Genomic DNA, 57,671 nt, shown 5'->3' with positions numbered 1-57,671 from the left:
GTACATAGCAGAACTATCGTTGGATGCGATTGCTATTACAAACCACAATACCTTTGATAAAGAGCAGTACGATAAAATTTGCGAAGCAGTAAATATTCCTGTTTTCCCGGGTATCGAAATCGATATTGAAAAGGGACATTTACTGGTAATTACTACCAAGCTTGACCTAATAGATTTTAGCGCTCGTTGCAAAAGTGTTCAACAAAAAATACAATCAGAAACAGATTACTTATCAGAGACACAGTTTTTAGAACTATTCCCAAATATAGATAAGTATTTAATTATTCCACACATGGGAAAAGCTCCCGCTTTGTCGATGGAAAAGGTTCCTAAATTGATTCCTTATATCACCTGCGGAGAAGTTAATAGTATCAAAAAATTTGAAAGTCTAAAAAAAGCCGAGGGTAGCATTACTCCCGTTTATTTTAGTGATATTAGAATAAGAAAAGATATCAATACTTTCCCATCACGGTATACCTTTGTTGATGTTGACACATTGTCGCTTGCAAACATAAAAATGGCATTAAGCGATAAAGGCAAAGTATCTCTGTCGCAGGAAAATGGTAATTCTATTATTCAAATTTTGAGTAATGGATTAAAGATATCAACTGGTTTGAATGTTCTTTTAGGTGAGCGTTCCTCTGGAAAAACACATACCCTTAATGCTATTTTCGAAAGTTTAGAAAATGTAAAGTACATTAAACAGTTTACTTTGGTTACAAAAGATAATGAACTTGACCAAAGGCGATTTGAGGAATTATTACAGACTCGTTGTTCGTCGGTATCGGAAGAATACTTCTCAGAGTTCAAGGGGGTGGTTGATAACGTAAAAAACATACATTTAGACATGGATGAAAAACAAATTGAAGAATATCTTAGACTATTGCTCAAATCAGCTGAAGACGCTGATAAAGAAGATGTTTTCGCAAAAACTGCTCTTTTTAGTGAGTCTTTATTTGGCCAAAATGACTTAGATATGTTAATAAGACTGATCGATTCCACAACTATGTTAATCGAAAATGAAGAGTATCGATCAATCATTGATACATATGTAGATAAACAAAGTTTAATTCGGCTGTCGATAGCCCTCATGGAAAAATATATAATAGAAAAAGAACAGTCGCTTAAAAAAACATTCTTAAATGATATTATCGAAACAATAAAAGCAGAATTGAGAGTCCGCACAGCCTCAACCCCTGTTCCAGAGATTGACTTCTATAATATTCTTATGAACAAAAAGAAAATCAAGAAATTTATTGAGATCGCACAATCAATAAAGGCCCAACATATTATATACTCAAAAGATTTGCATTCGTTCAAGGTCGTTGCTACCGTTTGTCCCTTTACCGGCGCACAACAATTAAAAAATCTTAGCGGAAGGGTTCTGGCTTTTTCAGACGCATTTGAAAAGTATCAGGATCCTTATGAATATCTTTGTGAGTTGCGCAAAAAAGCCGAATTGCCAGGTTCGGATTATTTTAAATATTTTGCTGCAATTAAATATGAAGTATTAAATAAACATGGCTTTAAGGCATCAGGTGGAGAACGCGCTGAATACAACTTATTAGATCAGTTATCAAATGCTACCCAGTATGACATGCTACTTATTGACGAGCCTGAATCATCATTTGATAATCTTTTTCTTAAAAAGGATGTTAATTCTCTCTTAAAAGATATTTCAAAGATTATTCCTGTAATCGTTGCAACCCATAATAACACCATCGGTGCTTCCGTCAAACCCGATTACATTATATACACAAAAAAGGAAGTGGACCAAAACGGAAAAGTAAATTATAAAATCTATTCAGGCCTTCCCACAAGCGATATGTTAGTAGAATTAAAAGGTGAGACATTGCGAAAACATGATATTCTTCTTGATTGCCTAGAGGCTGGTGAATCTGCTTATGTTGAACGGAGGATAACATATGAAATGTTTGATAATTGAAAATGGAAAAGGATACTTTTCCATTGATGGCGATACAAAAACACCATTGGACAAGATAACCAAAGACGATTTATTGACAATTCTTAATATTATCATTGAATCAGACGTGGAAATGGATTCATACGACGAAGCAGCATTATCACATGCAGCTCACAAAATAATTTATCGGAACTTATTCGAAAAGTTTAAGGAACTGGAAAAAAACAGGGCCCGATTCAAAGATGAAAGTACATCGTTATATAGAGCTGCAATCGAAAAATACAACGCAGAATTATTAGATGAAAATGCCCCATTTAAGATTTAAATAACCCCTCACTATAATGCACCCTAAAGAAGTTTATGAATAGCCGCTTATCTTCCTAAATATTCTTACGGTTTACAATAACCGCGGCGCTACTCCCAGTTGCACTTGAAGCCCGGAAGTCTTGTCCCACAAGGCTTTCCGGGCTTCGTTTACATTAGCGGCGGCGGGATACATAGGACCGGCTGATGCCGCAGCGGGAGGCGATCTCCCGCTGTGTTCTGGGAGGGCGGTCATCCAGGCCGTAGCGCAGGGTGATGATGGACCGCTCCCGATCGGTCAGGCAGGTGGCCACGCAGTGCCGTACCTTGCGGCAGGCGTCCCGGGTGTCCAGTTCCTCCAGCATGTTGTCGTCCACAGCGATCACATCCATCAGCGACAGGGAGCTGCCGTCGTCATCGCCATCCAGGCTGTCCGCCAGTGACACCTCCCCTGCCAGCTTTTTCTGCGCCCGGAAGTGCATCAGGATCTCGTTTTCGATGCAGCGGCTGGCGTAGGTAGCCAGACGGACGTTTTTATCACTTTTGAAGGTAGAAATCCCCTTGATCAGCCCGATAGTCCCGATGGAGATCAGATCGTCCTGGTCTCCAGTCTGGGCATAGTACTTTTTCACGATATGGGCCACCAGCCGCAGGTTATGCTCCACCAGCAGGTTGCGGGCCTCCAGGTCCCCCTGGGCGGCCCGCTCCAGGTATTCCCGCTCCTCCGCGGCCTTCAGCGGCCGTGGGAAGGACCCGCTCCCACCCGAGAGCCGCAGAGTAAAAAACAGACCGTTCATCATTAGATAGATCCATGGCGACAACATATGCCAACACCTCCGCCCTACTCTATTCCCCCCACGCAAGTCCCTATTCTCCCGGTCCTTCCCCTCTGTCGAAAGTTCCGGCCCACCTGCCCGTGCAAAGAGCTCCCCCGGACACGCCCTAAGGCGCGTCCGGGGGAGCTCTCTTTCCGTTCCCGGTGTTACTGCTTCTCCTGGAGGGACAGGCTGGCGATGAACTGCTGGGCGGTGCGCGGGGTGCGCCCCGCGTGGCGGATCTCCCAGGTCATGGCCTGGGCGTGGAGCAGCTCAGCGGACATGGCCACCCCGGCCCGGGCAGCCAGATGGTCCACTAGGGCCAGATAATCCGCCTTGCTCATGGTGAGGTAGGGGATACGCAGTCCAAACCGCTCCGCCAGGGCAGTCTTCTCCGAGATCGTCTCAAAGGCGTCCACCTCGTCCCCTGCCCGGTCGCTGAAAGACTGACGGACCAGGTGGCGGCGGTTAGAGGTGGCGTAGATGGCCACATTGGCCGGGCGGCGCTCCAGCCCGCCCTCCAGGATAGTCTTCATGATGGAATAGGTATTGTCGTCCTGGTCGAAAGCCAGGTCGTCGATGAAGAGGATGAACTTCTGCCGCCGTCCCGCCAGGGAGCGGATCAGCCGGGGCATCTGGGCCAGCCCCTCCTTCTGCACCTCGATCAGCCGCAGATCCCCGAAGCCGGGGCGGAACAGCATAGACTTTACAGTGGCTGACTTGCCAGTACCGCCGTCGCCAAAGAGGAGCACGTTGTTCACCAGGTGCCCCTCCAGCATGGCCTGGGTGTTGGCCACCACCTGTCCCCGCTGCAGCTCGTAGCCCATCAGCTCCTCCGGCCGGGGGCAGTCCGGGTCGGCCACCGGGATCAGCTCCCCGCTGTCCCAGACAAAGGCCCGGTAGCGGGCGAACAGGCCGCAGCCATTCTCCTGGTAAAACGCCGTAAGGCCGTCAAAGTCAAAAGGGGCAGACGCCCGCCACCGGGGCAGCCCAGCCAGCACCGGAGCGTACACCGGGGGCAGCAGATTGGACAGCTCCCCAACATACCGGTCGCAGTCCATCCGGGCCAGAAGGAGGAAGGTCTCCACCTCCCGCCGGGCTGCGTTCTCCAGGGCGGGGTCGCTGTCCCCTCGCTCCGCCAGCGTTCCATAGGGGCTCTCCACATAGCGCAGGCCGTCCCAGAGCCAGTCACCCAGTCCCTGGTATCCCTCCCGCCGCAGCAGGTGGAAGAGCTGCGTATAGGCCTCCAGGGCCTCCGTTCCACGCCCCTGGGCCAGACTGCCCACCAGGGCCCGGCTCTGCTCCATCACCGGCGTCTTCAGCAGCTCCGCATAGGCAGATACGCCATGGAGGGCCGCCCAAAGTACATCAAATTCCATCTTATTTCTCCCAGTTCCCCCTGCTTCCGCAGGTGATCTCTTTTCATTGTAAAGCGGACAGGGCGGCCTTGTCAACCGGGTGGGGGTATGATACAATAAATAAATCTGACTCAGGAAAGGAAGACAGAGGACGCGGCGCGTGAAACGGCGGCCTGCTCGGGCCCCGCCCCGCTGTCCTTGCCCATATGCTGTCCATTGGAGGCATCCCCATCGAAGCGCCTCTGGCCCTGGGCCCTATGGCCGGGGTCACTGATATGGCCTTCCGCACCATCTGCCGGGAGCAGGGCGCCGCCCTGACCTGCACAGAGATGGTCAGCGCCAAGGCCTTGTGTTATCAGGATAAGAAGTCCATCCCCCTGCTCCAGCTGGGGGATGGCGAGCATCCCGCCGCCGCCCAGATCTTCGGCAGCGACCCGGTCTGCATGGAGGAGGCGGCCGCCATCGCCCGCCAGGTCTCCGGCGCCGACTTCATCGACATCAACATGGGCTGCCCGGTGCCCAAGGTGGCCAACAGCGGGGACGGCTCCGGCCTGATGCGTACCCCGGACAAGGCGGTTCGGGTGGCTGAGGCGGTCATCCGGGGGGCCGGCTGTCCGGTGACGGTGAAGTTCCGGCTGGGTTGGGACAAGGGCTCCATCAACTGCGTGGAGTTTGCCCGGGCCATGGAGGAGGCCGGCGTGGCCGCCGTGGCCGTCCACGGGCGGACCCGGGCCCAGATGTACGCCGGCCGGGCGGACTGGGACCACATCCGCGCCGTGAAGGAGGCGGTGAAGATCCCTGTGATCGCCAACGGCGACGTGTTCAAGCCGGAGGACGCCCCCCGTATCCTGGCCTACACTGGGGCGGACATGGCCATGATCGGCCGGGGGGTATTCGGCAACCCCTGGCTGTTCGCCCAGTGCCGGGCAGCTCTGGAGGGCCGCGAGATCCCTCCCATGCCGCCGCTGGCGGAGCGTTGCGACACGGCGGTGCGCCAGTTCCAGCTCTCCGCCGCCAACAAGGGGGAGAAGATCGCCTGTCTGGAGGCCCGGCGCCACTACGCATGGTATCTGAAGGGGGTCCCCCACGCAGGATATTATAAGGAGCAGATCGTGAAGATCACTACCCTGGAGGACGTGTACCGGGTGACAAAGGGGATCAAGCGGGACCTGTGCTGACCCCGGCCGCGGGGCCGGAGGGTTTGGATTTGGAAGGGGTGAAGGTATGACTGACCAGGAGCTGGCGGCCCGCGCCCGGGACGGGGACCAGGACGCCTTCGAACAGCTGGTCCGGGACAACGAAAAACGGATCTATACCCTTGCGCTGCGGATGACGGGCAGCCGTGAGGATGCTCTGGATCTGGCCCAGGATGCCTTTTTCCAGGCGTGGAAAGCCCTCCCCACCTTTCAGGGGGAGAGCAGCTTTGCCACCTGGCTCTACCGCCTGGCCACCAACCTGTGCCTGGACCATCTGCGGACTCAGAAGAGGCGGACCCAGTCCATGGGGCCCGCCCTCTCCCTGGACGACGAGGAAAACGGTCCCGTCCAGGTGGCGGACCAGCAGCTCCAGCCCCAGGAGGCGGTGGAGCGCTCAGAGCGCCGCCGGGCCCTGGAGCGGGGGCTGGCCTCCCTCCCGGATCACCACCGCCAGGTGCTGATCATGCGGGAGTTGTCCGGACTCTCCTACCAGGAGATCGCCCAGGTCCTGGACCTGGATCTGGGAACTGTGAAATCCCGTATCGCCCGGGCTCGTCTCTCCCTGCGAAAAATTTTGCTGGAGGATGGGAACTTTTTTGACTCTCCGGCGTCTATGGAGATAGAACGACACAGAAAGGAGTGACCCGGCATGTCAGGCTGTGAACGTGCGCTGGACCTGATCGGCCTGCGTCTTGACGGCCCCCTGTCCCCGGAAGAGCAGCGGGAGCTGGACGCCCACCTGGAACAATGCCCTGCCTGCCGGGCCGCCGCCCGGGAGCTGGAGGAGCTGGAGGGGGCCCTCGTCCAGCTGGGTGAGTGCGATCCCCCGCCCCAGCTCGTCTCCGGCGTGATGGAGCGGGTACGCGCCGACAGCGCCCCCGCCAAGGTCGTCCCGCTCTGGAAACGCCCTGCCTTCCGGGGAGCACTGGGCATGGCGGCCTGCGCCGCCCTGTGCATCGGCCTGCTTCCCCAAATGGCGGGTCTCTCCTCCGGCGGCGGGAACAGCACCGGCGCCGCCCCTGCCAGCGCCTCGGAGTCCCAGGCCGTTTCCTCCACCCCCGCCGCCGGTGCCTATGCTGCCGGCGGGGAGACCTCCCCCTCTGCCGAGGTCCGCTCCAGCAATGCGGGCCGTCCGGAAGCCGAGGACACCGCCCCTAAGGAGGCGGAGTCCCCCGCCTCCATCGCTCCCTTCTCCCTGCAGGAACAGGGAGCGGGCGCACCGGAGGACTTCTCCGCCCTTGCCCCCGCCCTGTCCGAAGACCTGGCCGGACAGCTGGGCCAGAGTCCCGGCCGGCTGCTCCTGTTCTCCACCATTCCAGAGGAACTGGAGGACCGGGACTGGCAGGAGACGGACGGCTTTCGCTGGACCGCCCTGGAAGCGGAGGGGGACCACTCCCTGCTGGACGCCCTGACCGCCCAGGCCGCCGCCCTGTGGGAGAGCGGGGCGGAGGGCCCCGCAGTGGCTCTGGTGTATCCCTGAATCTTACTTCAGCCCTGGACCGGGCGCGATTTGCGCCCGGTCCAGGGCTCTTTTCTGCTTTTTTTCGTGGGAGAGCCGCTTTTTCTTCATTTTTGTTTCATTTTACGTCTGCGACAAAAAAGAGGTTGTCAGATGTGCATTTTTACGATATAATAGCCAATAGCAGATCACCTCGCCACGGCGGCTTCCGCCTGGGGAGTCTGTATGAGTCAGTCCAAACATAAGGAGTGGTAACAATGAGCTATTCTGTACAAAACATCCGCAATGTCTGTCTGCTGGGACACGGTGGGAGCGGAAAGACCTCCCTGGCGGAGAGCCTGCTTTACATGACCGGCGCTATCGACCGCATGGGCAAGCCCGCCGACGGCAACACCGTCTGCGACTATGATGCGGAGGAGACCCGCCGCCAGATCTCCATCTCCACTTCCGTGGCTCCCCTGGAATATAAGGGCTGCAAGATCAACATTCTGGACACCCCGGGCAGCTTCGACTTCTCAGGTGAGGTGCTGGAGGCCCTCCAGGTCTCTGACGCCGCCATCATCGTCTGCTCCGCCAAAGACGGCATCTCTGTGGGGCTGGAAAAAGCCTGGCGCTACTGCGAGGAGCGCGACATGCCCCGCTTTATCTATATTTCCAAGACAGATGAGGAAAACTCCGACTATAACGCCACCTTCGACGCCCTGCGTGAGCGCTTCGGCAACAAGATCGCCCCCATCGTGGTCCCCATCTGGGACGACAACAAGAAGGTCACCGGCATCATCGACGTGCTCAACAAGCGCGCCTACGAGATGCAGAACGGCAAACGGGTGGAGATCGAGCTGCCCGAGGGCAAAGAGGACGTGGTCACCCAGTTCAACGACGCTCTGAAGGAATCCGTGGCCGAGACCAGCGAGGAGTTTATGGACAAATTCTTCTCCGGCGAGGACTTCACCTATGTGGAGATGATCCAGGGCCTGCGCCAGGGCGTGCGGGAGCTGTCCCTCTTCCCCGTGCTGTGCGGCTCCGCCGTGTCCACCATGGGCTCCCTGATGCTGATGGACAATATCGTGGAGCTTCTGCCCAACCCGGTGGAGGGCAACATGCGCAAGGGCATGCTCCCCAGCGGCGACAAGGAGGAATACGCCGTCTCCCCCGGCGGCGTACCCAGCGCCTTCGTGTTCAAGACGGTCTCCGACCAGTACGGCAAGTACTCCTTCATCAAGGTCATCTCCGGCACCATCACCTCCGACCTGGCCCTGGTCAACGCCCGCACCGGCTCCCCCGAGAAGCTGGGCCGGCTGTACACCATGCGGGGCAAGAAGGCCGTGGAGGTCAAGGAGCTCTCCTGCGGCGATATCGGCGCCATCGGCAAGCTGGAGAAGGTCAAGACCGGCGATACCCTGTGTGACGCCCGCAAGGTCTTCTTCATGCCCCCCATCCCCTTCCCTGAGCCCTGCTACTCCGTGGCCATCGTGCCCAAGACCCGGGGGCAGGAGGACAAGATCGCCCAGGGCTTGACCCGCCTGAACGAGGAGGACCCGACCTTCACCTTGGTGAACAACGGCGAGACCCACCAGATGGTCCTCAGCGGCACCGGCGACATGCAGATGGATGTGCTGGTGTCCAAGCTGAAAAGCCGCTTCAATGTGGAGGCGGAGCTGAAGGCCCCCCGGGTGGCCTATCGTGAGAAGATCCGCAAGACAGTCTCCAAACAGGGCCGCCACAAAAAGCAGACCGGCGGTGCCGGCCAGTTCGGCGATGTCTGGGTCCGCTTTGAGCCCAATCCGGAGAGCGACCAGATGGTCTTTGCCGAGGAGGTTTTCGGCGGCTCCGTGCCCAAGAACTATTTCCCCGCTGTGGAGAAGGGCCTGCGTGAAGCCTGCGTTCACGGACCTCTGGCGGGCTACCCCGTGGTCAACCTGAAGGCTGTCCTCTATGATGGAAGCTACCACCCCGTGGACTCCTCCGAGATCGCTTTCAAGACCGCGGCCCAGCTGGCCTACAAGGCCGCCATGCCTGAGGCCAACCCCGTGCTCATGGAGCCCATCGGCGAGCTGAAGGTCACCATTCCAGACAGCTACATGGGCGACGTCATCGGTGACCTGAACAAGCGCCGCGGCCGCATCATGGGCATGAATCCCACTAAGGACGGCGAGCAGGTGGTGGAGGCCGAGGTCCCCATGGCCGAGATGTCTACCTACGCCATCGACCTGCGGGCCATGACCCAGTCCCGCGGCTCCTTCACCTTCCACTTTGTCCGCTATGAGGACTGCCCTCCCGCGGCCCAGCAGAAGGCCATTGAGGAAGCCAAGGCCCTGGCGGAAGAATAAATCATCCCGGGCACCCGTTTCCCCACAGGGAGCGGGTGCCTTTTGCGGGCAGTTCCCCGGTCCGGCCCCATACAGCGCGCCAGCCCGGTGGTCCAGGGACCACCGGGCTGGCTCTGTGCTCTGTTCTGTCGCAGACGGACACGGCTCCACCACGCTTCGGCCGCCCCGGGGGAAGCAGGGGGGAGGTATCCCTGTCCCGCCCGGCGCGCTGCCGTGAACCTGTCTCATCTTGTCCCCATCATACTCCTCCCCAATCCATTTTTCAAATCGATCTTTCTTATAAAATAATTGATTTTATCTATATTTCTGCCCGGTGGACCCGCTCCAGCATCTCCTGGTATCCGGGGGTCTCCCGGAGGAAAGCGGATTCCGGGTCCCGCTCCAGTTCCTCCAGCAGATATTGGAGCATAATCTGCTGGACTTCCCTCGCAGCCTCCTTTGTGGGCAAGTGGCGGTAGAGAGGGGACGCACTCAGGTCCCAGGGCTCCTCCAGGCTGCGCAGGAGCCGTTCCAGCACCGCCAGCGCCTCGGGGCCGTCCTGCTCCGCCAGCGCCAGCTGGAGCGGGGCAGACGCCACTGCGTAGGCGGTGAGCTGGAACACCCGTCCCGCCTGCTCCGCCGTCTCACTGTATTGCCGCGCGCACGTCTTGTCCCCCGCCTCCAGCGCCAGGTCCATCAAAGCCATGAGGGTAGACTGGAGATCTGATGCCTGCCGGAACAGCTCCCGCTCCAGAATGGGCCACGCCTCTTCCGACCGCTTCTGTTTCCTGCGGAGCATGGCCTCCAGCATGGGCCGTTCCCGGTCCTCCTGGGGCAGGCGGGCCAGCTGTTCCTCTGCCTGCTCCAGCTCTCCCTGGGCCATGTACTGGGAGATGAGCATCCGCTCCGCCCGCTCCCGCACCCGCCTGTCTCCACTGTCCGCGCACCGGCGGTAGAGGGCCAGGATCTCCCCCTTCCACGCCTGCTCCCGTTCCGGGTCGTTCTCCCCCCTCTTCCAGAGCACCAGTGCCCCATCCAGTATCTGGGCCGCCGTATAGGCCAGCAGGTCGCTGTTTGGGTACTCCCGCAGCTTGTCCCGGGCCAGACGGAAGGCGGCCTCACAGCCCTCCTGCTGGGCTCTCTCCCCCAGCACATTGGCAAATGCTCCGATCTCCTCCTCTGTCAGTTCCTCCTGAAAGGAGAGCAGGGTGTTCAGGTCCACCTCAAGCAGACGGGCCAGCGGGGGCAGCAGGGTGATATCCGGATAGGAGTTGTTCCGCTCCCACTTGTTGACAGCTGGCGCTGACACCCCCAGCCGCTGGGCCAGCTGTTCCTGGGTCAGCCTCAGTGCCAGGCGCCGCTGCCGCAGGATCTCGTGAAATTTCATGTTCCGTCCCCCTTTTCCTTGGTGTGCCCATTGTATCAGAGGAGACCTTTTCTCCGCAACCGAAGGGTATTCACCTTTCCTTCAAAAAAATTAACCGCTGTTCATATTTTTTCTGTTTTCAGAAAAATTGTCCTCTGACTGTGGTCAGAGGACAAAATTGTGCTGAAATATGCACAATTTTCCGCTTTCCATTCCCTTGACAGGGCCCTTGCTTCCGCTATAATGAAACCAACCTCCATATCAGAAAGGAAGATCCTATGACACACCTTCGCAGCAGATGGACCGCCCTGTTCCTGGCGCTGGTCCTTTCCCTCTCTCTGGCCCTGCCCGCCTCCGCCGCACAGGAGGACCGGGCCCAGGCCGCCCATGAGGCCGCCCAGTACGCCATGCAGTATGGCGGCGCCGTCAGTGTCCAGTACGCCCTTTGGGAGAACGGAGAGGTCACCCTCCAGGGGCACGACGGCGTCTACTCCAAGACGGAGAACCGCGCGCTCACCGATGATGACCTGTACGGCATCGGCTCCATCAGCAAGACCTATACCGCCGCCGCCATGATGAAGCTGGTGGAGCAGGGGAAAGTAGACCTGGATGAGCCGGTCACCGCCTATCTCCCTGATTTCACCATGGCAGACCCCCGCTACACCCAGATCACGGTGCGCATGCTCCTCAACCACTCCTCCGGCCTGATGGGCGGCACCACCAATGACGCCTTCCTGTTCGGGGACCAGGGGAACGATGACGCTCCCTCCCGCCTGCTGGAGCGGCTGGCCGGGCAGACCCTTCAGGCCGAGCCCGGCGCTTACAGCGTCTACTCCAACGACAGCTTCACCTTGGCCCAGCTGGTCATCGAGCGGGTCAGCGGCATGGAGTACACCGCCTTTCTAAACCAGTACCTGCTGGAGCCTCTGGGACTGGAGAACACCCTGACCCCTATGGAGGAGTTCGATACCAGCCGGCTGGTCAAGACCTATCTGGGGACTGACACCCGGGCCCTGCCCGCCGAGAACCTGACCATCGTGGGCACGGGAGGCATCTACTCCACCGCCAGCGATCTGGCCGCCTTCGGCGGCGCCCTGTGCGGGGAAGGTCTGCTGAGCCAGGCGTCTTTGGATGAGATGGCCAGCGACCAGTATCTGCTGGGCATGTGGCCCGAGGACAGTGACGGCGACGCCGTCGCCTATGGCCTGGGCTGGGACAGCGTCCATATGTTCCCCTTCAGTCAGAACGGCATCCAGGCCCTGGTCAAGGGGGGCGACACCATCGTCTATCATGCCGGACTGGTCATCCTGCCCGAGTATGACATGGCCGCCGCGGTGCTCACTTCCGGCGGGATCAGCACCTACAATCAGCTAGCCGCCGCCCGTATCCTTCTGGATGCCCTGGCTGAGCAGGGCGTCGAGGTGGAGGAGGAGGCCGCCCTCACCCCCGCCCAGCCCGCCCAGATGCCCGCCGAGCTGACCCAGCTCAGCGGCTGGTACGGCACCTCCACCGCCGCCGCCCAGCTCCAGATCACCGACGAGGGCGTGCTCACCCTTACCGGGATGGAGGGGACCTTCACCTACCGGGAGGACGGCAGTTTCCGGGACGAGAGCGATTCCGTCCTGCTCAAGCTGGTCCAGGAGGACAACGGGGAGACCTACCTCTATCAGAAGAGCTACGCCTCCATTCCCGGCCTGACCACCCTCTGTGTGGCCTCCTACGCCATGGAGCGCCTGCCCAGCTCCCAGCCGGACGAGGCCACTCAGGCCGCCTGGGAGGCTAGAGAGGGCAAGATGTACGTTCAAACCAACGAGCGCTGGTCCTCCGCCTACTACGCCTTAAGCGGCGTCTTTGCCGCCGTCACCCTTCAGGGCAGCCCGGAGGGCTATCTGCTCACCAATCAGCTCACCGCCCCTGACACCGCTGCCCCAGTCCTTCAGATCCCCGGCACCGGAAGCCGGGACAGTGCCGTGATCCGTGTGCTGGATGTAGACGGCTGCGAGACCCTGGAGCTCAACGGCTCCCTCTATCAGGACGCAAGCTCCGTCTCCCCCATCTTCTCCGGGCCGGAGTCCTGGTGCATCATCCGCCCGGGGCAGACAGCCCGCTGGTACCGGACAGGCGAGGCCGCCGGCAGTCAGATGACGGTGGAGGTCCCGGAAAACGGCGGTTTCTATGTGTATGACGCCGCTCTGGGCCTCCAGGCCAGCTCCTGGCTCTATGGAGACACCACCGTTGTTCTTCCGGAAAACGGCTGGATCGTCTTCTCCGGCGAGGAGGGGGCCCAGTTCCACATCTATCTCTCACAACCCTGAGCAAACGCTCCGGCCGCCCTTCCGGCGTCCGGAGCGTTCCTTTTTTCTGTCAGCCGGACCGCACCGCCGGCCATAAAAACAGGCGCCGCCCCATGGGGCGGCGCCTGGATCGTGTCTGTGTCTTACTGCTTGGGCAGGGTGGTCTTGGGGGCGGCCGGCTTAGGGTCCTCGGTGTCGAACACCGTTTTCGCCGCGGCGGCCAGGCCCGCCAGGCCCTGGATCTCGCTGGGTACGATGATCTTGGTGGCCTTGCCGTTGGCGGCGGCGGTGAACGCCTCCAGGGCCTTGATCTTCAGCACGCCGTCGCCGGGGTTGGCCTCGTTGATGAGCTTAATGGCGTCAGCGGTGGCCTGCTGCACCTTCATGATGGCCTGGGCCTGGGCCTCGGCTTCCAGGATCTTAGCCTGCTTGGCGCCCTCAGCCTGAAGGATGGCGGCCTGCTTGGCCGCGTCAGCCCGCAGGATGGCGGACTGCTTCTCGCCCTCAGCCACCAGGATCTGGGACTGCTTCTGTCCCTCGGCCTGGAGGATGGACTCACGGCGCTCGCGCTCGGCCCGCATCTGCTTCTCCATGGACTCCTGAATGTCTCTGGGCGGCATGATGTTCTTCAGCTCCACCCGGTTGACCTTGATGCCCCAGTTGTCGGTGGCCTCGTCCAGAATGGCCCGCATCTGACCGTTGATGTGGTCTCGGCTGGTGAGGGACTGGTCCAGCTCCAAGTCACCGATGATGTTGCGCAGGGTGGTGGCAGTGAGGTTCTCAATGGCGGACATGGGATTCTCCACCCCATAGGTGTACAGCTTAGGGTCGGTGATCTGGAAATAGATCACCGTATCGATCTGCATGGTAACATTGTCCTTGGTGATGACGGGCTGGGGGGGAAAATCCACCACCTGCTCCTTCAGGGAAACATTCTTTGCAACCCGCTCAATGAACGGGATCTTGAAGTGCAGGCCCACGCCCCACACGCCCTGAAAGGCGCCCAGGCGTTCAATGACAAATGCGCGGGACTGCGGGACCACCCGGACGTTGGCGGCCAGCACCAGCAGCACCAGCACCACCAGGATGATGGGCACTAAAAACGAAAGAATACTATCCATGATCTCTCCTCCTTATAACAGCTCTACAAAAACCTTGACTCCCTCGATGCGGAGCACCTTGACCTCCCGCCCAGGCTGTATGACAACGTCATGGGCGGAGCGAGCGGTCCAGACCTGTCCCGAGATATTCACCAGGCCGCTCCCCTTCAGGTTGTCGATCTCCTCTGTGACCAGTGCTGTGGCGCCGATGACCCGGTCCGCGTTGGTGGCCTGGTAGCGGGGCGTCAGGAACTTCTTTGCCAAGGGGCGGACCAGCAGCAGGGTCACCCCGGACAGAGCCAGAAAGACCACCACCTGGAGCCACAGCGCCGCGCCAAAGCCTGCCGCGATCAGCGCACCCAGAGCACCCACCGCGAACCAAACGGAGGTCAGGCCCACAGTGATAGCCTCCCCCACCGCGAACACGATCAGGGCGATCAGCCAGAGCACAGTAAACGGTATGGGTATCATAGCACACTCCTTTCTGTTCCCATCCCGGGGGGCTGGAAAGAAAACTTCTTTCCTTGGATGACAGGATATCATATCTTACAAAAAATTGCTATGGTTTTCTCTCTTTTTTCTGTAAATAATTTCAGGATCGGGGGAGCGCCGCCTTTCCGCTCTATAAAGTATTTGCCTAATGGCGAAAAATCCGATATACTGTTTTTTACCAATCTCTCTCGACGCTTAAAGGAGAATCCCGCCCATGCCCATCGTTTCAGAACTTATCCTCTCCCTCATGCTCACTGCCTCCCTGTCCGCCGGAGCTCCCCTCTCTGCTCCGCCGGGCCTGGCCGTCTCCCTTCCTGCCATCACCGCTCAGGCGCAGCAGCTCCACACCCCCCTGATGATCCTCCACGCCGGCGGCGTCACCCCGGAGGGAGTGACGGGCAGCAACAGTCTGGAGGCGCTGGAACATTCCTACGAAAACGGCTTCCGGCTGCTGGAGCTGGACTTCTCCTGGACCTGCGACGGGGAGCTGGTCTGCGTCCACGACTGGAACGCTTTCTATGGCCGCATCCTGGACACGGACTCCCCCACCCTGGCCCAGTTCGAGGCCGTCCGGGACAGCACCTACGGCTTCACTTCCCTGACCCTGGATCATCTGATCGCCTGGCTGAGGGAACACCCCGGCGTCTCCATCGTCACTGACATCAAGGAGGACTGCGCGGCGGGCGCCGCCCTGATCGCCCAGCGCTGTCCGGATCTGCGCAGCCGCTTCATCATTCAGATCTACCACCCGGAAGAATATGACCAGGTGGCAGATCTGGGCTTTGAGCACATCATCCTCACCGTGTATCAGATGTCCTGGTCCGAAAAGCAGGACACCGCCGCCCTGGTCCGCTTTGCTGCTGAACATCCCCTGGAGGGGATCACCTTCCCGGCGGAGCTGGCGGACACCCCAGGCTATGTGGAGGCGCTCCTGGAGGCCCAGGTCCCCCTCTTCGTCCACACGGTCAATGACCCGGCGGATCAGGCCGCCCTGGTCCGCCAGGGCATCTCGGGCATCTACACTGATCTCGGGGCGCCCGCCCCCCAGGAATAAGGAGAACTGCCATGGAAACTCTGAACTTTGCGATCCCCACCCTCTTCGGCCTGGAGGCCCTGGCTGCGGATGAGCTGCGCCGCCTGGGGCTGGACCAGGTGCGGGCGGAAAATGGCCGCGTCCTCTGCTCCGGCCGGCCCGGCGACATCCCGCGGATGGATCTAAATCTGCGCACCGGGGAGCGGGTGCTGCTGGTGCTGGGCACCTTCCCTGCCGGAGATTTCGACGCCCTGTTTGAGGGGACCCGTGCCCTCCCCTGGGAGCAGTTCATCCCCCGGGAGGGCCGGTTCCCTGTCAAGGGGCACTGCCTTAATTCCGCCCTCCATTCCGTGCCTGCCTGCCAATCCATTGTGAAAAAGGCGGCCGCCGCCCGTCTGGGGGATGCCTACGGCCTGAATACCCTCCCTGAGACCGGAGCGCTCTTCCAGATCCAGTTCTCCATCATGAAAGACACCGCCGTCCTGATGCTGGACACCTCGGGACCAGGCCTTTACAAGCGGGGCTACCGGGCCCACGGGGTGGACGCCCCCCTGCGGGAGACCCTGGCCGCCGCCATGGTGCTCCTCTCCCGCTACCGGGGCCGGGACCCGCTGTGCGACCCCTTCTGCGGTTCGGGCACCATCCCCATCGAGGCCGCCCTCATCGCCAAAAACCGGGCTCCGGGCCTGAACCGCTCCTTCTCCGCCCAGAAGTGGAGCTGGCTCCCCGCTCAGGCCTGGATGGATGCCGCCGATGAGGCCCAGGACCGGGAGTTCCACGGGGACTATGAGATCTGGGGCGGCGATATCGACCCTGCCGCCGTGGAGCTGGCCCGGCACAACGCCCAGCTGGCCGAGGTGGACGACATTGTAAGGTTTGAAGCGGCGGACGCCCGCACCTTCCACTGGGGCGGGATGTACGGCCGGATCGTCACCAATCCTCCCTACGGCGAGCGCATTATGGAGCGCCGGGAGGCAGAGGAGCTGTACCGCGCCTTCGGAAAGGCTTGGACCAAGTTCCCGGAGACCTGGAAGCTGTATCTGCTCTCCTCCCATACGGAGTTTGAGCGCACCTTTGGGAAGACGGCGGACCGGAAGCGGAAGTTATATAACGGAATGCTGAAATGTGACCTGTTCCTCTACGGCGTCAAATAGGAGGTGCATCATGGCATATCGTGTCAAAAAATTCCGGGGCTATCGGCGGATGCTCAGGAAGCTGATCCGGGTGGTAGAGGACTACCAGCCCGACTGGCGCCCGGACGAGGCGGATGGTCGGGAAGAATTTCTGGAGCTGGACCTGTACTCTTACCGGTTTTTCCACCCCCGTGGAAAGGGCCGGAAGGCCCTGTTTTCCGCCCTGCTGCGCAAGACGGAGGCCCTCATCGCCGCCAAGCCGGCGGACCTGCCCTTCTGCAAAATATTCCTCTTTATGCCTGGCGGAGACCTGGGCCAGGCGGAGATCGTCCTCATCTATGACCGGGAGCGGTTTGAGACCTTCTGGCTGCGCACCGACCCGGCGGACGGGCTTTGGACCCTCCAAAAGGACCGCTCTCTGCTGACGGAGCTGGGGCTGTCCTCCACGCTCCCGGAGCGGTGCGTGCTGGAGGAGTTCCACTGGGCGGGCTATGTGGAGCGGACGCTGATCTGGGGCTATGGGGAGCTGCCCTGACCCATCGGAGGTATTTATGAGGCACCTGTTCATCATCAACCCGGCGGCGGGCAGGCCGGAGAGCACCGCCCGGCTGGAGACCCTGCTGTCCCGGCTGTCCTTTCCCCACGAGGTGGCCTATACCCGGGAGGCCGGGGACGCCCAACGGCTGGCGGCGACGGCGGCCCGGACGGGGGGGCCGGTGCGCATCTACGCCTGCGGCGGGGACGGCACCCTCAACGAGGTGGTCAACGGGGCGGCGAGCTTTGACAACGCCGCGGTCACCTGCGTGCCCAAGGGGACGGGCAACGACTTTCTCAAGCTGTTCGGCCCCCGCTTCCGGGAGCTGTTCTACGACCTGGAGGCCCTGGCCGCCGGCCCCCAGCGTGCCTTTGACCTGATGGACTGCAACGGCAAGCTGGGCCTGGACGTGGTGTGTGCCGGCGTGGACGCCCGCATCGCCGCGGGGGTGCACCGATATAAGGACCTGCGCTTTGTCTCCGGTATCGGCGCCTATCTTCTATCCCTGGCGGAGCAGGTCATCTTCCGCGGCCTCTGCCGTCCCCTGACCATCCGTGCCGACGGCCTGGACTGGCAGGAGCGGCAGACCGCCATCCTGTGCATCTGCAACGGCAGGCACTACGGCGGCGGCTTCATGCCCGTGCCGGACGCCATGCCGGACGACGGTGTGCTGGATGTCCTGGCCGTGGGGGAGATCAGCCGCCTCACTTTCTTCCGCCTGGTGGGCAAGTACGCCCAGGGGCTCTACCGGCAGTACCCCCAACTTATCACCGACTGGCACGGCCAGTCCCTCTCCTTTTCCTCCCCCCGGGAGATCACCGTGGTGGTGGACGGCGAGGTCATGCGCGGGACCCGCTTCACCGTCCGCCTCTCCCCCTTGAAAATCAACTTTTTCTTCCCTGCGGGTGCCGATTATTCCCCCGAATTTTAGCACTCTTTTCTCCACTTTGTGAACGGACGGTAAACTTTTACGAAATTGCCCGCAATTTTTTGAAATTGGGGGTTGATTTTTTGTTTTAAAACGTTTATTATCATACTCGTGGTTGGCACTCAGTTTTATTGAGTGCTAACATTCCGAGAGTCCTGTCGGCCACAGTGTCGGCGCACTCTCCCCAACTCGTTTAATACCAATATCATATAAGGAGGAACCTGTTATGAAACTCAAGCCCTTAGCTGACCGCGTCATTCTGAAGATGGTGGAGGCCGAGGAGACCACCAAGGGCGGCATCATCCTCACCGGCGCCGCCAAGGAGAAGCCCGAGGTGGCCGAGGTCCTGGCTGTGGGCCCCGGCGGCATGGTGGACGGCAAGGAGGTCACTATGACCGTGAAGGTGGGAGACAAGGTCATCACCAGCAAGTATTCCGGCACCCAGGTAAAGATCGACGGCGAAGAGGTGACCATCGTCCGTCAGAACGATATCCTGGCCATTGTAGAGTGAAATTCAGCGACGGCAATTAGGAATGAGAAACGTCGGATCGATGAATTGCCTGAGGCGGCAGTCGATCCCAATGGCTACGGTAAAGCCGGACCGCCGCAATTCCTAAGTTCTAACTCCTAATTTCTGATTCAAACTAAGTCTTCTCTAAATTGGAGGTAATGTGTTATGGCTAAAATCATTTGCTACGGCGAGGAAGCCCGCAAGGCTCTGGAAAAGGGCGTGGACCAGCTGGCTGACACCGTCAAGATCACTCTGGGCCCCAAGGGCCGCAACGTGGTGCTGGACAAGAAGTTCGGCGCCCCCCTCATCACCAACGACGGCGTGACCATCGCCAAGGAGATCGAGCTGGAGGACCCCTTTGAGAACATGGGCGCCCAGCTGGTGAAGGAGGTCTCCACCAAGACCAATGACGTGGCCGGTGACGGCACCACCACTGCTACCCTGCTGGCCCAGGCTATCGTGAAGGAGGGCCTGAAGAACCTGGCCGCCGGCGCCAACCCCATGGTCATGAAGAAGGGCATCGCCAAGGCCACTGCCGCCGCCATCGAGGCCATGAAGGTCAACAGCCAGAAGGTCAACGGCTCCGCTGACATCGCCCGCGTGGGCGCTGTCTCCTCCGGCGACGAGGCCATCGGCCAGCTGATCGCCGAGGCCATGGAGAAGGTGGGCCACGACGGCGTCATCACCATCGAGGAGTCTAAAACCGCCGAGACCTACTCCGAGGTAGTGGAGGGCATGCAGTTCGACCGCGGCTATGTCACCCCCTACATGGTCACCGACACTGAGAAGATGGAGGCCAACCTGGACGACGCCCTCATCCTCATCACCGACAAGAAGATCTCCAATATCCAGGAGTTGCTGCCCGTTCTGGAGCAGGTGGTCCAGTCCGGCAAGAAGCTGCTGATCATCGCTGAGGATGTGGAGGGCGACGCCCTGTCCACCCTGATCGTCAACCGCCTGCGCGGCACCCTGAACGTGGTGTGCGTCAAGGCCCCCGGCTTCGGCGACCGCCGCAAGGAGATGCTCCAGGATATCGCCATCCTCACCGGCGGCACTGTGATCTCCTCCGACGTGGGCCTGGAGCTGAAGGAGGCCACTCTGGATCAGTTGGGTCAGGCCCGCCAGGTGAAGGTCACCAAGGAGAACACCACCATCGTCAACGGCGCCGGCAGTTCCGAAGAGATCAAGGCCCGCATCGGCCAGATCAAGAGCCAGATCGAAGTCACCACCTCCGACTACGACAAGGAGAAGCTCCAGGAGCGTCTGGCCAAGCTGGCTGGCGGCGTAGCCGTTATCAAGGTGGGCGCTGCCACCGAGGTGGAGATGAAGGAGAAGAAGCTGCGCATCGAGGACGCCCTGAACGCTACCCGCGCTGCTGTGGAGGAAGGCATCGTGGCCGGCGGCGGCACCGCCTATCTGAACGCCATCCCCGCCGTGGAGAAGCTTTACGCTGAGACTGAGGGCGACGAAAAGACCGGTCTGCAGATCGTGGCCCGCGCACTGACCGCCCCCGTGAAGCAGATCGCTGCCAACGCCGGCATTGATGGCTCTGTGGTGCTGGAGAAGATCCGCGAGTCCGGCAAGGTGGGCTACGGTTTCGACGCCTACAACGAGGTCTACTGCGACATGATCCCCACTGGCATTGTTGACCCCACCAAGGTGACCCGCTCCGCTCTGGAGAACGCCGCCTCTATTGCCTCTACTCTCCTGACCACCGAATCCCTGGTGGCCGATAAGCCTCAGCCTCCCGCACCTGCAGCCCCCGCCGCTCCCGACATGGGCGGCATGTACTAAAAAATAGCCCCTGACCCTTGATACCGCTGGATCTTCTGTGGCTGGTGTCCCCGATTTACACCAAATCTACACCAATTCAGCGCTTGATAGGCAGAATATCAGCCCGCCGGTTCCTTTCGGAGCCGGCGGGCTGATCATGTTTATGTATCTACTTTTCAGTCGTGACCACAAGAACTCTGGTCGTAAATTCTTCAGACTGTAAGTATCTGAAAATCACTCAATGCCATTTTGGGGATAGCTGCTAACGGGTTTGGATCACTGACCCCTGTACGCGATCAGATGCCCATCGGCCGCTCTGGTCGAAGGCACTTCTTTCCCAGCATATCATATCCGCGCAGGATCTCTCTGACGATGGGAGCCAGCGCAGAGAGATCCGTGAAGTCCACCTGTTTTCCGTAAGTCTCCAGCAGCGCCTGGTCCTCAGCGGACCTCTGCCGCGCCGGCTTCCTGCGCAGGGAGAAGCACATTGCGGCCATCATGGCCCGGTGGCGTGGGGACAGAACGGCATAGTCAATACTGCCCCGGAGGTGGAAGAGAACGGCCCGCTCCGAAAGCTCCGGCGGCAGCTGCTTTTGAAGTGCCGCGCGAATATGCGCCCGGTTCTGCGGCTCCGCAGGGTCGGCCAGACCCACAGTGGCCACGATCAGCCGCTGGCCATCCCCGAGGGAAAGTCCTTTCATTGCCTGCTTGAGCCCCAGCACCCCGCCGGCATAGAGCGCCCCAAGATAGACAAGGATACTCCCCTCAGCCAGCCTGTGGAATTCCCCACAGGGGATGGCGGGCAGGCCGGTGAGCCGGGAGAGCTCCTCCGCATACCGGCGGGTCGTGCCGTATTTGCTGCCATAGACGATGAGCCCATCCATCTGTGAAAATGCCTCCCTTTGCACAGCGCATTTATCCAGCCCTGCGGTAAAATTTACGTTTACGACAGAGCGGCGATGATCTTCTCCATGGCGGCGTAGCTGGGCATGGCGGCCACCTGGGTGATCTCCGCGGCCAGGTGGGGGACGCCGAAGTGGTCTTCGTCGGCGTCCGTGCCGGATACCTCGGTGCGGAAGCCGTGATTTTCCCAGGCCAGGCGCTGGACCTCCTCGTCCAGCAGGGCGTCGATGCCCGCCTCTCCTGCCTCATCCAGAGCGATGAAGATATGGGAGGACCAGACGGTGGGGGTGGGGTAGATCAGCACGATGTCATCCTTCAGCTGCGCCCAGTCCTCCGGGTTTTCCACAGCGAACTCCAGCAGCTGGTTCTCATAGCCGGCGATCACAGGCTTGGCCCCCATGCCGGTCTTGAGGAACTGGTCGAACAGGTCGGAGGAGGACGCCTCCATATAGCCCAGCTTTTCGAAGATGGCCTTCAGGCGGGGCAGCACGGCCTCCACACTGTCCGCATCCGCCACCCCGCCGCACAGCACATTGGCCAGCAGCCCCGCAAACATATTGCCGGAGTTGGAGCGCACAGGGTCGGTGGTGTTGGCCGCCACGGTGCCGTAGAGCTCCGGCAACCCCAGATCCGCCCAGGCGGTGCCCGTCTCGATCTCCACCACCAGACCGGCCATGTCCATGTAGTAGACCCCGTCCCGCTCTGTCACCAGTCCCTCTTTCTGGAACGCCTCCAGGATGGGCCGGTGGGTGTAGAGGACGATGGGGGTGTTGAACACGATCTGGCTCTTGTCCGGCGCGCCGTAGAGCTGCTGGTAGTACTCCAGGGCGGTCTGGCTGGAGGGAAAGAGGAAGTCCCGGCCCTCGTGGTCCGCCGCCACCATGTCCAGGGAGCCCGCCTTGGCATAGTCCAGCGTCAGGCTGTACTCCCGTTCCAGGATGTCCTGTACCGCCTCATCCTCCAGCAGGCCGATCTTCTCGCCCCCCACGTAGCCCCGCAGAACGGTGGGCTCCGGCTGGGGGCCGCCGCCCAGCAGCAGATAGATCGCCGCCGCAGCGATGACGGCCAGCAGAATGATCAGACCGATCCATTTTGATTTGCTTCCCATTGGAATCCCTCCGTGTTCAGCAGGCCCTCCATGACCTTCATGTCCGCCTCCGCGTCGAACCGCTCCGAGGCCATCAGCTGGCTGAGCTGTTCCTCGAATCCGGTCTTCAGTTTTGGCAAAATGGCCCGCACCTTCCGCTGGAACTCCCGCACCTCGGAAGTCCCCAGCCCCGCGTCCTGGAAGTTCACATACTGCCCCAGGATCCGGCCCACCGTGTCCAGATAGTAGATGAGGAAGCGGTTGGCCGACGAAATCTTCTCCGGATGCTCCCGGAGATACCGATAGAGGCGATCCCCCGTCTCCGTGAGGGCCAGGGCGTCCTCATGGGTCCGGACGTCCGTGATGCGGCCGGCGGCCGAACGGATGGCCTTCAGATCCCGCTCCGCCTCCTCCATCAGGGCCCGCATCTCGCCGCCGTCTGGCCGCTGGGCGAAATAGAGGGTGATGGGATCCGCCTTTGGGGCCAGCAGGAACCACACTCCCAGATAGATTCCAACTCCCAGCGCGGCGCTGAACAGGAAATTCCAGCGTAGCCCCAGGGCCAGGACAAAAAAGGCCGCGACCCCCACGCCCAGCGACAGTCCCAGCTGCCGGAGCTGTCCTTTCTTCATCTCAGTTGTACCCCTTCACACTGCGGAAGGCCCCGATCAGGTCCTCCCGACCGTCGAAGACCCGGGCGTGGGTCAGTTCCGCCAGCTCCTCCAGCTGGGTGGGATCGGCGGAGCCGAACATGATAGAGAACACCGGCACATCCGCCCCGAAGGCCTCGTAGCCGTCCCGGAAGTCGGAAAAACTCCCGTCGGACACCCCGTCCGTCAGCAGGATGATGGCAGGGGTGTATTGGCTCAGGTCGTAGTCATCCAGTTGCCGCAGGCCCTCCATGGCGGCATAATAGATGTCGGTGCCGCCGTAGGCTACCTCCGCCTCCACCTGGTCGTAGAGATCCTCCAGCTCCGCCCCGTTGCCCTCGGCGGTGTAGACGTCCCGGGGGTAGCCCTCAAAGGGGATGAGGATATTGACCTCGTGTTCCGAGGCCTGGAGCAGATTTTGCTCTGCGTTCTCCTGGATCAGGATCTGGCTCATGGCCTCCACCATCTGTTCCCGGCCGATCCCCTCCATGCTGCCGGAGTAGTCCAGACAGTAGACCGTGAGGGAGGGCTTGCGGAACTCCGTCTGGTACAGGTTCAGACACTCCATGAGCACATCGGTGGAGGGCATCCGGATGGGGGAGAGCACTCGGTCCGGCTGGATGCCCCAGTCGGCGCGGAACACGTCGGCGTTCTCCGCCGACACCCCCTCGTAACCGGTGCGGCGGCCGGTGCGCTGGATCTCGTTTTGCACCTCGTCGGACAGGAGATACTCCTGTAAATCCAGAAAGGCCTGTTCCTTCTCGGCGTCCCCGTTGTCCACATAGCCCAGGGGGGAGTCAGCGATGGACAGGCCGTCGTAGGGGTAGACGGCGTACAGCGTCTCCTCCCCCCGCGCCTCCAGCTCTTGATTGGCGCTGATGATGAGGCACTCATAGTTCACCATGGCGTCGTAGCCACCGGTGAGGAACAGGTCCTTCAGCCAGTCAGAGCTTCCGGAGGACCGGTCCACGCCGGAGAGCAACTGGGTGATCTGCTCCGAGAGGCCGGGGGTCTGGAGGCTCTCCGACGTGATCACATCCGGATTGCCCAGCAGGGCGTAGAGGAAGCCGATGTAGGCGCTACACCCGGAATTGGACTGGGTGGCGGAGGTCATGCAGAACTCCAGCTCCCCCGCCTGGATGGCGGAGAGCAGGTCGCTGACCGACACCTCCCGGCCCACAAAACCCAGCTCCTCCGCCAGGCTCTGGCGGATGCCGAAGACCACCGGGGTGATGGAGATGGACTGGGCGTGCTTCACCCGGTACTGGGTGTCCCCGGCGGTGAGCCACAGGCTACTGGCCGGCCACACCGCGTCGTAGTCGATGGTCTCCCCCTGGAGGGCGCGCATGATGTCCAGGGAGCCCTGGTAGTCCATCTCGATGTTCACGCCCCGCTCCCGGACGAAGTCATCCAGGATACCCTCCAGCTCCTGGTTCTCCGAGCCGGAGAGAATGCGCAGGGTCACGTCCCCGCCGTAGTTGAAAGCCTGCTCTCCGCTGGCGGGATCGCTGGCGGAGGCGGTGCTGTCAGACGATGCCGGGCCACAGGCTGTCAAAAGCAATGCAAATGCCAGGATACATGCGGATAAAACTGCGCGTTTCATAGCAGCAGATCCTTCCTTTTCAGATGTGGTGCGCAGGCAGCGCAAGCCTATGCGCGGAATATATAAAATAATCCTAATCTACCATATCACAGCCGGCTTGCGCCCACTACCGCGGCGCAGTAAAATGCGTGTAAAATTTGTGCATCATCCTGGAAAATGAACGCATCCCCCATGTGCGGGCATGGGGGATGCGTTCATCCGTCTGGAAAATAGTCCTTTTTCATCCGGTGCAGCGACTGGAGACGCTGCGTACCTTCGTCTCCCAACCGTTCCGCCACAGCGACTGCCAGAGCATCCAGCAGGGCGGCGGGAGCTGCCATAGAGTGATACTCCTTCTCTGTCCCCCGGTAGGCAAAGAGGCTGATGTCCGCCCGCTCCTCCGCGGGCAGGCAGGTGCGGCCCACAAAGGCCAAGGTCCGATAGCCGGCGGACCGGCTGTGCTCCAGGAGGATGCGGCCCTCCCGGGAGAGCTTGGAGAAGCTGAACAGCACCACCAGATCGTTCTCCGCCGCTTGCGCGAGTCCTTCCAGCAGTTCAGAACCGCCGGAGGGAAGGAGAGACACCTGTAAGCCCAGCCGCCGCAGGCGGAAATGGAGCAGCTGTGCCATGGAAGCGGAGGCGTTTTTTCCGTGAAGAAACACCCGCCGGGCAGAACAGAGAGCCTCCACCGCCCGGTCAAATTCCCCGGTGGAGAGCTGCTGTATGGTCGTCTCCAGGTACGCCCGCTGCCGCTCCAGCCAGGCCTGTGGGGAAAAACGCGCTCCCTGACTGAGTGTGGCCGCCAGCTTTACCGCCGGGCCTGGAGACTGCTCCAGCACCAGAGATTTCAGCGCCTTGAAGTCCCGGCAGCCCACATGGCGGGCGAAGCGGGAGACCGTGGCGTCGGAGAGCTCCAGCCGCTGGGCCAGTTGGCCGATGGAAGAAAACAGGAAAGCATCCGTGTTGGTGTTGATATAGTCCAGGATCTTCTGCTCCGCCCGGGTCAGTTCCCCGGCCGGGGTGGGAAGGTGCAGGTCCATGACAACCCCCTCATTCTTTCAAAATTGCTTGCAGCGCGCTGTGGAGCCGCCCGTTAGAGGCCAGCAGAGGCCCGCCCTCCCGGAGGGATAGGGGGCTGCCGTCGGGGGCGGTGACTTTTCCTCCAGCCTCCGCCGCGATGCGCATTCCGGCGGCGTAGTCCCAGGGCTGGAGAGACAGTTCCACATAGCCGTCCAGCCGTCCGCAGGCCACCCAGCACAGGTCCAGGCTGGCGCAGCCGGTGCGGCGCACGTCCTGACACCGGTCATACAGCGCCCGCATCTGCCGGAAAGCCGCATCCGCCAGCTCCCGGCGGCCTGGGACGGTGCCCGTGGACAGGAGGCTGTCCTCCAGCCGGGAGACATCGCTGACGTGGATCGGGACTCCGTTTCGGAGCGCTCCGCCGCCCCGGCGGGCGGTGAAGTACTCCTCCGTATAAGGATTGTATACCACACCAAAGACAGCTTGTCCACCCTCCGCCAGAGCCAAGGAGATGGCGCTGTGCCGGAAGCTGTGGATCAGGTTGGTGGTGCCGTCCACCGGATCCAGGATCCAGCAGGGGCGGCTCCAGTCCAGCCCCGTATTGTCCTGCTCCTCTCCCATAAACTGGACATCCGGGGCCAGGGCGGCCAGACGCTTCCGCAGAAACGCCTGTACCGCCACGTCCACATTGGTCACATAGTCCGTTTCGCCCTTGGAGCGGATGCTCTGAACGGCGGCGGGATCGGTCAGCAGTTCCCCCGCCTCCAATACCGTCTGGACGGCCCCCTCCGCCAGGGAATCCGTCAGGGCGGTCATGCGGTGGCCTCCCGGGTCAGAATGGCCACGTAGTCGCCTCCCAGGGCATGGATCTCCTTCAAGGACCGCTTCAGCAGACAGGCGGTGCGCACCTGGAAGGCGGCGGTGTCGGAGAGATCAATGGCGTAGCGGCCGGCTGTCATCTCCCCATAGAGGGCGGGGACGGTGTCCACCTCCCGTTCAAAGACCGTGGTGACGCAGCCGTACTGCACCGCCTGATGGGTGTCGCTGCCGGACACCACAGGGATGCCCAGCTTTTTCCCCAGGTCATGGGTGAGCCGCTCCGTCCTCTCCCGGTCAAGAGCCAGGTCTTTCCCATTCAGATCCAGAAATTTCAGGCGGTGAAGCTGCTCCTCCGGCAGATCGGGCACATGGCCGGGGGCGCGGAAGGGGTGGCCGCAGCCCACCACCACCGGATAGTCCCCGAACAGGTCCATCAGCCCCTCGAAGGGCAGGAAGGAGCCCTTCTCCTTGTGTTTCTCCAGCCGGCGGTTCAGCTCCAGAATGGCCTCCAGGGGCCCGATGGACAGGATATGGCCCCCCTCGGCCACATCGGTCTCCATGCCGGGGAAAATTTTCAGGCCGTTCTCCAGCTCCAGAGCGTCCCCGGTTCTCCGGCTCACGGAGGTGATGTAGCCGTACACATCGGCAAACTGGAGGGTGTTGAAGTGCTCCGTCAAGCACAGGGCGTCCAGTCCGGCCTGTCTGGCCTCGCCGAAGAGCCAGTCGGTGTAGGCGGTGGAAAATGGGAGCTTTTTGGCCAGCTTCCCGTGGGTGTGAAAATCCAGGCGCAAGAGAAATGACCTTCTTTCTTACAGCAGTGTGGAGATCAGGACGGCCACCGCCACCACCAGAAAGGAGATGGCCAGGAACAGTCCATCGTTATAAGTGACCTTCAGGGCGGCCAGCTTGATCTTTTTCACGGACTTGTTCACCGCCGCGTACCGGTAGCCCCGCAGCTCCAGGGCCTCCACCGTGGTGCGGGAGCGCTTGGCGGTGTTGAGCATCAGGGGGTAGAAGGACTGCATGATGATCTTCACCTGATAAATCAGATACCTCACCTTGCCGCCGAAGGTCTCGTGAGCCGGGGGATTGCCCCGAAGGCGGTAGGAGAGCAGCACATTCTGGAACTCCTCCATCAGCATGGGCAGCATCCGGTAGGCGTAGGAGATGGAGAAGCTCAGCCGCTCTGGGCAGCCGTACCACATCAGGCCGTTGGACAGCTTGTCCGGGTCCAGCCCGGAGAATACCGTCACCGAGGCCAGGGAGATGGTGGCCACCTTCAGGGTGAGGATCAGCAGGGGCGCCACTGCGGAGGCGTCGCCTCCGAACAGCAGCGTCACGATAAAGAGATACCCTGTCTGAGAGAACACCCCCAGGGCAAAGAGGAACAGCACCAGCCCCGCCACTCTCGCCAGGAGGGTGGTGGCCATCACCAGCAGGAAGCACCCCAGCAGGAAGGGAATGTCGCTCACGAACCAGGGCACCAGGCCGAAGAACAGATACCAGGCCAGCAGGATTCGGGGGTCCAGGCCGGCGATCACGGTGTCATCGTTGCCATAGGCGTTCTTCAGCACCTGATTGCGCAGGAAGTCCATGGAGAGCTTATCCAGGATGCTCTCCGAGAGTTTTGCGGTCAATTTTTCCACAGCGGTCACGCCTCCTGAAAAGACGATAGGAACTCGTCGATGGTATAGCACAGGGCTCGCCTGTCTAAAGCCTGCCCCATGGTGAAGATCTCCGGCGGGCGGATGCCTACCTGTTCCACCACATCGGCCCGGGCAAAGATCTCGTCCCGGGACCCGTCCGCCACCACACGCCCGCCCCGCAGCACAATGATCCGCTCCGCCCACTGACACACCAGCTGCATGTCGTGGGTGGCGATGACGGCGGTCTGGATGATGTCCTTCATATCCGAGAGCACCGCCATGATCTCCCGCCGGGTGGCGATGTCCAGATTGGCGGTGGGCTCATCCAGCAGCAGGATGCCCGGGTTCAGGGCGATGCCGATGGCCAAACTGGCCCGGCGCATCTGGCCGCCGGACATGAGGCGGCCGTCCCGGTCTGCCAGCTCTGTCAGCCGGAACCGCTCCAGCAGCTCCGCGGTGCGCTTCTCCCACTCCGGGACCTTCCGCGCCTCCATGGCATAGGCGATGTCGGCCCGGATGGAGTCCTTGATGAACATCTCCTCCGGGTTCTGGTAGACCAGGGAGATCTGCCGGGACAGATCCTCAGCCTTTTTGTCTCCGATGGCCTCCCCAAACAGGGACACCGTGCCGGCATTGGGCTTCAGCAGGCCCACCATCAGCTTCATCAGGGTGGACTTGCCCGCCCCATTGGAGCCGATGAGGGCCACCTTCTCCCCCTTGCGGATGTCCAGATCCAGCCCGTCAAAGACGGTGTGGGGCTCCCCCTTCACCGAGCGGTAGGCCAAAGATATGTCCTGGAAGGAGACTGCGCTCTCTCCGTCCGGGACAGCTGGCGCCGGACGTTCCCGGGAGATATAATGCAGTCCGGCGAAGGCGGCTTTTCCTCCCTCCACGGTGGTGGGCAGGGGGATGTCCGCCGGGAGACGGCCTGCCCTCCGCAGCCGGTGGGCCGCCTGGGTCACCTGGGGCGGGAAGATGTTGCATTCCTCCAGCTCCTCCACCCGCTGGAGGGCCTCCTCCGTGGGCAGCATCCAGCGCACCTGGCCGTCCTTCATCAGCATCACGTGCTTGCAGAAGTCGGCGATATACTCGGTGTGGTGCTCGATGACAAGGATGGTCTTGCCGTGGTTCTCATTCAAGTCCCGAAGGACCTCATAGATCCGGTCGGCGTGCATGGGGTCCAGCTGGGCGATGGGCTCATCCAGGATCAGAATGTCCGGCTGGAGGGACACCGCGCCGGCCAGGGCCAGCAGGTGGGTCTGGCCGCCGGAGAGCTGCCAGACGTACTCCTCCTCCCGGCCCTCCAGACCGCACTGCTTCAACGCGGTTCTGCCCCGCTCCAGGTAATCGGGAAAGGCGTAGTTCAGGCAGGAGTAAGAGGCGTCGTCCAGCACGGTGGGCCGGACGATCTGGTTTTCAAAGTCCTGATACACATAGCCCACCTTTTGGGCCAGGACACCCACGTCGCTCTCCAGCGTGTTCAGGCCGCACACCTGGACGCTCCCCTCCATAGTCCCCGTAATGAAGTGGGGGATCAGGCCGTTGAGGGCCTTGCACAAAGTGGACTTCCCGCAGCCGTTGTTGCCAACGACCGCCAGGAAGTCCCCTTTGGGAATTTGGAGGCTGATGTCCCGGAGTGTGGGCTGAGGGACGCCTGGGTAGGTGTAGGTCAGGCCGCCGATCTCAACCGCGTTCATCTCAGTTCACCGCAGACTTTTTCCCTGCGTTCTTCTTGATGACCAGCAGGGCGATGATGGCCACCGCGGCGGCGGCGACCATGCCTACAGCCAGGGCGGTGCCGCTCTCGGCCCACTCGGCCTCCCAGTCGATGAGGGACATGCCGGCGGTGGCGGCCAGCTCGGCTACGATGGCGCACACAAAGCCGACGGCGCACACGATCAGAGCCTTGGGGCTGATACCGCTGACGGCGCTCTCCGGGGTGCGGGGGGCCATGCCCAGCAGGGGCTCGATCTTGCCGTACAGCTTGGGCACCAGGTACAGGGTGGGCAGCAGGCAGAACAGGATCCCGGAGAACAGCAGATCGTTGAGGAAGGCAAAGCCCTCGGTGGCGAACACGCTCTCGGGAAGGCCGGCCACGGCCTCGAAGTCCTCCACCGCCAGCTGGACCTTCAGGATGTCCACCACGGTGCCCATCAGCAGCTGGGCGGCGGTTCCGGTGATGGCGGCTACACCCACCATGGCGCGGTTCTTCGGGTTTTTCACCAGCCGGCCGGCGATGTACACGCCGATGGTGACGGTGAGGAACTTCTCCAGCTCGCCCAGGCCGCCGAACTGGCCCAGCATGATCTCACTGAATACCAGCTCGCCGGTGGCGGCGCCCAAAGCGGCGGACAGGGGGTCGAACAGCATGGCCAGGGTCAGGGGAATGAACAGGAAGTACTCCACGGAGAACTCCACGACCCCCACCTGGAACTTGGGGATCAGTTCGGTGAACAGGGTGGCCAGCCCGTACAGGGACATGGACAGGACAAAGATCATCAGCTTCTGGGACTGTGTGGCAGTCTGCTTCTGTGCGATACTCATAGTATATTTTCCTCCCTATGATGGTGTGTTTCTCGCTCACACAGGCACAGTGTACCACCGGGATGTAAATTCTTCCCCCAAAGTCCTGTAAAATGTAAATAAATTTTCTTGTCTGCCGTGTTATGTAAGTTCTGCCCTCATTTACATCCGCATCGCCGCGTCCAGAGCCAAAGAGGAACGCTCGCACTCGTCAGGGAGCATGGTCAGCTGGACGCACAGGGGGCTGCCCTTCATGCGTGCGCTGGCGTAGGTCAATCCGTTGCTCCGGGTATCCAGCAGGGGATGGTCGATCTGGGCCGGGTCCCCCAGCAGCACCACCTTGGTGCCTTTTCCAACTCGCGTGATGATACCCTTGACCTGCCGCGGGGTCAGGTTCTGGGCCTCATCGATGATGAGCCAGGTGTCGGTGATGGACCGGCCACGCATAAAGTTCATGGCCTCGGCGGTGATGATGCCGGTATCGAAGAGGTAGTCAATGCGCCCCCGCAGTTCCTCCTCGCTGCGCCGGTCCTTTTTCTTCCCCTCCAGATCCAGCAGGATCTCCAGATTGTCCACAATGGGCCGCATGAGGGGAGAGATCTTCTCCTGCTCACTGCCCGGTAAGAAGCCGATATCCGCATCAAACTGGGCGTTGGGACGGCAGACAAGGATTTTGCGGTAGCGGCGCGCCTCCATTTCCAGTACCTGTTCCAGTCCGGCGGCCAGGGCGTAGAAGGTCTTGGCGGTGCCCGCCGGCCCTTGGATGATGGCCAGGGGCGCCTCCTCCACCGGCAGCAGCAGGGCCTCCTGCAGGAATTGCTGCCCCACGCTCCGGGGCTTGACGCCGAATGGGCGGACGCCGCCAAAGCGCAGGGCGGTGACCTTCCCCTCCCGGAAACGGCCCAGCATGGTCTTTTTCGGCTCGGTATCCGAGCGCAGAAGGACAAACTGGTTCTCGGTCAAGGAAACCGGCTTCCGCTCCCCCGCGCCGTCCACGGTATAGAGTTCTTCCGCCGGAGCTCCCTTTTTCTTGAACGCTGTGAGCAGGCCGTCCGAGATGTAGACCTCCGCCCGGCCGGTGTAGGGCTGGGCTCCATCCGGCAGCCGGTCGGTGGTGAAGTCCTCCGCCGGCACCTCCATCATCTGGGCCCGGATGCGGGCGACCATGTCCCGGCTCACCAGCGTCACCGGCGCTCCCTCGTCCATGAGGCCCCGACACACCTTCAGCACCCTTCCCGCCCGGCTGCCGGGTTCTATCCCTTGGGGAAGGGCCGCGTCCACATGGTTGACCTCCAGGCGCACGGTGCCTCCACTGGGCAGGGTCACGCCTTTTACCAGGTCTCCTTGGAGCCGTAATCTCTCCAGGAAGCGGAGCACATGCCGGGCGTTGTTTCCCGCTTCACCGTCAGCCCCCTTCCGATTATCCAACTCCTCCAGCACCGCCAGTGGCAGCACGATGTGGTTGTCCTCGAAGGACTCCAGAGCGTAGGGGGCCTGGAGGAGGGCATTGGCGTCCAGCACATAGGTCTTCTGCATACGTTGCGCCTGCCTTTCTGTTTTTTCATGCTTGGGAGCGGTGCCCGGAAAAACAGCGCCGGTTCGCCCCACAAGGGCGCAAACCGGCGCTGATCATGCTCTGTTGACTTTGATCGGACTTTTTGCAACTGTGCTCCATACTGCCGCTCCCAACCGATGCCTGCCGCATCCGTATCCAGTATAGCAAACGTCGCTCACGGTGCGCGACGGTGTTTCCATGAAGAGACCGCTAAATCTATGTGAAGCGCGCCGCCTGCGGGCCAGGTATCGTTCCGGCCCGCAGGCGGTTACAAAGAATTTACATGCCGCTACTTTCGGATTTTACAATGCTGGGATTACACTAATCTAAATTGGGAGGATACCCGGCTCCCTGTCCAAAACAAAATCGCAGGAGGAAACAGCATGAGAAAAGCAAGAAGGCCGGCGGCCATTGCCCTGGCCCTCGCTCTGGCGCTCCAGCTGGGCGCCGCAGTGCCGGCGGCAGCGGCGGACATCACCGCCACCGCCGGATATGAAAACGGTAATTCTTCCCTGAACCTGACCCAGATCGCCCGGTACACCTCCGGCCAGTTCAACGTGGACGGCGGCGTCATGGAAATCGTGGCCTACAACCGGGCCAACGGCTTTGCCTACGCCATCAACGGCCAGAGCGGCCTGCTGGCGGCCATTTCTCTGGAAAATCTCGCAGCCGGGAGCTCCGTCGCCCGGCTCAGCGGCACAGACATTGACGTGAAGGCCCTGGTGGAGGCGGCGGACAGCTCATTCCGCTATGGGGACATGACCTCCGTGGCCATCTCTCCGGACAGCGCCACCCTGGCCGCCGCCCTTCAGGCGGAGGGGTACAACGACGCCGGCCGGGTGGCCCTGTTCACCTGTAATGCCGACGGCACCCTCACCCTGAAAGGGCTGGTGGAGACCGGCGTGCAGCCAGACATGGTGACCTTTGCCGACAACGACACCGTCCTCACCGCCGACGAGGGAGAGCCCCGGGAGGGGTACGGCGACGGGATCGCCGACCCCAGAGGCTCGGTCACCGTGGTGGACGTGTCTGCTCTCACCAGTGAGGTGGTGGGCTTTGACGCCTTTGACGGCCGGCGGGACGAGCTGGCGGCCTCCGGCGTGGTGTTGAAGAAGGGCGTGAACCCCTCCACCGACCTGGAGCCAGAGTACATCGCCGTCTCTGGCGGCAAGGCCTATATCACCCTGCAGGAGAACAACGCCATCGCCGTGCTGGATCTGGCTTCCCGGACCTTTGACGGGATCTACTCCGCGGGCTTTGAGGACTACGGCGTCACCCCCGTCGACATCGACAAGAAGGACGACGCCTACGCCCCCAAGACCTACGGCGGCCTCATGGGCATCCGGATGCCCGATGCCATCGCCGCCTTCCAGGCGGAGGGCAAAACCTATCTGGTCACTGCCAACGAGGGGGACGCCCGGGAGTGGGGGGACAAGGATCTGGGCACCTTTTACCTCAATGAGGACGAGCGGGACTTCGGTGACGAGGGCGTGACCTCCCCCACTGGGGCCATCACAGCGGAGAACTCCGGCCTCACCGGCAAGGTGGTTTTTTTCAAGAGCGGGGATTTTGACGGTCTGGATACCGGTAAGGACTACCTCTTCGGCGGCCGCACCTTCACCCTCTATGAGGCCGGTGCGGACGGCCTGACCGAGGTGTTTACCAGCGGGGACGACTTCGAGGCCCTCACCGCCCAGTACCTGCCCGACTACTACAACTGCTCCAACGACAACGCCGTGGTGGACGACCGCTCCGGCAAGAAAGGGCCGGAGGCGGAGAGCGTCACCGTGGGCACGGTGGACGGCCGTACCTATGCCTTTGTGGCTCTGGAGCGCACCGGCGGCGTCATGGTCTATGACGTGACCGAGCCTGCCTCCGCCCAGTACGTGAACTACATTAACACCCGGGATTTCGCCTCCATAGTGGAGGGCTCCGAGGAGTATGAGGACGGGGAGCTGGACAAGTGGGTCACCGGCGGCGATGTGGCCCCCGAGGGTCTGCTGTTCCTGAGTGATGCCGTCAGCCCCACCGGAGAGGCCCTGCTGCTGGCAGCCTGTGAGGTATCCGGCACGGTGGCTGTCTATCAGGTGGGCGGCGAGCCCCTGTCCGTCCTGCCCTTCACCGATGTGGAGGCCCGGGATGCCCAGGCGGTGCGCTATGTCTGTGAGAACGGCCTGATGGCTGGCATCACCGAGACCCAGTTTGCCCCCGACCAGACCCTAACCCGGGGGGAGATGACCTCCATCCTGTGGAAGCTGGCGGGCAGTCCCCAGGTGGCGGCGGACGCCGCCGGCTTTGTGGACACCGCCGGAGCGGACTGTGCCGGAGCGGTGGCCTGGGCCGCCGACAACGGCGTCGTCAGCGGCTACGGCGACAGCCGCTTCGGACCCGCTGACCCCGTCACTCGGGAACAGATGTCCCTTATGCTCCTGCGCTACGCCCAGTACGCGGGGATGGACACCGCCCAGGGCGGCATGACCGTCCGGGAGTTCGCCGACTATGACCAAATCGCCGGCTACGCCCTGGAGGCCGTGGCCTGGACAGTGGAGGCCGGTTTGCTCACCGGGAACTCCTCGGATACGCTGGCCCCCGGCCAGGCGGCCACTCGGGTACAGACCGCCCAGGCTCTGCTGGCCCTGTCCCAGATGGCGGGCTGACCGAGAACAGCAAAAGTTACCAATTATAAAACCGAGGCAGGAGTGGAACTTGCGTTCTTCCTGCCTCGGTTTTTGTGTTGCCGGTCAGTCCAGCAGATCGGCATTCCAGTCGATGATCCGCCCTGTCTGGGGATCGATTTCAAACTCGTACTTCATGCCGTCCAGGAACAGCTCCCCTTCGTAACGTCCCCGGCCGTCGCCGGACTCTTCCCAGACAGATACGTCCGCCGCACTGGCGCCGGAAACCTTGCCGGCCACGATGGAAGTGGCCTCCTCCGCTGTGACAGGGCTGCCGTCCAGAGCGTCCAGCCACTCCTCGTCCACCTCGTAGTCCGCCCCCACGATGCGTCCGTCGGCCATGGCCACCTCAAAGTCGTAGTCGCCGTAGTCCGTCTCGAACTCGATGTCGTAGAGGGGGATGCCGTTGTCGCTGTCGGTCTCGGTTTTGACGTTGTATGCGTCCCCCTCCGGCACCCCGGCGTTGGCCAGAGCGATGGCCAGGGCCTCCTCCCGGCTGATTTCCCCGGCGGCGACTTCCCCCTCCGGGGCGGGGGACACAGGTGGCGTCTGCCCCTGGCCGGCGGGCGTTTCCGGAACGGAGGACGCCGGGGGAGTCTGGCCGCCGGAGGGAGCTGTCCCGCCGGGTGCGGTATCGCCCGCCTGTCCGCCGCAGCCGGTCAGGCAGGCCAGCAAAAGCGCCGCTGTCAAACCGAAAGAAATGATCTGTTTCATCCTGCGCACCCCTCTCTGCTTTTGTGTCCCTATCCTATCACAGAGGGCTTCGATACACAACCCATCCAAGGGAACGCAAGACCGCCCCATCCATTTCTTTACATACATTTGACAAAGATTTGACATCCAGACGGTCGCGTTTCCGTTTCGCAGCCGCTAAACTTTACAATAGCGTTTTTTACCCTTTGAAATTTTCTGCTGTGACCCCGAAAATCCGGCGGCGTGTCCGTATCCTTCTGCCGGAGGGGGATGGAGGGATGGCAATGGTGCGCACAGAGCACGACATCGTTTCCCAGGTACAGGCGGCCAAGACGGACTCGGAGGCGGCGGACGCCCTCATCCGGCAGTACATGGGCTTTATCCGCTCGGAGACGGTGAAGTTTCTCCACACCGCCCCGGAAAACGGCCACGAGGACGAGCTGAGCATCGCCATGCTGGCCTTCTATGAGGCGGTGCTGGCCTATGAGAAGAGCCGGGGCGCCTTTCTGCCCTACGCCGCCCGGGCCATCAAAAACCGGCTCATCGACCACTACCGGACGGAGAAGCGCCACGGCAATGTGATCTCCCTCCACACCCCCCTGGGCGGGGAGGAGGACGGCGGCGAGCTGCTGGACACCATCCCCGACACCGCGGACCACGGGTCGGACTATGCGGTGCGCACCGCCAGCCGGCGGGAGATCCAGGAGTTTTCCGAGAAGCTGGCCCAGTTCGGCCTGACCTTCTCCGACGTGGCGGACAACTGCCCCCGGCAGGAGCGGACCTTCGCCGCCTGCCGCCGGGTGCTGGACTTCGCCCGGACCCAGCCGGAGTTGCTGAAACGGGTGGAGGACACGGGCAAGCTGCCCATGGGGGAGCTTGCCGCCGGCTCCGGCACCGACAAGAAGACCATGGAGCGGCACCGGAAGTACCTGGTGGCCATTCTGCTGGCCTTCACCAACGGCTATGAGATCATCCGGGGCCACCTGTGCCAGGTGGGCTCCAAGAGAGGGGGCGACGAGGCGTGAACTATCTGGTCATGGAGGTACACCCGGCCTACGCGGTGGTGCTGGACGAGGAGGGCCGCTTTTTGAAGGCCGCCAACCTGCGCTATCAGGTGGGGGACACGGTGCGGGACATCGTGGAGCTGCGGCGCCCCAGGGAAAAACGCCCCGCCCTGTGGAAGCCCCTGTCCGGCGTTGCCGGCCTGGCCGCCTGCCTGTGCATCGTGTTCTTCGGCTATTACCAGCCCAACTTCGTTCCCTACGGCGCCCTGCGCATCCAGATCAACCCGGATGTGGAGCTCACCCTCAGCCGCACCGACCGGGTGCTGGAGCTGGAGGGGCTCAACGCGGACGGCCGGGTCCTGATCGAGGGCTACGACTATGGCGGCAAGGATCGGGAGGACGTGACGGAGGAGCTGGTGGAGCGGGCCATCGATATGGGCTACCTCTCTGGCGGGGAGACGGTGTCCATCACAGTTACCAGCGCCGACGCCGACTGGCAGGCCCGGGAGGAACAGGCGGCCCGGGAGGATCTGGAGGAGCGGTACGGGGAGACCATCGTGATCCAAATCGGCCCTGCCCCGGAGGAGCCGCCGGCCACCGAGGTGGTGATCCCGGTGGCGCCCCCTGAACCGGAACCTACCCCAGAACCACTTCCGGAGCAGACCGATCCGCCCGTTGTCCCGTATGACACGGACGATCGACCCGGCAGCGGCGGTGCGACCGGCTACCAGGATACCGATTACGGCCCTGACGCGGACGGGATCACCGACTATGAGGATACGGATTACGGTCCTTACAGCGACGGCGTCACCGACTATGAGTCTCACAACGATGGCCCTTATGTGGACGGTGACACTGACTATGAGGACCGGGACGATGACCGGGATACCGGTGATGACCGCTGGGAGGACGACGGCGATGATCGCTGGGAAGACGATGAGGACGACTGGAATGATGATGACGATGACGGAGATCGGGATGACGACGATTAAAGCAAAAAATTTCCGACGCGGCCCCGGTTTTGAAGGCCAGCCGCCGTATCCTTCCAGTGTAAGTCAAGGAAAATCAAAAACTCCCAATTCCCTTTTGTGTTCCTGAATTCAAAATTTTCCATAGTGTTCCCGCCCCCTGCGGGGGCGGGAACACACAAAAGAATTGGAACATAAAAAAGTTTTCCCAGACCCCGGTTTTGAAGCAGCAGCTCCGTAATCTAAAATCAGAACACAAAACCAAACACCATGTTCAAGGAGATGAAAGACATGAAACAGAACATCCACACCAAATGGTTTGCCCTGACCCTGACCACCGCCCTGGCCCTGACCGCTCTGACCGCCTGCGGGAACGGCGCCGGCACGGCGTCCCTCCCCGAGGCCCCCGGCACCAGCGCCCCCCTTCTGGAAGAGAGCGGCGGCGCCGTGGGCACTGTCCTGCTCAGTGTGAACCCGGAGATCGAGATGGACTATGACGACGCTGGCAACGTGGTGGCCCTCACCGGCCGCAACCAGGAGGCCCAGACTCTGCTGGCCTCCTACACCGGCTACCAGGGCCGGCCCTGTACCCAGGTGGTGGGAGAGCTGGTGGACGAGATCAATGCCCTGGGCTACTTCGACGCCACCGTGGGCGGCCACGAGAAGAACATCATCCTGAAGCTGGAGCGGGGCTCCGCCTATCCCAGTGACCAGTTCCTCAATGAACTGGCCGAGGCGGTCCGGCTGGTGGTGGAGACCGACCAGATCGGCTCTCAGCCCGTGACCCTGGACCAGGACGACTACGACGATGCCTACGGCGACAAGGGGTACATCAACGCCTCCGCCGCCCAGAGCATCCTCTCCACCCAACTGGGCCGGGACGACCTGCAATTCGTGGAGAAGGAGTACGACCTGGACGACGGGGAGTACGAGGTGGAGTTCGTCCTGGACGGCGTGGAGTACGAGTACGAGGTGAACGCCTACACCGGCAAGGTCACTGAGATGGACGCGGAGTTCCAGGACTATGACGACACCGACTATGGCCCGGGCAACGACGGGATCACCGATTACGGTATCACCGACTACGATGACACGGACTACGGCCCCAACAATGATGGCGTTACCGATTACGACGATACCGACTACGGCCCCAACGCGGATGGGATCACCGACTACGACGACACGGACTACGGCCCCAACGCGGACGGAATCACCGACTACGACGACACGGACTACGGTCCCAATGCCGATGGCATCACCGATTACGACGATACCGACTACGGTCCCAATGCCGATGGCATCACCGACTACGACGACTGGGGTGATGACGACGACTGGGACGACACGGACTACGACGACCGGGACGACGATGACGACTGGGACGACGATTGGGACGACTGAGCCCCTCCGCCTGCGCCACGAGGTCAAGCACCAGCTCTCTCCCCAGGAGGATCTGGTGCTTACCTCCCGGCTTCAGAAGCTCTTTCCCCGGGACGGCCACGCCGGGCCGGACGGCTCCTACCGGGTGACCAGCCTGTATTTCGACACCCCCTACGATACCGCCCTCCGGGAGAAGCTGGACGGGGTGGACCGGCGGGAGAAGTTCCGCCTGCGGTACTACGGGGAGCTCCCGGGTTTTCTCAAGCTGGAGAAAAAATTTAAGGTGGACGGCCTGTGCGGCAAGCGTTCCGCCCGCCTGACTTTGGAGGAGGCGGAGCGGTTGCTCTCCGGGGAGGACGCCTTCCTTCTGGAGCGGGGTGAGCCCCTGCTGTCGGAGCTGTACCACAAGCTCCGGGGGACGTTGCTGCGGCCCAGGACAGTGGTGTGCTATGACCGGGAGGCCTTCCTGTACGCCCCCGGAAATGTCCGGGTGACCCTGGACCGGGACCTGCGCACCTGCGGGGACAGCACCGGCTTCCTGTCCCCCGGTTCGTTCCCCCTGAAACCTCTGGACGCTTTGACGGTGCTGGAGGTCAAGTACGACGCCTTTCTCCCCGACCTGGTGCGCCTGGCCGTCCAGATACCGGATCGCCGGGCGGTGGCCTGTTCCAAATACGCCCTGTGCCGGCGGTTTGACTGAAAACGAAGAAAAGAGGAGTGGCTGCCATGCCCACGTTCACCTTTCAGGACATCTTCAAATCCAGCTTTCTGGAGCGGCTGGACGCGGTCTCCCTGCCGGACGCCGTCATCGCCCTGGCGCTGGCCTTTTGCCTGGGCCTGTTCATCTTCCTGGTCTATAAAAAATGCTACGCCGGCGTCATGTACGCCCCCAGCTTCGGGGTGACCCTCATCGCCCTCACCCTCATCACCACCCTGTTGATCCTGGCGGTGACCAGCAACATCGTCCTCTCCCTGGGCATGGTGGGCGCCCTGTCCATCGTCCGCTTCCGCACCGCCATCAAGGAGCCCATGGATATCGCCTTCCTGTTCTGGGCCATCGCGGCGGGCATCGTGCTGGCGGCGGGGCTCATCCCCCTGGCGGTGGTGGGTAGCCTATTTGTGGGGGTGGTGCTGCTGGTGTTCTCCCGGCAGAAGAACGGGGAGTCCCCCTACATCCTGGTGGTCCACTGCGCCGACCAGGCTGTGGAGGGGCAGGTGCGGGCCCTGGTGGAGGCCCGGGTCCGGCGGCTGAACCTGAAGAGCAAGAGCGTGGCCCCGGGCCAGATCGAGCTGAACTACGAGGTGCGCCTGCGGGAGGCCGACACCGAGTTCGTCAATGAGCTGGGGGCCATGGAGGGCGTGGGGAACGTGGTGCTGGTCTCCTACAACGGGGACTACATGGGGTGAGGCCATGATCCGCCACCGGCATATCGACCGCATCTGCGCCGCGGCCATCCTGCTGGCCCTGATCCTCACCGGCCTGCTTTGCTTCGGGGAGGTTCTTGGCCTCCGGCCAGCCAGCGCCGCGCCCGGGTATGCCTCCCGCCTCTTTGACGACGACCGGGTTCACACCGTGGACCTGCGGGTGGAGGACTGGGCGGCCTTTCTGGAAAACGCCCCGGCGGAGGCTTATATCCCCTGCACTGCGGTCATCGACGGAGAGGAATTTTACCAGGTGGGCCTGCGGGCCAAGGGGAACAACTCCCTCCGGCTGACGGAGGAGTACGGCCTGCCCCGGTACAGCCTGAAGCTGGAATTCGACCACTATGTGGACGGCGGGAATTACCACGGCCTGGACAAGCTCTCCCTGGACGCCTCCTTCCAGGACAACAGCTACCTCAAGACCTGGCTGGTCTACCACATGATGACCTATATGAAGGTGCCGGCCCCTCTGTGCAGCTATGCCTGGGTGACGGTGAACGGCGCCCCCTGGGGGCTGTTTCTGGCCATCGAGGAGCCGGAGGAGGCCTTTGCCCGGCGGAACTTCAGCCCGGATCACGGTCAGCTCTACAAGCCGGACTACCGCTCCCTGAACGCAGAGAACGCCGACGTGGCCCTGCGGTACACAGGGGACGATCCCGCCCTCTACCCCAATATTTTCGACAACGCCAAGTTCTCCACCGACGGGGCGGACCGGGAGCGGCTGATCCAGGCCCTGCGGGTGCTGTCCACCGGGGAAGATCTGGAGACGGCAATCAACGTGAACGAGGTGCTGCGATACTTTACAGTGCAGGTCTTTGTGATGAACTGGGACAGTTACCTGGGCCATACCGGCCACAACTACTTCCTCTACGAGGAGGACGGGGTACTCTCCATCCTGCCCTGGGACTACAACCTGGCCTTTGGCACCTACGCCTTGGGCATGACCGATCCCATCCGGGACCCCGACGTACTGATCAACTGGCCCATCAACACCCCCGCCCGGGGGGAGACCATGCTGAAACGGCCCCTCTATCACAATCTGATGAAAAACAACGGCTATTTTGCTCGGTATCACGCCTATTTCGACCAGTTGCTCACGGAGTATTTCGAGAGCGGCCGGTATGAGGCGGTCATCCGGCAGACCCAGGCCATGATCGCCCCCTATGTCCAGGCCGACCCCACCGCCTTCTGCTCCTATGAGGACCACCTGCTGGCGGTGGATACCCTGCTGGAGGTGTGCCGCCTGCGCTCCGAGAGCATTCGGGGACAACTGGAGGGGGACTATCCCATCACCCTGGCCCAGCAGGGGGCGCAACCGGGGGCGGGGGTGGACGCCTCCCATGTGGATCTGCGGGCGCTGGGGGATTTCGACGACCTGGAGGCGGCAAGGGAGCGGCAGGATGAGGCCGCGGCGGTGGTGGAGTGACGCAGGGAAAGAACATGGAATGCGTTTCAGAACAGATCCACGCCAATTTGGTGCTTGATAAACGAAAAAATCAGGCCGCCGGTTCCGAAAGGAACCGGCGGCCTGATTGCAATTTCACCGTTGTCACATTTCCGCCAGATAATACCGCAGGTTCTTCGCCGTTCCTTGCTTTTCCAGCAGGCCGTCCCGGGTCATCTCCCGCAACAGCAGGATCGCCGTGGCCTGGGAGACGCCCAGCGCCGCCTCCACGTCCTTCCGGACGACCCAGCCGTTCTCTCTGCACAGCCCGATGACCTTCTGCACCCGGGCCTCTCTCTTGCCCAAACTGGTGGCTGGCCGGGCAGGCGGGGTATTTTCTGCTTCGCGGCTGAAATTCAGGTTCGGCAGGGTGATCTTGAAGGCATGGTCGGTGGCCTCGATAGCCGGCTGCACCGCCGCCCCGGCGTAGCACTCGTGGATACGGAGAATGCCGGTTCCGTAGGCCTCGATCAGCCGCAGGCGGTAGAAGATGTTGGCCAGGTCAGGGTTACGCAGCACTGATACGCCCAGGCGGATGTCCTCCAGCCCGATGCCCCTGGCCAGGCCGCCGATGGTAACGAACTCGATCCGATCCTCAAAGATACTGATGAGGGTGGGGCCGCTGAAGGCGTAGTCCCGGTGGACCAGGGCGTTGAGCAGCGCCTCCCGCACGGCCTCGGGCGGGTAGTCCCGGATATCCACCCGGTCCAGGCCGGAGAACTCCGCCCGGGTGCGGTTGAATCGGTCGATATAGCCGTAGGCATCCTCCAGTTGCTGGAGCAGAGAGCCGGTCAGCTCCTGCCGGTCCTTGAAGACCGACTTTTTGCTGCCCTCGAAGACCGCCAGCTTGACGGTGTGGTTGCACTGGTCTGAGAGCAGGAATGCCAGGTTGGTGTATGTACCGTCCGGACCGATCAGATGGAGCGTGCGCATCTGAGACGGGCCGAAGGCCACGTTCCGGCTCCGGAAAAACGCCGAGGCCTGCTCAAAGGTGAGTCGCTGCTCCAGGGAGCGGGCGGCCTCGTAGCTGTCGCCGCTGGTCTCCTTGATCATGTCCAGAATTGCCGCTTCGCTGGCGGGGACGGTGGAGGCCCCTTGACGGACAAAGACACCCTCCGGGCGGATACCCTTGCTGTGGAGGTAGTAAGGCCGGGCCGTTCCCCGCTGGACCCGGACGCAGATCACCGGCTTTCCCTCCATGGTCTCACAGCGGCACTCCAGGAACATCGTCAGGTCCGGGCGCACGGCGTCCCGGATGGCGTTGGTGACCCGGAGCATGGTGCCGTCTGCGTCGTCCACGCCGCGCACCGTGCCGTCGTCCTCAATGCCCACATAGAGGGTGCCGCCGTCGCAGTTGGCGAAGGCGATGGCGGTATTCTTGATGTCGTCCACATACTCCCGCTTCAGCTCGGTCGTTTTGTTTTCCGTGAACATGATGAACCTCCCACAAGCAATCTAATAATCTGATAATTATTATATTAGATTTCCGCGGGATTGCAAGGGGATTTTGTCTCCATGGAGCTATTTTATTGGACCATGCCGCTCAGGCTGTGAACGCAAAAGTCCTCGTACAGCGTATCTGGTTTTCTGATTTGCGTTCAGCGTAGACCTAATGTCGAGCCGCGGTTTTCCGCGCCGCCGAAGGTTTGCGCTGAACGTATTTTTGCGCCCGGCTGAAATTTCCCAAAAAAGTTTTTCTAAGGGGGGCAAAAACAGGGAGCCTTTTCTCCATTTATTATGAAAGGGCAATCACGGGCGCCTCCACCGGCAGGAGTTTTGAAAAATTTTTGCCGGGAGGGGGTGAAAATACCCCCTTCATTTCTACATGCTTAATGAAGGGGCTTTTCAGGAGGCTTCCCGCCCCGAGCCCTTATCCTGTTATGAGAGAAGGTCTTTCCCATGAAATCACACGATCCGATCCGCAGTGAACAGCGCCTGCTGGAGGCTCTCCGAGCCGCGGAGACGGCGACGCTCGCCCTGCGGGACTATGCCGCCACCGTCCTGCCGCCGGGACCGCCCGCAGCGGGAGGCCCGTCCATCGGCGAGGAGGCGCCTGCCAGGGTGGAGCTGCTGGAGGGCGGCTGGCTGGCCGTCACCCTGGAGGCCGTCCTGCCCCGCCGGGGCGACAGCGACCGCAGCCGCTTCCTGGCCCACTCCCTGCGCGCAGCCATCCGCCGGGCGTTCCCGGACCGGCTGCCGCCCAAGTTCCACATCTGCGTCCTGGCCTATGAACATATCTACGGCCCGGGCCGCCGCTTTTTGGACCACGACAACCTGGAGCTGAAGCACTGCCAGGATGTGCTGGAGGCGGCGTTCCTCACCAACGATACCTCCGCCCTCTGCTCCGCCTTCCAGTGCAGCCACCGGGGCGAACGGAACGCCACCCGCATCTGGGTCCTGCCCGCCGAGGCGTTCCCCAAGTGGCTGGAGAGCCATCGGGAGTCCTGGGCCGGACCACCGGAAACCTGAAACAATAGCGGAAAAATGATCCGAAAAAACATACCGATTTCTGATTTTTCGCGCCTGCAGATTTTCGGTGCCGCTTTTTGGCCGGAAAGCCAGTATCCCCAAGGGGGCCGGCCGCGGACTTCCAACGCCGTTGGGATCTTTATGGTTTTGAGGCAGTGCGGCAGCGGCAGTCTGTCGGACAGAGCCTGTGCCGGACAGATCCCGCGGGGAATGGCGGCAGTCTGGGCAAGGAGCTCAGTGTGAAAAGAGCCGCGGGCTGTAGAGATCGCAGTACTTAAGATATGAGGATGATACAAGATGAAATGGAATACAGAATATTTTGGCTTTCGCCTGCTGGTGTTCGTGGGGTTCTGCGGCGAGGTGCCGGTGGCGCTGCTGCGGAAGGCGGGCGGCTGCTATGACTATCGCCGGCGGGTGGTAACGGAGCTGGTGCGGACGGGATATCTGAAGGAGCGGAAGTTCCGGGGAGAGCGCCGCCGTGTGGTCCGCTCCCTGTCTCTGACCAGCAGGGGGCTGAACCAGATCCAACACCTCTCTCCCGGCCGGGCGGAACAGATCCGGGCACGCCTGCTGGCTCCGGCCGACGGCCAGGGGGACTGGAGACGGACCCAGCGGCTCCACCGGAACGCCGCCTGCCTGCTGCTGGCCCACCAGCTGGGGGCACGATGGGTCCCGGGCAGGCGCAGGGACGACGCCAGGCGGAAGGAGCTGGTCTATTACAGCGCCTATGAGCTGAACAAGGTCTGCGGCAAGGACAACAAGTCCGCCCGGGTGTCCGGGGTGCTGCTGACGCCTGGCGAGCGCTATTACGCCCTCTATTACCTGGGCCGCCGGAATATGCGGTGGAACCCCGAGACGGAACTGCTGTTCCGGGATCAGTTCGAGCAGTCGGAGGCCGGGGCCGGCTTTTCCTACAGCGGCAGCATCCTGCTGGGGGAAGCGTGGGAGCAGGCCGCCGACCTGGTGCCCCATGCACTGAATCCGCGCAGCCGCCTGATCCGCTTTGCCCGGGAGGACTTCTTCTACTACATCGCCTTTGACGAGAACGGACGCCGGCTGCTCCGAGCGATCCTGGACGAGCACTGCCTCTACCAGCTCCAGCAGTACCTGCTGCGGGAGGCGCACTGCCCGGTCACCAACGAGCCTGTGTACTTGTTCCCCCTGGAGCTGCTGGCGGGATTCTATCAGCTACCGGGGGAGCGGCAATACCACGTCCGGCCGGGTCTGGGCTGGTTCTTCGATTTCCAGATGCCCGCCATAGAGCGGCTGTGCAACACCGGGGCGGAGTTGGTCTCCCTGCCCGGCAGCCTGCTGGCCGGTCTGGACCGGAAGGAGGGGGAGCGGAATGGATCGTGAGAAGATCATCACCGCCGCCGAGCTGATGGATATGCAGTTCCTGCCCCGTTCCACGGTGGTGGACGGGATGCTCCCCGCCGGGTGCTACATTCTGGCGGGAGCCCCCAAGGTGGGCAAGTCCTTCCTCATGGCCCAGCTGTGCTGGTGTGTGGCTACAGGGACCCCCTTCCTGGGACAGCCCACCCACCGCTCCCAGGTGCTGTATCTGTCTCTGGAGGACACGGGGGAGCGCGTCCAGGGCAGGCTGATCCGGATGTTCGGTGTGGAGCACCCAGTGGGACGCCTCCATCTGAAATTTGAAACCGACCTGCGTGGGAGAGACCTGCTGGCGATGCTGGAGGGCTTCTTCATGGATCACCCAAGTGTCCGCCTCGTTGTCATAGACACCTTCCAGCGGGTGCGGGAGGGCGGCGGCGCTCAGTACAGCTACCAGAGCGACTATGAGGAGATCCGCCCCTTCAAGGAATTTACCGACATCCACGACGTGGCGCTAATCCTGGTCCACCACACCCGGAAGAACACGGAGAGCGAGAACTCCTTTGACCGGATCAGCGGCACAAACGGCCTGCTGGGGGCGGCGGACGGGGCCTTCCTGCTGTACCGGGAAAAGGGCCGTGTGATTCTGGACCAGACCGGGAAGGATCTGCCGGGACAGCGGATGATCCTGGACTTTGACCCGCAGCGCTGCCTGTGGACGGTGGTGAGCCGGGAGGCGGGGATCGCGGAGCCGCCTGAGCCGCTGCTGGATCTTATCGACCAAGTGATCGGCGGGGGGTGGCAGGGGACAGCCACGGAGCTGCTGGAGCGGCTGCGCCGGCTGGACCCGGAGCTCCCTTACCGGGCCAACACGCTGACCCGGAAGCTCAACGCCCTCACCCGCCGGCTCAAGGAGGAGAAGGGCATCGAATACTGGAAGTCCCGGAGACCGGAGAGCCGGCAGCTCACCTTCCTGCGCACAGAGGACGAGGAGGAAGATGAGGAGCGTGACGATGATGACGATTCCGCCCCCGCGAGGGAAATACCGTCATTACCGTCATTGGGATCAGAGAGCGGCGGTGATGGGGATGGCTGAGATGGTTCCAGTCTGGGAGAAGGCCAACCTGACCCTGGAGGAGGCCGCGGCCTACTTCGGCATCGGCATCAACAAGCTCCGGGATCTGACCAACGAGGAAAGCTGTCCCTTCGTGCTCTGGAATGGAAGCAAACGGCTGATCAAACGAAAAGCGCTGGAGAAATATTTGGAGACTGCCTATTCCATATAGGTGGTAAATTCCAAGGCTGTATGGTAAAATCAGATACAGCCTATCGAGCGCTTTTCGAGAAAGGAGGATCAAAACTTGTCCGAAAAGCGCCGGGATCAGAGAGGCCGTATTCTGAAAACAGGCGAGAGCCACCGGAAAGACGGTCTCTATATGTTTCGCTATACCGACACCCGAAAGCAGCGCAGATACATCTATGCCAGGTCACTGGAGGAGCTGCGCCGGAAGGAGGCCGAGATCCAGAGGGACCTGGCGGACGGGATCGACTATGCCGCCGGGGAGATGACAGTACTCGAACTTGTCACCCGGTATATGGATCTGAAGCGCACCCTGAAGGAAAACTCCTATCGCGCCTATGATACGGTCATCAACCGTATGCGGAAGGACCCCTTCAGCCAAAAGCAGATCCGGCAGATCAAGCCCTCCGACGCCAAGACCTGGTTCGTCTCCCTCCACGACCGGGGGTACAAGCAGAGTACCATCAGCACGGTGCAGTGCGTGGTTCGCCCCGCTTTTGAGATGGCTGTGGATGATGACATGATCCGCAAGAACCCGTTCAAATTCAAGCTCTCAGACGTGATCCCCAAGGACGCCTTCGTGCGGACGGCCCTCACCCGGGAGCAGCAGAACCTGTATCTCCACTTTTTCCAGGAGTACGGCGGCGGGAACTATTACGACGACATCGTGATCCTGCTGGGCACCGGGCTGCGGGTCAGCGAACTGTACGGCCTCACCAAAGCGGATTTGGATTTTACCCGCCGCTGTCTCTATGTGCGACGCCAGCTGTGCAGGACAGCCAACCGGCCCTATTTCATCACCAGCCCCAAAACCAAGAGCGGGATCCGCACCATCCCCATGACGGACATGGTCTACATGGCCCTTAAGCGGGTGCTGAAGGATCGGATGCCTCCTAAGACGGAAATGGTGGTGGATGGGTGCAGCGGCTTCCTGTTCCTGGATAAGGACGGCAGGCCAAAGGTGGCCATGCATCTGGAGAACTACATGCGTCTTCTCCAGCGGAAGCACCGGTGGGCCCTGGGGGAGGATTTCCCCGTGGTCACGCCCCATGTGCTGCGGCATACCTTCTGTACGAATCTGCAGCGGGCGGGCATCGACATCAAGAGTTTGCAGTACCTCATGGGACACTCCAGCGCCAGCGTCACCCTGGATGTCTACACCCACACGGACTACAACTCCGTCAAGCACGCCTTTGATCAGATCGCAGCCAACCTGTGACAGGATCAAAACCGGACATTTTCCATACACCGCTTCTTACACCATTTGCGTCGAGACTTATCCATATCTGTGTAGATTTACGGGAGATCCGAACTTCGGACGCGCACCCCAAAATCCCGCAAAATCCCTGCGGCAGAAGGGATACGGAGGCTTGTACACACCTGCGTGGGCAAGCCTTAAAATCCCCGGGAAGGGCGGGCGGCATGTACTAAGACATGCCTCGACCTCTTGAAAACGCTGAACTTTTGCAACACAGGAGTGCAGCCCTTATGCCAAGCTTACTCCACAAACGCAAAAATAAAAGCGCGTAACAGGGTGAACCAAAGCCGACACTTACAGTTTTGTAGGTGTCGGCTTTTTCTTTTGTTCTGCTAAATCTTAAAGACATTAAATTTCACAACTCCATATCCACATATACAAGAGGAGCTGCTTGACAATATCGTGCCGCGATGTTAGAATGGGAAAAAGCAATATCGTGAGACGATATTGCAGAAAGAGGTGCCATGATCGATATGAAAGATAGAGGGGTACTGACAGAGTCAATGTTCTATGTGCTGATGTCTTTCCTGCACCGTGAAATGTGTGGTATTGAGATCACAGAATTTGTAGAACAGAAGACCAATGGACGGGTGCGTCTTGGTCCCGGTACGCTTTATACATTGTTAGGCAAATTTCAAGATGAGCACCTGATCGAAGAAACACAAACCGATGGCCGCAAACGCAGCTATCGGCTGACTGAGAGAGGCAGAGCAGTATTTAAGGACGAGCTGGCACGCCTAAAAGCCTGTGTCCTTGATGGAGAGGAGGAATTTTTATGAGCAAGACTGTGATCCGTATAACACCAGTTGGCGGTTTTGATATTCCAGGGTTAGAAAACTGGTTCGCTGTTATGGCTGGGAAAGGACTGCGCTTTTCCATGACCACTGGCCCCCTCACCATTTTTGAAAAGACAGCGCAACAAACGGTACAAATCCATTTAGAGCCGATTCGCGGAGCAGTAAATGATGATCCAGAGCTAAATGCGCTTTACGAAGATGCAGGCTGGCACTACTGGGGGATCTTCCGCGGAAGTTTCTATGTCTTTGCCTCTGACGACTTGACGGCGCAGGCACATACAGACTCGGAAACACAGGATTATGCGTTAAAGCGCTTTTTCAAAGAGAAAGTGATTGGAGGTGTACTGCTTGCCTTCGGAAATGTGCTTTTGCTCAGCCTTTATCAAAACGGCTCCCCATGGGAAATTGATTGGACATGGCTCAGATATTATCCCGTTGAGACCTTTTCCAACCGACCTGTGCTCCCGTTCCTACTGACAGCGTTTGGGTTGTTGCTGATTGACTTATCGTACTTGTTGGGGCTTTTCCATTTACTGTGCTACCGAAAGGCGATTAAAAGCGGGACAGTTCCAAAGAGACACGAAAGAGTCGGCTGGTTGTTGGCGATAGGATTCGCGTTTTTGCTTCCGGTCTTTATCAATACCATACAGTTGTTTGCGGGAACAGATTACCGCCCCTATGATCTAGCAGGTTCCGGCTTCATCACTCTGACGGACATTGAGGGAGAAGATCTGCCGCTCTCCCGGGATGTGTTTTACAGCATGGACTATATCTCTCATGGTGGAACGCTACTCGACCCGGAATCTTGGTATTTTCATCAGTATGGTGCATTCAACGAGGATGACCGCCCAAATGACGTACCTCATCTGGAGGTCATCATCACTCGTTACCCATTGGATATACTCGCCGAAATGCGGGCAGAGGAATGGAGCAGGCAGAAATTTAACAACTCCGGTGACTATCAGCAGTTTGATGTTCTCGATGAATGCTTGTACGCCAAACGCGAAGGGCGAACTCATGTCAATGAGATAACCGGGGAACCGCGTGTTTTTCTGCCCGGCGGCATCCTCGTGCTGCGTCGCGGAGATACCGTCCTGTTTGCCGATTACTATGGAGAACAGGATCTCTCTGAACATATTGAACATTTTGCGCAAATGTTAATGGACCTGTAATCCCAGCTTATCGGGCTGATAAAAAATCAAACTAATATCTCAGCGGTGGGGCAGCCAGCCTGCGGCTGTCCCACCTTGATAACAGACAAAGCACAGCCTGCGGCCCCCGTCAACGGCTGCTTTTGCCGTCCATTTCGACCATTGACAGGGTAGAGACCTGACACAAAAAAGTCTTGACAAATCAAGGGTGGGATGCTATAGTGAACATCGTTCAGAATGGGGCGTGAAAACGTGAACACGGTCATCACTTCCAAAGAGGCCATCTTGGAGACCAGCCGTAAGCTGATCCAGGAGAACGGCTGGGCGGCCGTCAACATCCGCAGCGTGGCGCAGGCCTGCAATATCTCCGTCGGCTCCGTCTATAATTATTTTGACAGCAAATCTGACCTGATCGCCGCAACGGTGGAACGCGTCTGGTGCGATATCTTCCACATCCCTGATGGCCAGACCTCCTTCAAACGGTTTCCAGACTGCATTGAATGGGCCTATGAACGTATGCGGCGTGGGAATGAAATATATCCCGGTTTCTTCTCCATGCACTCCATGAGCTTTGTCGGTGAAGATAAGTCCAGTGGGCAGGAGCTGATGGCAAAATCGTGGAAACACATTCAGGAGGGCTTCCACATGGTCCTGATGCGGGATAAAAATGTAGATCCGGCGGTTTTTGACGACGTCTTTACTCCTCAAAAATTTGTTGAGATCATCTTCTCTCTGATCATCTCCTCTTTGCTGCGGCACGACTATGACTGTGCCGGCATTGTCAGGATGGTGGAACGGATCCTTTACCGTTAAAGAATTCCCGTTCATGCGGGAATTCTTTATCCAGCAAAATGAACAAAGTTCATATCAAGTAGGAAAGCGAGGCCTCTTTATGCAAGCTATTGTTGAAACACTGTTTGATGCAGTCTATCTGACTTCCGTGATCGCCATTGGCGTCACCATGATCGTAAAGAGCAGGGGAAACAAAGAGTACTGGCTGTTCGGCATCATGGCCGTCGTCCTTGGCGCCGGCGACGCCTTCCATCTGGTCCCCCGGGCTCTGGCTCTCTGCACCACTGGTCTGGAAAACTTTATCGTCCCCCTGGGCATAGGCAAATTCATCACCTCCATTACCATGACGATCTTTTACATCATCCTCTACTATGTGTGGCGGGTCCGGTACAAGGTCAATGGTCAAAACGGCATTACCGCCGCCGTGTATCTGCTGTCTGCCCTGCGGATCGCCCTCTGCTTCTTCCCTCAGAATGCATGGCTGAGCGCCAATGCGCCGCTTTCCTGGGGCATTTACCGGAACATTCCCTTTGCGCTTTTGGGCCTGCTGATCATCGTCTTGTTCTACAGGAGCGCCCGGCAAGCAAAGGACCGCGCGTTCCGCAATATGTGGCTGACCATTGTGCTCAGTTTCGGTTTCTACATTCCCGTGGTCCTCTGGGCAGACGTCGTCCCTATGATTGGTATGCTGATGATCCCCAAGACCTGCGCCTATGTCTGGACGGTCCTGATCGGCTTCAAGGCCATGAAGGCCAGCACAGAGATCTGATAAAAGATACCGCTGGCTGTCTTGCTGATAGCCGGCGGTATCTTTTTCACTTTTGGACTGCCGAAGTTAGAATATCCAGAACTGGCCTTCATTCTGTACACTTGCCTATCCAAATTGGTGCTCCTTTATTATAGCTCGTAACACAAAGCAAAGAGCCACCCCTTCTTCAAAAACACCTATACAATGTAGGTTTCAATAATTTCCCCTATGAAATAAAGCCCAGAATGACCGGCCTCCAAAATGAACCGACAGACATGTTTAAACTGCTGAAACAAAATCGTTTTCTTATCTTTGTCCCCGTTTACTAAAGCGTATTTTTTCCACCTATCCAATATAAAATTTTGTACACCCCGCAAGCGCATTTGTTAACTTTTGGTGACTTCCATTTCAAATAGGAGATTTCAATGATATAATAAAAGTTAAGAACTGCTGTTGCATAAGGTTTGCGGAAATTTTTGTAATTTCCAAAAGAGAGGGCTTATTATGAAAGAGAATTCCAAAAAAGCAGGGATACACCTTTTGGAAAAGGGCAAGCGGGGGATTTTCCGGGTGATCTTCAGCCGCTCTGGATTGATCCTCGTCCTGCTGGCCATGCAGGTGCTGTTCCTGTTCAGCATCTTTCACTGGTTCGAGGCCTTCCTGCCCCACATTTACGGCGGCGTTGTAATCTTCACGTTTTTTATGGTACTGTATCTGCTCAACAGCGCTATGGACCCCACCGCCAAGATCACGTGGCTGGTGGTGGTCATGCTCCTGCCGGTGTTCGGCGCCCTGCTGTTTCTTTACACCCAGAAAAACATTGGCCACCGGGCTCTGAAAAAGCGCTATGCGGAATTGAATACGGAAACTGCGGAAACCCTTGTCCAGTCCCCGGAGACAGCTCAGGCCCTGGGGCAGTCCGACCCCGGAGCCGCGGCGCTTGCCCGCTATGTTCAGCGCAGTGGATGCTATCCGGTCTATGACCATACTGCCGTCACCTATTTCCCACTAGGCGAGGACAAGTTCCGGGAGATGCTGATCCAGCTGGAGCAGGCAAAGCGGTTCATCTTCCTGGAGTACTTCATCGTGGATGAGGGGGAAATGTGGGGCAAGATCCTGGAGATCCTGGCGCGGAAGGCCAAAGAGGGCGTGGAGGTCCGTATGCTCTACGACGGCACCTGTGAGCTGTCTACCCTGCCCCATGACTACCCCAGGCGGCTTCGATCTCTTGGCATTCAAAGCAAAATGTTTGCCCCCATCAAGCCCTTTGTCTCCACCCATTATAACTACCGCGATCACCGGAAGATCCTGGTGATCGACGGGGAGACCGCCTTCAACGGCGGCATCAATCTGGCGGATGAATACATCAACGCCTATGAAAAGTACGGTCACTGGAAGGACACCGCCGTGATGGTAAAGGGCGAAGCAGCCCGCAGCTTCACCAGGATGTTCCTGCACATGTGGTACTTGGATGAAAAGGCACCGGATTTTGACACATTTCTGAATGTACCGGCAAAGCAGCAGTCTGCAAACGGTTTTGTCATGCCTTACGGAGACTGCCCCTTGGACAAGGACAAGGTGGGCGAGCAGGTCTACATGGATATGCTGAACCGGGCCCAGAAGTATGTCCATATCATGACGCCATATCTGATTTTGGACGGTGAGCTGGAAAATGCGCTCAAGTATGCCGCCGAGCGCGGTGTTGATGTGCGGATCATCCTGCCTGGTGTTCCAGATAAGTACATCCCCTTTGCCCTTGCGCTGACCCATTACAGATCCCTGCTGGAATCCGGGGTGAAGATCTACGAATACACCCCCGGCTTCGTACATGCTAAGGTCTTTGTCTGTGACGACCGGGAGGCTGTTGTCGGCACCATCAATCTGGACTACCGCAGCCTCTATCATCACTTTGAATGCGCGACCTATCTGTGGGGAACGGACTGTATCCCCCAGATCCAAGACGATTTTGAAAAGACACAGGGTAAATGCAGGGAAGTCACGCTGGATCTGCTCCCAGCAGAGCCACTCAAGCGCCGGTTGCTGGGCTTTATTGCAAAAGCCGCCGCGCCGCTGCTGTGACCGGCCCAGGGAACAGATGTTCAAGCCCCGGTGGATACCTATGAAAGGTGACCCGCGCCGCCCCCTATCCCGTGAAGTTTAATATGTAAAACAACGACTTCGCTGTTCGTCCCCAAACGGACTGGCAGCTGAAAATAACCGGTCCCAGATGAAACAACGCTATGGGTCTCTCCAGTCTGAAAGTGCCCATAGAATCCGCGTCTGCCGTATGCCCACTTGGTAAACAGTGTGGCGGGGAAAAACTGTCCTTTATGGGTATGCCCACAAAGGATCAAAGCGGCCCCCGCTTTGACGGCATCTTCGATGCCTAAAGGGTTGTGGTCAATTACGATCTTCGGCTTCTCCGTACCCACACCGGCGAACAGTTCAGAAATGCCCTTGCGGGCAGGATTCCCCAAGATATCATCCCGACCGACGATCAAGAAGTCCTCTGTTTCTGCACATTCATCAATCAGCAGATGTATTCCAGCCTCCTCGAAATATTCCTTGACCTCTTTATGGCTCGAATCCGGATCATGATTCCCCAGCACAGCGTAGACGTTTCCCTCTGGCTGGAGCCTCTGTAGTTCTGCTTTGACACCATCCATATCACAATGCCCGAAGGCATCTTGATCAAAGGTGTCACCGGCCATGATGACAAGGTCTGGCTGCAACCGATTGACTGCATCAACTATTTTGTGGAGTTGTTTCCGATCCACATAGCTCCCGGTATGGATATCGCTGAGCAGTACTGCCTTTACCTCAGATCTTTGGTGCTTGCTGCTGGCAGCAATGGGTATCGAATACTCTTTCACAAAGATCTTTCTGGCATGGACAAATCCATAGGCAGACAGAACAGCAGCCAACAGCAGTGGAATGAGGTATAGCCGCCCATCGGAGGCTCCGCAAAGGGATCTTATCAGGTCGAACAAGAAAAAACAGATCACTGTGCTTGGAAAAAAAGAAAATATGATTCCACATAGGTTGAATAACTTCTGTGTTTTCTTGTTCTCTCTGTGGGTATTCACATAGATGAGCATATAGGTGCAAAACACTGTCAGTATCAAAAAAATTGCCAGTTGGAGGTCAAGGCCGGCAAATCCCTCAATCAGTATGCCCAATCGGCTGGACAGATAAATCGTCAGCCCAAAACCTAATATACAAAAGAGGACAGAGAACACACGCCCTCTAATAAATTTGCTGAACCACACTTGCATTGTGAAACCTCCTCTGTCGCCCGATATTTAGATGCCAAGATATCTGCTTTTGGTTTTGTTTTATACATATAAGAGGAGTGCAAGGAGTTACTCTCCATGCACTCCTCTTGTTTTTAAGTGAGGGGCTCTTTGAGTTTCGGATTCGCATCCAGATTTTCAGCCATCTTCTCTGCAATTTGGCAGACCTGCGCAAAATCCTCTTTTGAAATGCCTTCCGCAATACAAGTAATGAATTTGGTTTGAGCCTGTGTGAGCTTGTCCAAAATCGGGGCCGCTCTCGGCAGCAGACGCAGATGGATATATCGGCTATCCTCTTGGTCACGATATCCTTCAACCAAACCAGACTTACGAAGTGACTCTAAGCTCCTGCTTACCATGCCGGGAGAGAGGCAGGAGTACTCAATGATATCCCGTGCAGTATCTTTAGGCGCACTGTTGTAGAGAGACAATATACAAGCCATCTCACTCATTTTGATCCCGTCTGGTTCTACCGCCTGATAGCAGTATTGATAATACGCCTTCTGTATTTTATGGAATGTTCCTACGACGTTCTTCATCGAATATCAACTCACTTATGATGTTTCACCAGCCCAAACGCCTTGACGATCTCCAGTACGACCACGGGAACGACCGCCAGCCCAAAGCCCAGCATATACAGCTTCATAGGAAGACGGATGAGGCCAAACACGGAGGCGATCGGAGGAACAAAAAGCACCAAGCACATCAAAGCAGTGGAAACAAGGCTGGCTAGATTCAGATATTTGTTAGTAAATAGTCCGGTCTTAAACAGCGATTTATGGGAGCGCATATTGTACGCATGCAGGATCTGCGCAAAGGCCAGCACAAGGAAAGCCATGGTTCGGCCACCTTCAATGGCACCGGTGACCTGACTGCCAACACGGAATCCGATCAGTGACAGGATCGCAAACATGACACCCTGCAAAACAACTTGAATTCCAAGCCCGTTGGCGAAAATCCCTTCCTTTTTGGGCTTTGGCTGACGGTCCATCACATTGGGGTCGATGGCCTCCATTCCCAGGGCAATAGCAGGCAGAGAGTCAGTGACTAGATTGATCCACAGCAGCTGCATGGACAGGAAGGGGGCCTGATTCCAAAGCAGCATGGCAATAAAAGTGACCAGCACCTCGCCAATATTGGTACCCAGAAGGAACGCGACCGCCTTTTTAATATTGTCATAAATACCTCGGCCCTCTCGAACAGCAGAAACGATAGTGGCAAAGTTATCGTCCATCAGCGTCATATCAGAGGCGCCCTTGGCAACATCAGTACCAGTGATCCCCATCGCGCAGCCAATATCTGCTGCCTTCAAAGCGGGGGCATCATTGACACCGTCACCCGTCATGGCTACGATCGCGTCTCTGCGTTGCCAGCCCTTGACGATCCTTATTTTATCCTCTGGAGACACACGGGCATAAACTGCGATATCTTCAATCTGCTGATCCAGCTCTTCCTCGCTCAGCTTGGCCAGCTCATTTCCAGTCACAGCCCGGTCACCAGGCTCCATGATGCCGAGCTGCTGGGCAATAGCGGACGCAGTGAGCACATGATCTCCAGTGATCATTATCGGCTTGATACCTGCCTGACGGCAAACAGCCACCGCCTGCTTGGCCTCTTCACGAGGCGGATCGATCATGCCGACCAGTCCGATCAGTGTCAGATCGTGCTCTAAAGTTTCCGAAGTGACTTCTTCCGGCACCTCATCAATGACCTTACAGGCCACCGCCAACACACGTAGAGCCTGCCGACTCATCTCCTCTACCACGTTGGCGGCCTTCTCCGTCAAGCCGTCAGTACAGCGTGAGGCTAGGGTGTCGAAACCGCCCTTGGTAATGACAACTAATTTGCCACTAATCCGACAGACCACACTCATGAGCTTACGGTCGGAATCGAAGGGGACCTCAGCTACACGGGGGCACGCCTTGTTCAAGTCGTCTTTACAAAAGCCATTTTTCAGAGCGGCAGCAACGATACAGGTTTCCGTTGGGTCGCCGATATCCACTTCTTTCCCATCTTGAATGGTGACTATGCCGTCACAACACAGGGTCCCAAGTTTGAGCAGAGTCTGGATCTCAGGCGTGTTGGCGGAAGAGATATCTTCTCTGAGATCACCTTGGACACAGTAGCCCTGAATGAGGGTCATACGGTTTTGGGTCAGAGTACCTGTTTTATCTGAGCAGATCACCGAAGCACCGCCCAGTGTCTCTACAGCGGGGAGTTTTCGAATGATGGCATTGCGCTTGGCCAGCCGGGTAACACCGATGGACAGCACGATGGTAACGATAGCGGGAAGGCCCTCTGGGATGGCAGAAACCGCCAGAGAGATCGATACCATGAAGATCTCCATCAGCTCCATGCCACTGGCCAGACCGATCGCAAAAATCACTGCGCAGATGATGATCGCCAGAACACCCAGCATCCGCCCAAGCTGGGCCAGCTTTTTCTGCAGAGGTGTCTGAGTCTGTTTCTCGTTGTTCAGGATCCCGGCAATATGGCCCATCTCGGTGTTCATGCCAGTAGCTGTCACAACTGCTTCACCATGGCCGTAGGTCACGCTGCATCCGGAGTAGACCATGTTCAGCCGGTCTCCCAGAGGCGCACTGGAGGCCACCACAGCCTGAGCGTCCTTCT

At 59.7% G+C, this 57,671-nt stretch carries 51 protein-coding genes (2 of these 51 cut by a window edge); 30 read left to right on the top strand and 21 right to left on the bottom strand.

The window, feature by feature from the left end:
• Together L9O85_RS03120 and L9O85_RS03115 are read left to right on the top strand one after the other, a co-directional pair.
• On the top strand, positions 1-1,945 hold the 3' portion of the coding sequence (locus L9O85_RS03120; RefSeq protein ID WP_301579566.1) for a PHP domain-containing protein. It extends 83 nt beyond the left edge of the window; 1,945 of the gene's 2,028 nt are visible here — the last part of the coding sequence; its start codon lies off the left edge, out of view; the stop codon is at positions 1,943-1,945.
• Positions 1,926-2,249: a hypothetical protein gene (locus L9O85_RS03115; RefSeq protein ID WP_301579564.1), complete on the top strand. Its 324-nt coding sequence runs from the start codon at positions 1,926-1,928 to the stop codon at positions 2,247-2,249. The genes L9O85_RS03120 and L9O85_RS03115 overlap by 20 nt, the downstream gene beginning before the upstream one ends.
• Positions 2,250-2,403: 154 nt before the next feature.
• Here the strand turns inward: L9O85_RS03115 and sigK are convergent, their stop codons facing one another.
• Positions 2,404-3,051, bottom strand: coding sequence for an RNA polymerase sporulation sigma factor SigK (gene sigK / locus L9O85_RS03110; protein WP_301579562.1), 648 nt, complete (start codon positions 3,049-3,051; stop codon positions 2,404-2,406).
• Positions 3,052-3,209: 158 nt separating this feature from the next.
• Entirely contained in the window at positions 3,210-4,421 is a 1,212-nt protein-coding gene (locus tag L9O85_RS03105) for an ATP-binding protein (protein ID WP_050622591.1), read from the bottom strand.
• Between the two features lie 185 nt (positions 4,422-4,606).
• On the opposite strand from L9O85_RS03105, the gene dusB reads away from it, so the two are divergent.
• The 4 genes from dusB (at position 4,607) to L9O85_RS03085 (ending at position 9,385) form a co-directional block, all read left to right on the top strand.
• Positions 4,607-5,578 carry a tRNA dihydrouridine synthase DusB gene (gene dusB / locus L9O85_RS03100; protein WP_077138664.1) on the top strand — a complete coding sequence of 324 codons (972 nt, stop codon included), beginning with the start codon at positions 4,607-4,609 and terminating at the stop codon, positions 5,576-5,578.
• Between the two features lie 46 nt (positions 5,579-5,624).
• Positions 5,625-6,239, top strand: coding sequence for an RNA polymerase sigma factor (locus tag L9O85_RS03095; protein WP_276757451.1), 615 nt, complete (start codon positions 5,625-5,627; stop codon positions 6,237-6,239).
• Between the two features lie 6 nt (positions 6,240-6,245).
• The gene (locus L9O85_RS03090) at positions 6,246-7,076 is read left to right on the top strand and encodes a zf-HC2 domain-containing protein (RefSeq protein WP_301579558.1); all 831 of its coding nucleotides are present in this window, start codon (positions 6,246-6,248) and stop codon (positions 7,074-7,076) included.
• Positions 7,077-7,312: 236 nt separating this feature from the next.
• Positions 7,313-9,385, top strand: a complete 2,073-nt coding sequence (locus L9O85_RS03085; RefSeq protein ID WP_301579557.1) for an elongation factor G — start codon at positions 7,313-7,315, stop codon at positions 9,383-9,385.
• A 298-nt stretch (positions 9,386-9,683) separates the two neighbouring features.
• Here L9O85_RS03085 and L9O85_RS03080 read toward each other — a convergent pair whose 3' ends face one another.
• Positions 9,684-10,751 (bottom strand): helix-turn-helix domain-containing protein, encoded by a 1,068-nt coding sequence (locus L9O85_RS03080; RefSeq protein WP_276757447.1) that lies wholly within the window; start codon positions 10,749-10,751, stop codon positions 9,684-9,686.
• A gap of 257 nt (positions 10,752-11,008) precedes the next feature.
• Here L9O85_RS03080 and L9O85_RS03075 point away from each other — a divergent pair, with 257 nt between their 5' ends.
• On the top strand, positions 11,009-13,045 hold the full coding sequence (locus L9O85_RS03075) for a serine hydrolase domain-containing protein (RefSeq protein ID WP_301579555.1): 2,037 nt from the start codon (positions 11,009-11,011) through the stop codon (positions 13,043-13,045).
• A 122-nt stretch (positions 13,046-13,167) separates the two neighbouring features.
• Here L9O85_RS03075 and L9O85_RS03070 read toward each other — a convergent pair whose 3' ends face one another.
• Positions 13,168-14,145, bottom strand: a complete 978-nt coding sequence (locus tag L9O85_RS03070) for an SPFH domain-containing protein (RefSeq protein WP_050622596.1) — start codon at positions 14,143-14,145, stop codon at positions 13,168-13,170.
• Positions 14,146-14,157: 12 nt separating this feature from the next.
• Positions 14,158-14,595, bottom strand: a complete 438-nt coding sequence (locus L9O85_RS03065; protein ID WP_077138665.1) for an NfeD family protein — start codon at positions 14,593-14,595, stop codon at positions 14,158-14,160.
• Positions 14,596-14,830: 235 nt separating this feature from the next.
• On the opposite strand from L9O85_RS03065, the gene L9O85_RS03060 reads away from it, so the two are divergent.
• The 6 genes from L9O85_RS03060 (at position 14,831) to groL (ending at position 20,550) form a co-directional block, all read left to right on the top strand.
• The gene (locus L9O85_RS03060) at positions 14,831-15,670 is read left to right on the top strand and encodes a glycerophosphodiester phosphodiesterase family protein (protein ID WP_050622597.1); all 840 of its coding nucleotides are present in this window, start codon (positions 14,831-14,833) and stop codon (positions 15,668-15,670) included.
• Positions 15,671-15,681: 11 nt separating this feature from the next.
• The gene (locus L9O85_RS03055; RefSeq protein WP_050622598.1) at positions 15,682-16,803 is read left to right on the top strand and encodes a THUMP domain-containing class I SAM-dependent RNA methyltransferase; all 1,122 of its coding nucleotides are present in this window, start codon (positions 15,682-15,684) and stop codon (positions 16,801-16,803) included.
• Positions 16,804-16,813: 10 nt separating this feature from the next.
• Complete coding sequence (locus tag L9O85_RS03050; RefSeq protein ID WP_276853966.1) at positions 16,814-17,317, top strand: DUF3916 domain-containing protein; 504 nt, start codon at positions 16,814-16,816, stop codon at positions 17,315-17,317.
• Positions 17,318-17,333: 16 nt separating this feature from the next.
• Positions 17,334-18,248 carry a diacylglycerol/lipid kinase family protein gene (locus L9O85_RS03045; protein ID WP_276853964.1) on the top strand — a complete coding sequence of 305 codons (915 nt, stop codon included), beginning with the start codon at positions 17,334-17,336 and terminating at the stop codon, positions 18,246-18,248.
• Positions 18,249-18,471: 223 nt separating this feature from the next.
• Positions 18,472-18,756: a co-chaperone GroES gene (locus L9O85_RS03040; protein ID WP_050622601.1), complete on the top strand. Its 285-nt coding sequence runs from the start codon at positions 18,472-18,474 to the stop codon at positions 18,754-18,756.
• A gap of 165 nt (positions 18,757-18,921) precedes the next feature.
• The gene (gene groL / locus L9O85_RS03035) at positions 18,922-20,550 is read left to right on the top strand and encodes a chaperonin GroEL (RefSeq protein WP_050622602.1); all 1,629 of its coding nucleotides are present in this window, start codon (positions 18,922-18,924) and stop codon (positions 20,548-20,550) included.
• A 275-nt stretch (positions 20,551-20,825) separates the two neighbouring features.
• Here the strand turns inward: groL and L9O85_RS03030 are convergent, their stop codons facing one another.
• The 11 genes from L9O85_RS03030 to L9O85_RS02980 all read right to left on the bottom strand — a co-directional run bounded on the left by L9O85_RS03030 (position 20,826) and on the right by L9O85_RS02980 (position 32,295).
• Entirely contained in the window at positions 20,826-21,413 is a 588-nt protein-coding gene (locus tag L9O85_RS03030) for a flavodoxin domain-containing protein (RefSeq protein ID WP_301579550.1), read from the bottom strand.
• Between the two features lie 59 nt (positions 21,414-21,472).
• Positions 21,473-22,540: a hypothetical protein gene (locus tag L9O85_RS03025; protein WP_301579548.1), complete on the bottom strand. Its 1,068-nt coding sequence runs from the start codon at positions 22,538-22,540 to the stop codon at positions 21,473-21,475.
• Positions 22,510-23,151: a 5-bromo-4-chloroindolyl phosphate hydrolysis family protein gene (locus tag L9O85_RS03020; RefSeq protein ID WP_301579547.1), complete on the bottom strand. Its 642-nt coding sequence runs from the start codon at positions 23,149-23,151 to the stop codon at positions 22,510-22,512. The genes L9O85_RS03025 and L9O85_RS03020 overlap by 31 nt, the downstream gene beginning before the upstream one ends.
• 1 nt (position 23,152) lies before the next feature.
• Positions 23,153-24,772, bottom strand: coding sequence for a VWA domain-containing protein (locus L9O85_RS03015; RefSeq protein ID WP_301579545.1), 1,620 nt, complete (start codon positions 24,770-24,772; stop codon positions 23,153-23,155).
• Between the two features lie 194 nt (positions 24,773-24,966).
• Positions 24,967-25,791 carry a MurR/RpiR family transcriptional regulator gene (locus L9O85_RS03010; RefSeq protein ID WP_301579543.1) on the bottom strand — a complete coding sequence of 275 codons (825 nt, stop codon included), beginning with the start codon at positions 25,789-25,791 and terminating at the stop codon, positions 24,967-24,969.
• A gap of 10 nt (positions 25,792-25,801) precedes the next feature.
• Positions 25,802-26,587 (bottom strand): inositol monophosphatase family protein, encoded by a 786-nt coding sequence (locus L9O85_RS03005; protein ID WP_301579542.1) that lies wholly within the window; start codon positions 26,585-26,587, stop codon positions 25,802-25,804.
• Positions 26,584-27,381 carry a PHP-associated domain-containing protein gene (locus tag L9O85_RS03000; RefSeq protein WP_301579541.1) on the bottom strand — a complete coding sequence of 266 codons (798 nt, stop codon included), beginning with the start codon at positions 27,379-27,381 and terminating at the stop codon, positions 26,584-26,586. Before L9O85_RS03000 ends, L9O85_RS03005 begins: the two co-directional genes overlap by 4 nt.
• Positions 27,382-27,399: 18 nt before the next feature.
• Complete coding sequence (locus L9O85_RS02995) at positions 27,400-28,236, bottom strand: energy-coupling factor transporter transmembrane component T family protein (RefSeq protein ID WP_301579539.1); 837 nt, start codon at positions 28,234-28,236, stop codon at positions 27,400-27,402.
• Between the two features lie 5 nt (positions 28,237-28,241).
• Positions 28,242-29,933: an ABC transporter ATP-binding protein gene (locus tag L9O85_RS02990; RefSeq protein ID WP_301579537.1), complete on the bottom strand. Its 1,692-nt coding sequence runs from the start codon at positions 29,931-29,933 to the stop codon at positions 28,242-28,244.
• A gap of 1 nt (position 29,934) precedes the next feature.
• Positions 29,935-30,780, bottom strand: a complete 846-nt coding sequence (locus L9O85_RS02985; protein ID WP_301579536.1) for a cell division protein FtsQ — start codon at positions 30,778-30,780, stop codon at positions 29,935-29,937.
• Positions 30,781-30,921: 141 nt separating this feature from the next.
• Positions 30,922-32,295 carry a PhoH family protein gene (locus L9O85_RS02980; protein ID WP_301579535.1) on the bottom strand — a complete coding sequence of 458 codons (1,374 nt, stop codon included), beginning with the start codon at positions 32,293-32,295 and terminating at the stop codon, positions 30,922-30,924.
• Positions 32,296-32,697: 402 nt separating this feature from the next.
• On the opposite strand from L9O85_RS02980, the gene L9O85_RS02975 reads away from it, so the two are divergent.
• Positions 32,698-34,971 (top strand): choice-of-anchor I family protein, encoded by a 2,274-nt coding sequence (locus L9O85_RS02975; protein ID WP_301579533.1) that lies wholly within the window; start codon positions 32,698-32,700, stop codon positions 34,969-34,971.
• An 84-nt stretch (positions 34,972-35,055) separates the two neighbouring features.
• On the opposite strand, the gene L9O85_RS02970 is transcribed toward L9O85_RS02975, so the two are convergent.
• Positions 35,056-35,703: a PepSY domain-containing protein gene (locus L9O85_RS02970; protein WP_301579531.1), complete on the bottom strand. Its 648-nt coding sequence runs from the start codon at positions 35,701-35,703 to the stop codon at positions 35,056-35,058.
• Positions 35,704-35,960: 257 nt separating this feature from the next.
• Here L9O85_RS02970 and L9O85_RS02965 point away from each other — a divergent pair, with 257 nt between their 5' ends.
• From L9O85_RS02965 to L9O85_RS02940, 6 genes are all read left to right on the top strand, one after another.
• Positions 35,961-36,707, top strand: a complete 747-nt coding sequence (locus tag L9O85_RS02965) for a sigma factor (protein WP_301579530.1) — start codon at positions 35,961-35,963, stop codon at positions 36,705-36,707.
• Complete coding sequence (locus tag L9O85_RS02960) at positions 36,704-37,678, top strand: anti-sigma-I factor RsgI family protein (protein WP_301579528.1); 975 nt, start codon at positions 36,704-36,706, stop codon at positions 37,676-37,678. Before L9O85_RS02965 ends, L9O85_RS02960 begins: the two co-directional genes overlap by 4 nt.
• Positions 37,679-37,945: 267 nt before the next feature.
• The gene (locus tag L9O85_RS02955; RefSeq protein ID WP_301579526.1) at positions 37,946-39,055 is read left to right on the top strand and encodes a PepSY domain-containing protein; all 1,110 of its coding nucleotides are present in this window, start codon (positions 37,946-37,948) and stop codon (positions 39,053-39,055) included.
• Entirely contained in the window at positions 39,024-39,734 is a 711-nt protein-coding gene (locus tag L9O85_RS02950) for a polyphosphate polymerase domain-containing protein (RefSeq protein ID WP_301579524.1), read from the top strand. The genes L9O85_RS02955 and L9O85_RS02950 overlap by 32 nt, the downstream gene beginning before the upstream one ends.
• 26 nt (positions 39,735-39,760) lie before the next feature.
• Positions 39,761-40,441 (top strand): DUF4956 domain-containing protein, encoded by a 681-nt coding sequence (locus L9O85_RS02945; protein ID WP_301579523.1) that lies wholly within the window; start codon positions 39,761-39,763, stop codon positions 40,439-40,441.
• A gap of 4 nt (positions 40,442-40,445) precedes the next feature.
• Complete coding sequence (locus L9O85_RS02940) at positions 40,446-41,882, top strand: CotH kinase family protein (RefSeq protein WP_301579521.1); 1,437 nt, start codon at positions 40,446-40,448, stop codon at positions 41,880-41,882.
• Positions 41,883-42,005: 123 nt separating this feature from the next.
• Here the strand turns inward: L9O85_RS02940 and L9O85_RS02935 are convergent, their stop codons facing one another.
• The gene (locus L9O85_RS02935; RefSeq protein WP_291258363.1) at positions 42,006-43,334 is read right to left on the bottom strand and encodes an RNA-binding domain-containing protein; all 1,329 of its coding nucleotides are present in this window, start codon (positions 43,332-43,334) and stop codon (positions 42,006-42,008) included.
• A 465-nt stretch (positions 43,335-43,799) separates the two neighbouring features.
• On the opposite strand from L9O85_RS02935, the gene L9O85_RS02930 reads away from it, so the two are divergent.
• The 10 genes from L9O85_RS02930 (at position 43,800) to cls (ending at position 53,826) form a co-directional block, all read left to right on the top strand.
• A complete protein-coding gene (locus L9O85_RS02930; RefSeq protein ID WP_301579518.1) occupies positions 43,800-44,369 on the top strand; it encodes a DUF6100 family protein in 570 nt (189 codons plus the stop codon).
• Between the two features lie 297 nt (positions 44,370-44,666).
• Complete coding sequence (locus L9O85_RS02925) at positions 44,667-45,725, top strand: hypothetical protein (RefSeq protein ID WP_291258362.1); 1,059 nt, start codon at positions 44,667-44,669, stop codon at positions 45,723-45,725.
• On the top strand, positions 45,715-46,797 hold the full coding sequence (locus L9O85_RS02920; RefSeq protein ID WP_301579514.1) for an AAA family ATPase: 1,083 nt from the start codon (positions 45,715-45,717) through the stop codon (positions 46,795-46,797). The genes L9O85_RS02925 and L9O85_RS02920 overlap by 11 nt, the downstream gene beginning before the upstream one ends.
• A complete protein-coding gene (locus L9O85_RS02915) occupies positions 46,790-46,987 on the top strand; it encodes an excisionase (RefSeq protein WP_087268312.1) in 198 nt (65 codons plus the stop codon). Before L9O85_RS02920 ends, L9O85_RS02915 begins: the two co-directional genes overlap by 8 nt.
• A gap of 75 nt (positions 46,988-47,062) precedes the next feature.
• Positions 47,063-48,220, top strand: a complete 1,158-nt coding sequence (locus L9O85_RS02910; RefSeq protein WP_301579511.1) for a tyrosine-type recombinase/integrase — start codon at positions 47,063-47,065, stop codon at positions 48,218-48,220.
• Positions 48,221-48,723: 503 nt separating this feature from the next.
• Positions 48,724-49,038, top strand: coding sequence for a PadR family transcriptional regulator (locus L9O85_RS02905; RefSeq protein ID WP_242850257.1), 315 nt, complete (start codon positions 48,724-48,726; stop codon positions 49,036-49,038).
• Entirely contained in the window at positions 49,035-50,228 is a 1,194-nt protein-coding gene (locus L9O85_RS02900; RefSeq protein WP_301579508.1) for a DUF2812 domain-containing protein, read from the top strand. Before L9O85_RS02905 ends, L9O85_RS02900 begins: the two co-directional genes overlap by 4 nt.
• Before the next feature lie 231 nt (positions 50,229-50,459).
• Positions 50,460-51,020, top strand: coding sequence for a TetR/AcrR family transcriptional regulator (locus tag L9O85_RS02895; protein ID WP_108979649.1), 561 nt, complete (start codon positions 50,460-50,462; stop codon positions 51,018-51,020).
• Positions 51,021-51,099: 79 nt separating this feature from the next.
• Entirely contained in the window at positions 51,100-51,768 is a 669-nt protein-coding gene (locus tag L9O85_RS02890; protein WP_050622615.1) for a hypothetical protein, read from the top strand.
• Positions 51,769-52,251: 483 nt separating this feature from the next.
• Positions 52,252-53,826 carry a cardiolipin synthase gene (cls, locus tag L9O85_RS02885; RefSeq protein ID WP_301579505.1) on the top strand — a complete coding sequence of 525 codons (1,575 nt, stop codon included), beginning with the start codon at positions 52,252-52,254 and terminating at the stop codon, positions 53,824-53,826.
• A gap of 38 nt (positions 53,827-53,864) precedes the next feature.
• Here the strand turns inward: cls and L9O85_RS02880 are convergent, their stop codons facing one another.
• The 3 genes from L9O85_RS02880 to L9O85_RS02870 form a co-directional block, all read right to left on the bottom strand.
• The gene (locus L9O85_RS02880; protein ID WP_301579504.1) at positions 53,865-55,022 is read right to left on the bottom strand and encodes a metallophosphoesterase; all 1,158 of its coding nucleotides are present in this window, start codon (positions 55,020-55,022) and stop codon (positions 53,865-53,867) included.
• Positions 55,023-55,135: 113 nt separating this feature from the next.
• Positions 55,136-55,579, bottom strand: coding sequence for a MarR family winged helix-turn-helix transcriptional regulator (locus tag L9O85_RS02875; protein WP_050622617.1), 444 nt, complete (start codon positions 55,577-55,579; stop codon positions 55,136-55,138).
• 11 nt (positions 55,580-55,590) lie between these two features.
• Positions 55,591-57,671, bottom strand: partial view of a cation-translocating P-type ATPase gene (locus L9O85_RS02870; RefSeq protein WP_301579503.1) — the 3' portion only. 538 nt of this gene lie beyond the right edge of the window; only the last 2,081 of its 2,619 coding nucleotides appear in the window; its start codon lies off the right edge, out of view; the stop codon is at positions 55,591-55,593.

This window comes from Lawsonibacter asaccharolyticus, assembly GCF_022453915.1.
GTDB lineage: Bacteria > Bacillota > Clostridia > Oscillospirales > Oscillospiraceae > Lawsonibacter > Lawsonibacter asaccharolyticus.
The sequence above is the reverse complement of the archived record's forward strand: the minus strand, read 5'-3'. Positions and strand labels throughout refer to the sequence as shown.

Bases quoted from the DNA above. Each gene is read 5' to 3' on its own strand.
- L9O85_RS03115 (WP_301579564.1), top strand. From the start codon at position 1,926: ATGAAATGTTTGATAATTGAAAATGGAAAAGGATACTTTTCCATTGAT.
- sigK (WP_301579562.1), bottom strand. From the start codon at position 3,051: ATGTTGTCGCCATGGATCTATCTAATGATGAACGGTCTGTTTTTTACT.
- L9O85_RS03105 (WP_050622591.1), bottom strand. From the start codon at position 4,421: ATGGAATTTGATGTACTTTGGGCGGCCCTCCATGGCGTATCTGCCTAT.
- dusB (WP_077138664.1), top strand. From the start codon at position 4,607: ATGCTGTCCATTGGAGGCATCCCCATCGAAGCGCCTCTGGCCCTGGGC.
- L9O85_RS03095 (WP_276757451.1), top strand. From the start codon at position 5,625: ATGACTGACCAGGAGCTGGCGGCCCGCGCCCGGGACGGGGACCAGGAC.
- L9O85_RS03090 (WP_301579558.1), top strand. From the start codon at position 6,246: ATGTCAGGCTGTGAACGTGCGCTGGACCTGATCGGCCTGCGTCTTGAC.
- L9O85_RS03085 (WP_301579557.1), top strand. From the start codon at position 7,313: ATGAGCTATTCTGTACAAAACATCCGCAATGTCTGTCTGCTGGGACAC.
- L9O85_RS03080 (WP_276757447.1), bottom strand. From the start codon at position 10,751: ATGAAATTTCACGAGATCCTGCGGCAGCGGCGCCTGGCACTGAGGCTG.
- L9O85_RS03075 (WP_301579555.1), top strand. From the start codon at position 11,009: ATGACACACCTTCGCAGCAGATGGACCGCCCTGTTCCTGGCGCTGGTC.
- L9O85_RS03070 (WP_050622596.1), bottom strand. From the start codon at position 14,145: ATGGATAGTATTCTTTCGTTTTTAGTGCCCATCATCCTGGTGGTGCTG.
- L9O85_RS03065 (WP_077138665.1), bottom strand. From the start codon at position 14,595: ATGATACCCATACCGTTTACTGTGCTCTGGCTGATCGCCCTGATCGTG.
- L9O85_RS03060 (WP_050622597.1), top strand. From the start codon at position 14,831: ATGCCCATCGTTTCAGAACTTATCCTCTCCCTCATGCTCACTGCCTCC.
- L9O85_RS03055 (WP_050622598.1), top strand. From the start codon at position 15,682: ATGGAAACTCTGAACTTTGCGATCCCCACCCTCTTCGGCCTGGAGGCC.
- L9O85_RS03050 (WP_276853966.1), top strand. From the start codon at position 16,814: ATGGCATATCGTGTCAAAAAATTCCGGGGCTATCGGCGGATGCTCAGG.
- L9O85_RS03045 (WP_276853964.1), top strand. From the start codon at position 17,334: ATGAGGCACCTGTTCATCATCAACCCGGCGGCGGGCAGGCCGGAGAGC.
- L9O85_RS03040 (WP_050622601.1), top strand. From the start codon at position 18,472: ATGAAACTCAAGCCCTTAGCTGACCGCGTCATTCTGAAGATGGTGGAG.
- groL (WP_050622602.1), top strand. From the start codon at position 18,922: ATGGCTAAAATCATTTGCTACGGCGAGGAAGCCCGCAAGGCTCTGGAA.
- L9O85_RS03030 (WP_301579550.1), bottom strand. From the start codon at position 21,413: ATGGATGGGCTCATCGTCTATGGCAGCAAATACGGCACGACCCGCCGG.
- L9O85_RS03025 (WP_301579548.1), bottom strand. From the start codon at position 22,540: ATGGGAAGCAAATCAAAATGGATCGGTCTGATCATTCTGCTGGCCGTC.
- L9O85_RS03020 (WP_301579547.1), bottom strand. From the start codon at position 23,151: ATGAAGAAAGGACAGCTCCGGCAGCTGGGACTGTCGCTGGGCGTGGGG.
- L9O85_RS03015 (WP_301579545.1), bottom strand. From the start codon at position 24,772: ATGAAACGCGCAGTTTTATCCGCATGTATCCTGGCATTTGCATTGCTT.
- L9O85_RS03010 (WP_301579543.1), bottom strand. From the start codon at position 25,791: ATGGACCTGCACCTTCCCACCCCGGCCGGGGAACTGACCCGGGCGGAG.
- L9O85_RS03005 (WP_301579542.1), bottom strand. From the start codon at position 26,587: ATGACCGCCCTGACGGATTCCCTGGCGGAGGGGGCCGTCCAGACGGTA.
- L9O85_RS02990 (WP_301579537.1), bottom strand. From the start codon at position 29,933: ATGAACGCGGTTGAGATCGGCGGCCTGACCTACACCTACCCAGGCGTC.
- L9O85_RS02985 (WP_301579536.1), bottom strand. From the start codon at position 30,780: ATGAGTATCGCACAGAAGCAGACTGCCACACAGTCCCAGAAGCTGATG.
- L9O85_RS02980 (WP_301579535.1), bottom strand. From the start codon at position 32,295: ATGCAGAAGACCTATGTGCTGGACGCCAATGCCCTCCTCCAGGCCCCC.
- L9O85_RS02975 (WP_301579533.1), top strand. From the start codon at position 32,698: ATGAGAAAAGCAAGAAGGCCGGCGGCCATTGCCCTGGCCCTCGCTCTG.
- L9O85_RS02970 (WP_301579531.1), bottom strand. From the start codon at position 35,703: ATGAAACAGATCATTTCTTTCGGTTTGACAGCGGCGCTTTTGCTGGCC.
- L9O85_RS02965 (WP_301579530.1), top strand. From the start codon at position 35,961: ATGGCAATGGTGCGCACAGAGCACGACATCGTTTCCCAGGTACAGGCG.
- L9O85_RS02955 (WP_301579526.1), top strand. From the start codon at position 37,946: ATGAAACAGAACATCCACACCAAATGGTTTGCCCTGACCCTGACCACC.
- L9O85_RS02950 (WP_301579524.1), top strand. From the start codon at position 39,024: ATGACGACTGGGACGACGATTGGGACGACTGAGCCCCTCCGCCTGCGC.
- L9O85_RS02945 (WP_301579523.1), top strand. From the start codon at position 39,761: ATGCCCACGTTCACCTTTCAGGACATCTTCAAATCCAGCTTTCTGGAG.
- L9O85_RS02940 (WP_301579521.1), top strand. From the start codon at position 40,446: ATGATCCGCCACCGGCATATCGACCGCATCTGCGCCGCGGCCATCCTG.
- L9O85_RS02935 (WP_291258363.1), bottom strand. From the start codon at position 43,334: ATGTTCACGGAAAACAAAACGACCGAGCTGAAGCGGGAGTATGTGGAC.
- L9O85_RS02930 (WP_301579518.1), top strand. From the start codon at position 43,800: ATGAAATCACACGATCCGATCCGCAGTGAACAGCGCCTGCTGGAGGCT.
- L9O85_RS02925 (WP_291258362.1), top strand. From the start codon at position 44,667: ATGAAATGGAATACAGAATATTTTGGCTTTCGCCTGCTGGTGTTCGTG.
- L9O85_RS02920 (WP_301579514.1), top strand. From the start codon at position 45,715: ATGGATCGTGAGAAGATCATCACCGCCGCCGAGCTGATGGATATGCAG.
- L9O85_RS02915 (WP_087268312.1), top strand. From the start codon at position 46,790: ATGGCTGAGATGGTTCCAGTCTGGGAGAAGGCCAACCTGACCCTGGAG.
- L9O85_RS02905 (WP_242850257.1), top strand. From the start codon at position 48,724: ATGATCGATATGAAAGATAGAGGGGTACTGACAGAGTCAATGTTCTAT.
- L9O85_RS02900 (WP_301579508.1), top strand. From the start codon at position 49,035: ATGAGCAAGACTGTGATCCGTATAACACCAGTTGGCGGTTTTGATATT.
- L9O85_RS02890 (WP_050622615.1), top strand. From the start codon at position 51,100: ATGCAAGCTATTGTTGAAACACTGTTTGATGCAGTCTATCTGACTTCC.
- cls (WP_301579505.1), top strand. From the start codon at position 52,252: ATGAAAGAGAATTCCAAAAAAGCAGGGATACACCTTTTGGAAAAGGGC.
- L9O85_RS02880 (WP_301579504.1), bottom strand. From the start codon at position 55,022: ATGCAAGTGTGGTTCAGCAAATTTATTAGAGGGCGTGTGTTCTCTGTC.
- L9O85_RS02875 (WP_050622617.1), bottom strand. From the start codon at position 55,579: ATGAAGAACGTCGTAGGAACATTCCATAAAATACAGAAGGCGTATTAT.